62 protein-coding genes (1 of these 62 cut by a window edge) are annotated in these 55,042 nt (G+C 60.4%); 49 read left to right on the forward strand and 13 right to left on the reverse strand.

Annotated features, from left to right (window positions below; all coding sequences use genetic code 11):
• Positions 1-252 precede the first annotated feature (252 nt).
• Entirely contained in the window at positions 253-741 is a 489-nt protein-coding gene (locus AC097N_RS18970) for a phage integrase N-terminal SAM-like domain-containing protein (RefSeq protein ID WP_479583630.1), read from the forward strand.
• On the opposite strand, the gene AC097N_RS18975 is transcribed toward AC097N_RS18970, so the two are convergent.
• Positions 709-1,065: a hypothetical protein gene (locus tag AC097N_RS18975; RefSeq protein ID WP_479583631.1), complete on the reverse strand. Its 357-nt coding sequence runs from the start codon at positions 1,063-1,065 to the stop codon at positions 709-711. The two genes, AC097N_RS18970 and AC097N_RS18975, sit on opposite strands and share 33 nt — an antisense overlap.
• Before the next feature lie 524 nt (positions 1,066-1,589).
• On the opposite strand from AC097N_RS18975, the gene AC097N_RS18980 reads away from it, so the two are divergent.
• Both AC097N_RS18980 and AC097N_RS18985 read left to right on the forward strand, forming a co-directional pair.
• Positions 1,590-2,189, forward strand: coding sequence for a hypothetical protein (locus AC097N_RS18980; RefSeq protein ID WP_479583632.1), 600 nt, complete (start codon positions 1,590-1,592; stop codon positions 2,187-2,189).
• A 359-nt stretch (positions 2,190-2,548) separates the two neighbouring features.
• Positions 2,549-2,755 (forward strand): hypothetical protein, encoded by a 207-nt coding sequence (locus tag AC097N_RS18985; protein ID WP_479583633.1) that lies wholly within the window; start codon positions 2,549-2,551, stop codon positions 2,753-2,755.
• Between the two features lie 72 nt (positions 2,756-2,827).
• On the opposite strand, the gene AC097N_RS18990 is transcribed toward AC097N_RS18985, so the two are convergent.
• Complete coding sequence (locus AC097N_RS18990) at positions 2,828-3,862, reverse strand: NAD(P)H-dependent flavin oxidoreductase (RefSeq protein WP_479583634.1); 1,035 nt, start codon at positions 3,860-3,862, stop codon at positions 2,828-2,830.
• A 274-nt stretch (positions 3,863-4,136) separates the two neighbouring features.
• Here AC097N_RS18990 and AC097N_RS18995 point away from each other — a divergent pair, with 274 nt between their 5' ends.
• A complete protein-coding gene (locus tag AC097N_RS18995) occupies positions 4,137-4,487 on the forward strand; it encodes a hypothetical protein (RefSeq protein WP_479583635.1) in 351 nt (116 codons plus the stop codon).
• A 42-nt stretch (positions 4,488-4,529) separates the two neighbouring features.
• Here the strand turns inward: AC097N_RS18995 and AC097N_RS19000 are convergent, their stop codons facing one another.
• Together AC097N_RS19000 and AC097N_RS19005 are read right to left on the reverse strand one after the other, a co-directional pair.
• Positions 4,530-5,240: a GntR family transcriptional regulator gene (locus AC097N_RS19000; RefSeq protein ID WP_479583636.1), complete on the reverse strand. Its 711-nt coding sequence runs from the start codon at positions 5,238-5,240 to the stop codon at positions 4,530-4,532.
• Positions 5,237-6,952 carry a sigma 54-interacting transcriptional regulator gene (locus AC097N_RS19005; protein ID WP_479583637.1) on the reverse strand — a complete coding sequence of 572 codons (1,716 nt, stop codon included), beginning with the start codon at positions 6,950-6,952 and terminating at the stop codon, positions 5,237-5,239. Before AC097N_RS19005 ends, AC097N_RS19000 begins: the two co-directional genes overlap by 4 nt.
• A 369-nt stretch (positions 6,953-7,321) precedes the next feature.
• Here AC097N_RS19005 and AC097N_RS19010 point away from each other — a divergent pair, with 369 nt between their 5' ends.
• The 23 genes from AC097N_RS19010 to AC097N_RS19120 all read left to right on the forward strand — a co-directional run bounded on the left by AC097N_RS19010 (position 7,322) and on the right by AC097N_RS19120 (position 25,217).
• The gene (locus AC097N_RS19010) at positions 7,322-7,528 is read left to right on the forward strand and encodes a phenol hydroxylase subunit (RefSeq protein ID WP_479583638.1); all 207 of its coding nucleotides are present in this window, start codon (positions 7,322-7,324) and stop codon (positions 7,526-7,528) included.
• A 38-nt stretch (positions 7,529-7,566) separates the two neighbouring features.
• The gene (locus AC097N_RS19015; protein ID WP_479583639.1) at positions 7,567-8,562 is read left to right on the forward strand and encodes a ferritin family protein; all 996 of its coding nucleotides are present in this window, start codon (positions 7,567-7,569) and stop codon (positions 8,560-8,562) included.
• A 40-nt stretch (positions 8,563-8,602) separates the two neighbouring features.
• A complete protein-coding gene (locus tag AC097N_RS19020) occupies positions 8,603-8,872 on the forward strand; it encodes an MmoB/DmpM family protein (RefSeq protein ID WP_479583640.1) in 270 nt (89 codons plus the stop codon).
• A gap of 24 nt (positions 8,873-8,896) precedes the next feature.
• Entirely contained in the window at positions 8,897-10,456 is a 1,560-nt protein-coding gene (locus tag AC097N_RS19025) for an aromatic/alkene/methane monooxygenase hydroxylase/oxygenase subunit alpha (protein ID WP_479583641.1), read from the forward strand.
• Complete coding sequence (locus AC097N_RS19030; protein ID WP_479583642.1) at positions 10,453-10,809, forward strand: phenol hydroxylase subunit P4; 357 nt, start codon at positions 10,453-10,455, stop codon at positions 10,807-10,809. The genes AC097N_RS19025 and AC097N_RS19030 overlap by 4 nt, the downstream gene beginning before the upstream one ends.
• Before the next feature lie 17 nt (positions 10,810-10,826).
• The gene (locus AC097N_RS19035) at positions 10,827-11,891 is read left to right on the forward strand and encodes a 2Fe-2S iron-sulfur cluster-binding protein (protein WP_479583643.1); all 1,065 of its coding nucleotides are present in this window, start codon (positions 10,827-10,829) and stop codon (positions 11,889-11,891) included.
• Positions 11,892-11,903: 12 nt separating this feature from the next.
• Positions 11,904-12,251, forward strand: a complete 348-nt coding sequence (locus AC097N_RS19040; protein ID WP_479583644.1) for a 2Fe-2S iron-sulfur cluster binding domain-containing protein — start codon at positions 11,904-11,906, stop codon at positions 12,249-12,251.
• A 25-nt stretch (positions 12,252-12,276) separates the two neighbouring features.
• Entirely contained in the window at positions 12,277-13,221 is a 945-nt protein-coding gene (locus AC097N_RS19045; protein WP_479583645.1) for a catechol 2,3-dioxygenase, read from the forward strand.
• A 94-nt stretch (positions 13,222-13,315) separates the two neighbouring features.
• The gene (locus AC097N_RS19050) at positions 13,316-14,194 is read left to right on the forward strand and encodes a SphA family protein (RefSeq protein ID WP_479583646.1); all 879 of its coding nucleotides are present in this window, start codon (positions 13,316-13,318) and stop codon (positions 14,192-14,194) included.
• Positions 14,195-14,196: 2 nt separating this feature from the next.
• Positions 14,197-14,649 carry a GlcG/HbpS family heme-binding protein gene (locus tag AC097N_RS19055; protein ID WP_479583647.1) on the forward strand — a complete coding sequence of 151 codons (453 nt, stop codon included), beginning with the start codon at positions 14,197-14,199 and terminating at the stop codon, positions 14,647-14,649.
• 50 nt (positions 14,650-14,699) lie between these two features.
• Entirely contained in the window at positions 14,700-16,160 is a 1,461-nt protein-coding gene (locus AC097N_RS19060) for a 2-hydroxymuconic semialdehyde dehydrogenase (protein ID WP_479583648.1), read from the forward strand.
• 10 nt (positions 16,161-16,170) lie between these two features.
• A complete protein-coding gene (locus tag AC097N_RS19065) occupies positions 16,171-17,010 on the forward strand; it encodes an alpha/beta fold hydrolase (RefSeq protein ID WP_479583649.1) in 840 nt (279 codons plus the stop codon).
• A gap of 118 nt (positions 17,011-17,128) precedes the next feature.
• Positions 17,129-17,911 (forward strand): 2-oxopent-4-enoate hydratase, encoded by a 783-nt coding sequence (gene dmpE / locus AC097N_RS19070; RefSeq protein WP_479583650.1) that lies wholly within the window; start codon positions 17,129-17,131, stop codon positions 17,909-17,911.
• A 172-nt stretch (positions 17,912-18,083) separates the two neighbouring features.
• Positions 18,084-18,254 carry a hypothetical protein gene (locus tag AC097N_RS19075; protein WP_479583651.1) on the forward strand — a complete coding sequence of 57 codons (171 nt, stop codon included), beginning with the start codon at positions 18,084-18,086 and terminating at the stop codon, positions 18,252-18,254.
• A 12-nt stretch (positions 18,255-18,266) separates the two neighbouring features.
• Positions 18,267-19,061, forward strand: coding sequence for an SDR family NAD(P)-dependent oxidoreductase (locus tag AC097N_RS19080; RefSeq protein ID WP_479583652.1), 795 nt, complete (start codon positions 18,267-18,269; stop codon positions 19,059-19,061).
• Between the two features lie 21 nt (positions 19,062-19,082).
• Complete coding sequence (locus tag AC097N_RS19085) at positions 19,083-20,006, forward strand: acetaldehyde dehydrogenase (acetylating) (protein ID WP_479583653.1); 924 nt, start codon at positions 19,083-19,085, stop codon at positions 20,004-20,006.
• A gap of 19 nt (positions 20,007-20,025) precedes the next feature.
• Positions 20,026-21,069: a 4-hydroxy-2-oxovalerate aldolase gene (dmpG, locus tag AC097N_RS19090; protein WP_479583654.1), complete on the forward strand. Its 1,044-nt coding sequence runs from the start codon at positions 20,026-20,028 to the stop codon at positions 21,067-21,069.
• Positions 21,066-21,854, forward strand: a complete 789-nt coding sequence (gene dmpH, locus AC097N_RS19095; RefSeq protein WP_479583655.1) for a 2-oxo-3-hexenedioate decarboxylase — start codon at positions 21,066-21,068, stop codon at positions 21,852-21,854. The genes dmpG and dmpH overlap by 4 nt, the downstream gene beginning before the upstream one ends.
• A 20-nt stretch (positions 21,855-21,874) precedes the next feature.
• A complete protein-coding gene (locus tag AC097N_RS19100; protein ID WP_114968210.1) occupies positions 21,875-22,066 on the forward strand; it encodes a 2-hydroxymuconate tautomerase in 192 nt (63 codons plus the stop codon).
• 252 nt (positions 22,067-22,318) lie between these two features.
• Positions 22,319-22,576, forward strand: a complete 258-nt coding sequence (locus tag AC097N_RS19105; protein WP_479583656.1) for a FeoA family protein — start codon at positions 22,319-22,321, stop codon at positions 22,574-22,576.
• A 7-nt stretch (positions 22,577-22,583) separates the two neighbouring features.
• Positions 22,584-24,479: a ferrous iron transporter B gene (feoB, locus tag AC097N_RS19110; protein ID WP_479583657.1), complete on the forward strand. Its 1,896-nt coding sequence runs from the start codon at positions 22,584-22,586 to the stop codon at positions 24,477-24,479.
• 2 nt (positions 24,480-24,481) lie between these two features.
• Positions 24,482-24,778: a hypothetical protein gene (locus AC097N_RS19115; RefSeq protein ID WP_479583658.1), complete on the forward strand. Its 297-nt coding sequence runs from the start codon at positions 24,482-24,484 to the stop codon at positions 24,776-24,778.
• 70 nt (positions 24,779-24,848) lie between these two features.
• The gene (locus AC097N_RS19120) at positions 24,849-25,217 is read left to right on the forward strand and encodes a thioredoxin family protein (RefSeq protein ID WP_479583659.1); all 369 of its coding nucleotides are present in this window, start codon (positions 24,849-24,851) and stop codon (positions 25,215-25,217) included.
• 8 nt (positions 25,218-25,225) lie between these two features.
• On the opposite strand, the gene AC097N_RS19125 is transcribed toward AC097N_RS19120, so the two are convergent.
• Entirely contained in the window at positions 25,226-26,140 is a 915-nt protein-coding gene (locus AC097N_RS19125; protein WP_479583660.1) for a LysR substrate-binding domain-containing protein, read from the reverse strand.
• A gap of 121 nt (positions 26,141-26,261) precedes the next feature.
• On the opposite strand from AC097N_RS19125, the gene AC097N_RS19130 reads away from it, so the two are divergent.
• The 9 genes from AC097N_RS19130 to AC097N_RS19170 all read left to right on the forward strand — a co-directional run bounded on the left by AC097N_RS19130 (position 26,262) and on the right by AC097N_RS19170 (position 34,923).
• Positions 26,262-27,011, forward strand: coding sequence for an SDR family NAD(P)-dependent oxidoreductase (locus tag AC097N_RS19130; RefSeq protein ID WP_479583661.1), 750 nt, complete (start codon positions 26,262-26,264; stop codon positions 27,009-27,011).
• A gap of 94 nt (positions 27,012-27,105) precedes the next feature.
• Positions 27,106-28,092: a TRAP transporter substrate-binding protein gene (locus AC097N_RS19135; RefSeq protein WP_479583662.1), complete on the forward strand. Its 987-nt coding sequence runs from the start codon at positions 27,106-27,108 to the stop codon at positions 28,090-28,092.
• A 13-nt stretch (positions 28,093-28,105) separates the two neighbouring features.
• Positions 28,106-28,690, forward strand: coding sequence for a TRAP transporter small permease (locus AC097N_RS19140; protein WP_479583663.1), 585 nt, complete (start codon positions 28,106-28,108; stop codon positions 28,688-28,690).
• Positions 28,687-29,946 carry a TRAP transporter large permease gene (locus AC097N_RS19145; protein WP_479583664.1) on the forward strand — a complete coding sequence of 420 codons (1,260 nt, stop codon included), beginning with the start codon at positions 28,687-28,689 and terminating at the stop codon, positions 29,944-29,946. The genes AC097N_RS19140 and AC097N_RS19145 overlap by 4 nt, the downstream gene beginning before the upstream one ends.
• A 10-nt stretch (positions 29,947-29,956) precedes the next feature.
• Positions 29,957-30,832, forward strand: coding sequence for a sugar phosphate isomerase/epimerase family protein (locus AC097N_RS19150; RefSeq protein ID WP_479583665.1), 876 nt, complete (start codon positions 29,957-29,959; stop codon positions 30,830-30,832).
• A 16-nt stretch (positions 30,833-30,848) separates the two neighbouring features.
• The gene (gene dhaL, locus AC097N_RS19155) at positions 30,849-32,618 is read left to right on the forward strand and encodes a dihydroxyacetone kinase subunit DhaL (protein WP_479583666.1); all 1,770 of its coding nucleotides are present in this window, start codon (positions 30,849-30,851) and stop codon (positions 32,616-32,618) included.
• A 21-nt stretch (positions 32,619-32,639) separates the two neighbouring features.
• Entirely contained in the window at positions 32,640-33,089 is a 450-nt protein-coding gene (gene rpiB, locus AC097N_RS19160; RefSeq protein ID WP_479583667.1) for a ribose 5-phosphate isomerase B, read from the forward strand.
• A complete protein-coding gene (locus tag AC097N_RS19165) occupies positions 33,086-33,925 on the forward strand; it encodes a transketolase (RefSeq protein ID WP_479583668.1) in 840 nt (279 codons plus the stop codon). Before rpiB ends, AC097N_RS19165 begins: the two co-directional genes overlap by 4 nt.
• The gene (locus AC097N_RS19170) at positions 33,922-34,923 is read left to right on the forward strand and encodes a transketolase family protein (protein ID WP_479583669.1); all 1,002 of its coding nucleotides are present in this window, start codon (positions 33,922-33,924) and stop codon (positions 34,921-34,923) included. The genes AC097N_RS19165 and AC097N_RS19170 overlap by 4 nt, the downstream gene beginning before the upstream one ends.
• A 3-nt stretch (positions 34,924-34,926) precedes the next feature.
• On the opposite strand, the gene AC097N_RS19175 is transcribed toward AC097N_RS19170, so the two are convergent.
• From AC097N_RS19175 to AC097N_RS19185, 3 genes are all read right to left on the reverse strand, one after another.
• Positions 34,927-36,213 carry an amidohydrolase family protein gene (locus tag AC097N_RS19175; protein ID WP_479583670.1) on the reverse strand — a complete coding sequence of 429 codons (1,287 nt, stop codon included), beginning with the start codon at positions 36,211-36,213 and terminating at the stop codon, positions 34,927-34,929.
• An 80-nt stretch (positions 36,214-36,293) separates the two neighbouring features.
• A complete protein-coding gene (locus tag AC097N_RS19180) occupies positions 36,294-36,827 on the reverse strand; it encodes a DUF2867 domain-containing protein (protein ID WP_479583671.1) in 534 nt (177 codons plus the stop codon).
• 2 nt (positions 36,828-36,829) lie between these two features.
• On the reverse strand, positions 36,830-37,639 hold the full coding sequence (locus AC097N_RS19185) for an AraC family ligand binding domain-containing protein (protein ID WP_479583672.1): 810 nt from the start codon (positions 37,637-37,639) through the stop codon (positions 36,830-36,832).
• 103 nt (positions 37,640-37,742) lie between these two features.
• Between AC097N_RS19185 and AC097N_RS19190 the strand changes: the two genes are divergently transcribed.
• Complete coding sequence (locus tag AC097N_RS19190) at positions 37,743-38,678, forward strand: DMT family transporter (RefSeq protein ID WP_479583673.1); 936 nt, start codon at positions 37,743-37,745, stop codon at positions 38,676-38,678.
• Here the strand turns inward: AC097N_RS19190 and AC097N_RS19195 are convergent.
• A complete protein-coding gene (locus AC097N_RS19195) occupies positions 38,675-39,439 on the reverse strand; it encodes an SDR family NAD(P)-dependent oxidoreductase (RefSeq protein WP_479583674.1) in 765 nt (254 codons plus the stop codon). The two genes, AC097N_RS19190 and AC097N_RS19195, sit on opposite strands and share 4 nt — an antisense overlap.
• A 115-nt stretch (positions 39,440-39,554) precedes the next feature.
• On the opposite strand from AC097N_RS19195, the gene AC097N_RS19200 reads away from it, so the two are divergent.
• The gene (locus AC097N_RS19200) at positions 39,555-40,472 is read left to right on the forward strand and encodes a LysR family transcriptional regulator (protein WP_479583675.1); all 918 of its coding nucleotides are present in this window, start codon (positions 39,555-39,557) and stop codon (positions 40,470-40,472) included.
• 79 nt (positions 40,473-40,551) lie between these two features.
• A complete protein-coding gene (locus tag AC097N_RS19205; RefSeq protein WP_479583676.1) occupies positions 40,552-41,346 on the forward strand; it encodes a CE1 family esterase in 795 nt (264 codons plus the stop codon).
• Between the two features lie 158 nt (positions 41,347-41,504).
• Here AC097N_RS19205 and AC097N_RS19210 read toward each other — a convergent pair whose 3' ends face one another.
• A complete protein-coding gene (locus AC097N_RS19210) occupies positions 41,505-42,740 on the reverse strand; it encodes an ROK family protein (RefSeq protein WP_479583677.1) in 1,236 nt (411 codons plus the stop codon).
• Positions 42,741-43,132: 392 nt separating this feature from the next.
• Between AC097N_RS19210 and alsB the strand changes: the two genes are divergently transcribed.
• The 10 genes from alsB (at position 43,133) to AC097N_RS19260 (ending at position 53,450) form a co-directional block, all read left to right on the forward strand.
• Entirely contained in the window at positions 43,133-44,077 is a 945-nt protein-coding gene (alsB, locus tag AC097N_RS19215) for a D-allose transporter substrate-binding protein (protein ID WP_479583678.1), read from the forward strand.
• 64 nt (positions 44,078-44,141) lie between these two features.
• Positions 44,142-45,650 carry a sugar ABC transporter ATP-binding protein gene (locus AC097N_RS19220; protein ID WP_479583679.1) on the forward strand — a complete coding sequence of 503 codons (1,509 nt, stop codon included), beginning with the start codon at positions 44,142-44,144 and terminating at the stop codon, positions 45,648-45,650.
• 25 nt (positions 45,651-45,675) lie between these two features.
• Positions 45,676-46,665, forward strand: a complete 990-nt coding sequence (alsC, locus tag AC097N_RS19225) for a D-allose ABC transporter permease (RefSeq protein ID WP_479583680.1) — start codon at positions 45,676-45,678, stop codon at positions 46,663-46,665.
• A gap of 34 nt (positions 46,666-46,699) precedes the next feature.
• Positions 46,700-47,728 (forward strand): hydroxyacid dehydrogenase, encoded by a 1,029-nt coding sequence (locus AC097N_RS19230; protein WP_479583681.1) that lies wholly within the window; start codon positions 46,700-46,702, stop codon positions 47,726-47,728.
• 16 nt (positions 47,729-47,744) lie between these two features.
• Entirely contained in the window at positions 47,745-48,713 is a 969-nt protein-coding gene (locus AC097N_RS19235; protein WP_479583682.1) for a hypothetical protein, read from the forward strand.
• Positions 48,710-49,573: a sugar phosphate isomerase/epimerase family protein gene (locus AC097N_RS19240; protein WP_479583683.1), complete on the forward strand. Its 864-nt coding sequence runs from the start codon at positions 48,710-48,712 to the stop codon at positions 49,571-49,573. Before AC097N_RS19235 ends, AC097N_RS19240 begins: the two co-directional genes overlap by 4 nt.
• 6 nt (positions 49,574-49,579) lie before the next feature.
• Complete coding sequence (locus AC097N_RS19245; protein ID WP_479583684.1) at positions 49,580-50,239, forward strand: nucleoside/nucleotide kinase family protein; 660 nt, start codon at positions 49,580-49,582, stop codon at positions 50,237-50,239.
• Between the two features lie 8 nt (positions 50,240-50,247).
• A complete protein-coding gene (locus tag AC097N_RS19250; protein WP_479583685.1) occupies positions 50,248-51,267 on the forward strand; it encodes a hypothetical protein in 1,020 nt (339 codons plus the stop codon).
• 70 nt (positions 51,268-51,337) lie between these two features.
• Positions 51,338-52,288, forward strand: coding sequence for a transaldolase (tal, locus tag AC097N_RS19255; RefSeq protein WP_479583686.1), 951 nt, complete (start codon positions 51,338-51,340; stop codon positions 52,286-52,288).
• Between the two features lie 4 nt (positions 52,289-52,292).
• Positions 52,293-53,450, forward strand: a complete 1,158-nt coding sequence (locus AC097N_RS19260) for a Gfo/Idh/MocA family protein (protein ID WP_479583687.1) — start codon at positions 52,293-52,295, stop codon at positions 53,448-53,450.
• Here the strand turns inward: AC097N_RS19260 and AC097N_RS19265 are convergent.
• The 3 genes in view from AC097N_RS19265 to AC097N_RS19275 are tightly spaced (at most 30 nt apart) and all read right to left on the reverse strand, a layout consistent with a single transcriptional unit that may run on beyond the window.
• Positions 53,437-53,862 carry a PIN domain-containing protein gene (locus AC097N_RS19265; protein WP_479583688.1) on the reverse strand — a complete coding sequence of 142 codons (426 nt, stop codon included), beginning with the start codon at positions 53,860-53,862 and terminating at the stop codon, positions 53,437-53,439. The two genes, AC097N_RS19260 and AC097N_RS19265, sit on opposite strands and share 14 nt — an antisense overlap.
• Positions 53,859-54,119, reverse strand: coding sequence for an antitoxin (locus AC097N_RS19270; RefSeq protein ID WP_479583689.1), 261 nt, complete (start codon positions 54,117-54,119; stop codon positions 53,859-53,861). The genes AC097N_RS19265 and AC097N_RS19270 overlap by 4 nt, the downstream gene beginning before the upstream one ends.
• A gap of 30 nt (positions 54,120-54,149) precedes the next feature.
• Positions 54,150-55,042: the 3' portion of a Zn-dependent hydrolase gene (locus AC097N_RS19275; RefSeq protein WP_479583690.1), read on the reverse strand. Its footprint extends 367 nt past the window's final position; the window shows 893 of its 1,260 coding nt (coding positions 368-1,260); its start codon lies beyond the right edge, outside the window; it ends in the stop codon at positions 54,150-54,152.

Genomic DNA, 55,042 nt, shown 5'->3' on the forward strand with positions numbered 1-55,042 from the left:
TTGCGGTACTGCTCGTATCCTGAGCCTTGATCGGCGGCCATCGCCAAGGTTTGTTGTTTCATTGACATGTAACGTTTCACCCTCGGGTGGCGTGGACCTTAATCAGCATTGCCCTAACGTAATGTATGCCGAAAAACCTGCGGGATATTCTGGACGTTGCGGGATAAACTGGACATGAGATCCTCCTGGAAATGGTTTGCGGACTAGGTTTCAGAGCAATCTACTGTATTTAATTACATTTATAAAAACCTCATGAAACCCGGCACTGTCCCACTGCGCTCTGTCCGCCTAATGGATCAAGTTCGCGAGCGCATCCAGTATTTGCACTATAGCCTGAGCACCGTGAAAACCTACCTCTACTGGATACGTTTTTTCATCCGCTGGCAGGCAATTTATGGGCAAATGCGGCATCCGCGCGACATGGGGGCCACCGAGGATGAGGCGTTTTTGACGCACCTGGCGACTGATCGCAAGGTGTCTGCCTCAACGCACAACCAGGCTTTGAGTGCGCTGCTGTTTCTCTACCGCGAAGTGCGGAATGTTGAATTGCCGTGGCTTGACAACATCAACCGACCTGCAAGCAAGCGGCGCATTCCCAGTGTCTTGACCAAGGAGGAAGTTGCCAGCCGATTTATGTTTCTGTACGGTGAGTTGCTGCTGTTGGCTCGCCTGCTTTACGGCACCGGTAGTATGCGATTTGCAGCATCGTCAACGAAGGTTTCCAATGATGGAGCCGCATGAACCCAACGGAGCTGCCAATGGAGAAAAGTCTGTCTTGTGAATCGTTGATTTGACGACAACGTTTTTATTGAAGGTGAGCGAAATCACACACTGCCCCCCGGTAAGGCCGATGCTTTCTGTTCGATATGTCCATACCTCAATTTCTTCTGAAACTCTCATCGCTTGAGTAGGTGCACCCAATTGCATGGCTACGTCGCTTTTAATCATGGCGTTGAGCCGCGCCTCCAACTCTGATGGCGTTTTGAAACCGCCTGCGTTAGTTACACAGCCAGTAATTGATACAAGTACAAAACTACTTATTATTGACGCAATGGAAAATTTCATCTAATTTGCTCCCGGAATAGCTTGCCGAAAAATTGGTCAGCCCAGTCTATCCGCGAAGTTCGAGATAAGACCTCTCCGCTTCAGTAAGCAAATTGCAACGTGGGTCCCGCTGGCATGTCCCGACCAGGAGCTGACGTTAAGCTGCGGAGTACGACCAGCGCGAAAAGAATGGTTGCAGTTATTTCATAAATCCCCCAAATGGGGGATGGCAAGTTGAGGGCATTGATGTCAGCATCAAAGCGGGAATGCCCGCCGGGGCCGAGGTTGCAATATGGCCTTTGAAGCGGCTGAAGTTCATTCCACGGAATCGCGTGAAGTCCAGTTGTTGCATCAAGTTCGTTGAGCGCGACAAGGTGCCAAGCTTAGGCCTTAAAAATCGCGGATTAAGCTTTAATGCGGGACTCAAAATCATTTGCTTCCATGAATAGTTTCCAAATGACCGCCCCAAGACAGAAAGCAATTTTCACCTCTGGAAACAGGCGGGTTTCAAACACATCTGTGTTGAACAGATTTCCACGAACAATATGTCCACGCCAAAAATCCAATCCAATCGTCAGTTTTTTGACAAATCTAAAGTCATAGGTGTCAATTTAGTCGAGGTATTTTTTTTATATCAATCTCGAAATGAATGGGTAAATTGGAATGGAGACACGGACCGAATTCATCGTCCGGTCGGCGAACCCAGTTTTTCCATGGAGGAGGCTAAGGCCAAGGCTGAGTCTTCTCGAGCCCCAGGTAGCAAATTTGACATTCAAGATACGCTGGCGATTTCCATTAGATGCGACAAGGGCTATCTGCTGCTGTACGAATATTTCACTGATAAACCCTTCCGCATGTGGAGCCTCTCTATCGATGAGAGTTCAAATATGTCACGACTGAAGGACCTGATGGAAGGATTGCCAACTAGCAAATTTTTTGAACATCGAGTCTTCCTCGAAAAATCTTTACCGGCCATCCGAAAATTGGACCAGCAGAAGCAGTTTTTTAAGCGCAAAGCAAAAGCTGGCGGGCGCCTAAATGGTCTCGCGTGGACACTTACGCCTTACGCCTTGTCACTCAAGGAAGCGAGAAATGTAGTTTCAATCATCAAACACTCCGTGACTACATGCAATGCCGAAAAATGAATTGTGAGGAGCCACCGCCACCAGAGCTCGCTGAGAAAATGAGGCCACCTAGGACGCGGTCGAAATATCGTTGGAAGCCTCAGATTACGTGTTCACTTGCCTTCATAGGCATATTGCAATGTTAGAGACCAACCACGAACAGACATTCCAGCAATGTTCGGTATCGAACAAAGCGCGCCTGTACGTTAGATATAGACTTAATTGTCTGTTCTCCTTCCTCAAAGAAGCTGGCAAAAAAACGATGACCGCGTTTGAAGAAGATAGATTAGAAATATCAGAAATACCGAATACAAAAAGTCGGGGCAGCGCCGTCCAGCTGTGTATGCAATCTCAACGGTCCACTTGACAAGGAAACCACCATGACTAGCAAACAAAACCCACGTGACAAACAGGCCCCTCACACCGGCAAGGTCGAAAACGACACCAACAAGCTGGGTGAGCAAGAGCCCACACAGTTGAATCAGGGGCAGCGCACGCCGGACAGCCGTAGCGACCGCGAGGCGCACGTGGGCGGCAGCAATCAGTCGCAGTCGCGGCGCGGGCCGGTGGGCACCCCCAAGCGTTGATTCTCGGGCGATTGAAACTGTGAACAAGTTAAACCAAAGCCACCTGTTAAAAGCTGCCAATTTAGGTCGGCCTTATTGACTTGCCAACTCCCGGGTAAGTGCACCGGCTGGAATCTCCTTGCAACCGGAAACATTCTGGCCTGCCCACAGGGGTGAAAAGTCACCGCTGCCCTGACTTTCTGCTTTGGCCCGCAAAGGGACCGATGCCAAAGTTGCAAGCGGAAACTGGGGTGCTGCAGGATTCATCGGCCCCACTTCACTTATCAAACGATTCACAATTCCTCTTGCAGGCCTGCCCGTAAAGACATTGGTCAGGACCGTGTTTCTGGCGTCATCACTTTGCAGTGCAACCCGGTGGACTTTGCTCGTCAATGCTTCAGGGCAAAGCATGTATGCGGTTCCGATTTGCACCCCAGAAGCGCCCAAGGCCAGCGCCGCCCGCACACCACGCGCGTCAGCTATGCCGCCCGCCGCGATAACGGGAACCTTGACTGCACGGGCAATTTGCGGCAGCAGCGCAAAGGTGCCCACTTGCGTCCCCACATCGCTGGTGAGGAACATCCCGCGATGGCCTCCGGCTTCCAAACCTTGGGCAATGACGGCATCCACCCCGTGCGTCTCCAACCAAATAGCTTCTTCAACGGTCGTCGCCGAGGAAATTATCTTGGCGCCGGAACGTCGCACCAAACCGATGAGCTCGGGTGATGGAAAACCAAAATGAAAACTCACCACTGAAGGTCGATATTCACAGACCAACTCGGCCATTTCACGATTGAAGGGCGTTCGTGCCATGCCTGATGGTGCAACCGGCGGTTCAATCCCGAATTCAGAGTAGTAGTCCGCAAATTGGGTTTGCCATGCACTAAGGAGTTCCTCATTCGGAACAGGGGCCTCGTGGCAAAAAAAATTGAGATTGAATGGATGATCCGAGTGGGCCCGAATCGTTTCAAGTTCTGCTCTGAGCGTGCCCGAAGTCAGCATTGCACATGGCAGCGACCCCAATCCGCCTGCGTTCGAGACGGCAATCGTCAATGCACTGTTCTGAACGCCTGCCATGGGTGCTTGAATGATGGGCAGTTCAATTCCAAAAAGCTCTTGTATCGACATCGCAATAACCCCTTTGGTTGCCACACAGTAAGCGGATGCTCGACAGCCGATTCGGCGATTGACACTGTGTGCAGAAGTTCGATTATTAGCAATTCGCCGTCAGTTTCGGACGGTCCCACTGACAATTGTTCGTCGGTGTGGGCTGTTAAGTGCCAAACAGGCCTCTAGCCCAGGTGGAACGTGCGGTAGTAGCTATTAAATTAATAGTGACATACTTCCGAAATTTTCTGCAAAATTGAGGGCTTGAATCACACCCATACGCAAGAGGCACCCCGTGGATCTTTCTCAAAAATCAGACGCTGAAATCCTGTCGGTCGCCAATCCGATCATGGACAACCTGATGGACGCCTCAACCGCGATCGACTACGAGAAGCACATCCGTGACTTCTCCGCGCGACTTAAAAGCGTTTTGTCCAAGGAGCAATTGGTATGGATTTGCCGGGACTACCAGCGCACCAAAGGGTTCTTTGCGGAGCGGGAATTTGTCGCCGTTTTCCGTCGGCCAGACTCCGTCGCGGTGATCTGGAAGCAACGGTTCACCCAGCAGGCGGGCGACTTCGTGGCGGAGATGGTGCTGGTCCAGCAAAACGGAAAATACCTCGTTGACCATGTCATGGTCTTTTAGGCGCACGCCACGCCATGAGCGGGACGCGGTCCATGGAAGGCCCTACCCCAGCTGTGCCTGGCGTTTGACAATATCGTGGGTCAGCCGCACATGGGCTTCCAGCGCCAATGCGGCACGTGCTTCCTGGCGGTCGATGGCGGCTCGAAAGATGTCCTCGTGCTCCTTGTGCACATCGCGTCCGCTGGCATGGGCGGCGGTGAGCCGCCAGTTGATGTTGCGGTAGCGCTCGGCGTGGCGGTACAGGATTGACAGGAGGTACTTGCTCCAGGTCGAATCGAAGCCCGCAATCAGCGCTTCATGGAAGGCCTTGTTACGCCGCTCCCAGAGGTCGGAGCCGGATTCAGCCAGGTCGGTTTCGGTCTTGGCCAGCAAATCGTAACTGCGCACCAGCTCGGCTTCCCAGTGCGCGTCACCATGGCGAATCGACTGGCGCAGGGCTTCAGTCTCCAGCATGACACGGGTGTTGGTCACGTCTTCCAGATCAGCCAGCGAGATCGGGGCCACCCGGAAACCACGCTGACCTTCCGAGGTAACCAGCGCGTCGGACACCAGTAGTGACAAGGCCTCGCGCAAGGTGCCGGCGCCGACCTCGTACTGGTCCTTCAGGTGCTCGACGCGCAGCCGCTCGCCGGGTGCGAGTTTGCCGCACACCACGTCATGGCGCAGGCTTAGGTAGGCGCGCTCGACCAGCGTGCGCGGCGCGGCGCTGGCAGTTTCGGAGCGGGTGGGGGTGAGGTTTTTCAGATGCGTCATGGCAACGTTCTCAGGGGATGTTCGGAATCAGGGGATGGCGTGTCCGTCACGCCCGCGTTGCGGCGTTTTTGCCGGTAGGCCAGTTGCGGGCGGGTCAGGCCCAGCAGGCGGGCCGCCTCCGACAGGTTACCGCGTGCGCGGGCCACGGCATGGTCCAGCACACGCGCCTCGATGTCCTCCAGCGAGCTGCCGCTGGCCAGAATGCGGGCACTCAGGTCGTCCTCCTGCGCGCTGGGCAACCTGGCCAGCTGGCCCCGCGCGTCCAGGCCCGTCTGCACCGCTTCAGGCTGGTTGGGAAACAGGTGCTCCACTTCGACCATGCCACCCTGGCTGGCCAGGATGACGCCACGTTCCACCAGGTTCTCCAGTTCGCGCACGTTGCCGGGCCAGTCGTGTTGCTGCAGTGCCTGGAGCGCGCGCTCTGCGAAGCCCGTGATGCGTTTGCTGTGCAGGGCGCAAAAACGCGCGAGCATGCTTTGGGCCAGGGGCTCGATGTCGGTCTGGCGCTCGCGCAGCGGGGGAATGCAAATGGGATAGACATTGAGGCGGTACATCAAGTCACGCCGGAAACGCCCGGCCTGCACGGCCTGTTCCAGGTCCACATTGGTGGCGGCCACCAGCCGCACATTGACTTTGCGCGTGGTCTCGCCGCCCACGCGTTCGATTTCACCTTCTTGCAGGACACGCAGCAACTTGGCCTGGGCCGCCATGGGCAGTTCACCCACTTCATCGAGCAACAGGGTGCCGCCATCGGCCCGCTCAAAGCGACCGGCGCGCGCCGCATGGGCGCCGGTGTAGGCGCCTTTCTCCACGCCAAACAGTTCGGCCTCAATCAGTTCGGCAGGCAAGGCGGCGCAATTCACGGCCACAAACGGCGCGTCGGCCCGGTTGGAGAGTTCATGCAGCGCACGCGCAAAGCGCTCCTTGCCGACGCCGGTTTCACCGGTCAACAACACCGTGACCTGGGTCTGCGCCACCTTTTGCATCAGTGTGTAGGCCTTGCGAAAGGCGGTGGAGGCGCCAATCAGTTGGCCGCCCTGGCTGGCGGGCTCCAGCGTCGACTTCAGGGCTTCCACCTGCGATTGAAGGGCCTCCATCTTTTCCATCAGTGAGTCGTCGGTGAAATAGACGCGATGCGCCTCGCCATCGGGCCATTCTTCGATGGGCCGTCCGACGATGACGCAGTGGCCAGCCCCGCAGGCGGCGCAGAGGGTCTCCTTGAACAGGATCAGCCGCCCCATGAAGGCGCTGGTGTAGCCGCTGGCATAGCCCAGCAATGTCCAGCAGGCCGGGTCGTCGACCAGGCCGAACTTCTGCCGGTGCGCGTAGGCCTCCCAGGAATGGTCCCAGCGGAACTCGCCGTAAAACTGGCCCGCCGGGATGTCGAAGGTGAGCTTGACCGGCGTGACACGCGCCGCACCTTCGAGCATGTGCAGTTGCGGGCCCACCATGAAACTGTCTTGCAAGGCATCGCCGGGCCGTGTCTTTTTGGCGTACTCGGCGTCGCACAGACCCGAGGCGTAGCCCATGCGGGTCAGGATGCGCCGGGCATGCTCGGGGCCGACCGAGCTCATCAGATCCTGGCGCAACGCGGCCAAGGCCACGGTGTGCATCAGCACCATGCGCCGGTCGCCCAGCCAGATGGCGCCGCTGTCGGGCTCGAAGCGCAACAGGCGACGCAAGTCGCTGTCCGGGGGGTATTTGAAGTTCATGAGCACATCATCTCGTGGTTAGGCGGCTTTGCCATATTCTCGATATTTTAAAACTGGCTGCGATGATAGGAGGAATCTCAAAGTTTCGACTTTAATTTCATCATTTGGTCAAATTAAAGGGGTTTTATTGCTTCAAATGGACAATTGTTGCAGTGCCGCAAAAGAATAGAACTTCCTGGCCACTTGATTCGTGCCAAAAATCAGGCCTGAAAATGACGAGATCAGGCTTCCAGCCTAGGGGTTTTCCCTAAAAATCTCGAGAATTTAGTCATTTCAACGAGCCGTGGCAAGCAACTTGCAAAGACAGAGCAGTTATGCCCGCCAATTCATGCCCCATGTCCTCAACCGCTGCCTTTCAGGATGCTTCAAATGACCAAGTCGGTGCCACCCACTGTCGAGATCCCCGCTTGCGATCTCACCCGCAAGTTTGTCCGGATCAAGGAAACACGTCCGGACGGACTGGTCTCTTTTGAGTTCTCGATTGGCTGGCCCGAGTTGTCGGTTGATTTGATGTTGCCCCAGGCTGCCTTTGACGAGTTCTGTGTCCAGCAGCAAGTGCAACCCCTGAGCGATTGAGTCCCAGCGCAGTTTCTTTTCCAAAAAGGATAGTTCATATGTCAGTAGATCTCCACACCCGTGAAATCAAGCCCTTGCGCAACACCTTTGCGCATACGGCGAAATACGTGGGCAACGACAAGCCGGCGTCGCGCTACCAGGAAGCCACCCTCGGCACGCAGCCCTCGGCCAACTTTCATTACCGGCCGACCTGGGACCCCGAGCATGAAATATTCGACGCCTCCCGTTCGGCGGTCAAGCTGGCCGACTGGAACGTGCTGCGTGATCCCCGCCAGTACTACTACGCCACCTGGACCATGGCGCGTGCGCGCCAGCAGGATGCCATCGAGGCGAGTTATGAGTTCGTGGAGTCACGTGGGCTGGTGGCCAAGATGCCCGATGCCGTTCGTGCCAAGGCCTGCGAGGTCCTGATGCCGCTGCGCCACGTGGCATGGGGCGGCAATATGAACAACAGTTCGATTGGCGCTTACGGCTACGGCACACCGTTCACGGCGCCGGCCATGTTCCACGCCATGGATCACCTGGGCGCCGCGCAATTCATCACCCGTCTGGGCCTGGCGCTTGACGAGCCGGGTGTGCTGCAGGCGGGCAAGAACGATTGGCTGAAGGAGGCGCGCTGGCAAGCACTGCGCCACTACGTTGAGGATACGTTGGTGCTGTCGGACCCCTTCGAGCTGTTTGTTGCGCAAAACTTCGCCCTCGACGGTCAGCTCTACCCGTTGATCTACGGCAGTTTTGTCGACGATCACATCGTGCCCCAGGGCGGTACGGCAATCGCCATGCTCACCGCCTTCATGCCCGAGTGGCACGACGAAAGCGCGCGCTGGATCGACGCGGTGCTCAAGACGGCAGCGGCGGAATCCGGTGACAACCAGCAACTGATTTCGGGCTGGGCCAAGTCCTGGGCTGATCGGGCTCAGGCGGCCCTCGCACCCGTGGCCGAACTCGCGCTGGGTGCGGCAGGTCAGCAGGCACTGCAGGCGGCACGCGACGGTCTCGACCTGCGCAGCAAGAAAACCGGCCTCGCGGTCTGAGCGACACCGCCATTCCATCAGAAAGAAAAGGAGACCCCGCATGTCCAACGTATTCATTGCTTTTCAGGATAACGAAGATTCGCGTCCCATCATCGACGCGATCCTGGCCGACAACGCTAACGCGCAGGCCACTTACCCAACCGGGTTGGTGAAGATCGATGCCCCTGGCAGCCTGGTGATCCGTCGCCAGACCATCGAAGAACTGATTGGACGGTCTTTCAATCTGCAGCAGATTCACGTGAACCTCGTCACGTTGTCGGGCCATATCGACGAAGACGATGACCAGCTCTCGCTGAGCTGGACGCACTGATACCGAACCACACAAGGAGACAACATGGACACCCGTGTCAACAAGAAAAAGCTGGGTCTGAAGGACCGCTACGCCGCCATGACCCGCGACCTCGCCTGGGACACCACCTACCAGCCGATGGACAAGGTCTTTCCGTATGACAAATACGAGGGCATCAAGATCCACGACTGGGACAAGTGGGAAGACCCGTTCCGTCTGACGATGGACGCCTACTGGAAGTACCAGGGCGAAAAAGAGAAAAAGCTCTACGCGGTGATCGAAGCCTTCGCCCAGAACAATGGCCAGCTCGGCGTGACCGATGCGCGCTACATCAATGCACTCAAACTCTTTCTGACAGGGGTGACGCCGCTGGAGTACTACGCGTACCGGGGCTTCGCCCATGCCGGGCGCCAGTTCACCGGGGCCGGAGCGCGCGTGGCCTGCCAGATGCAGTCGATCGACGAACTGCGCCACTACCAGACCGAAACGCATGCCCTGAGCCACTACAACAAGTACTTCAATGGCCTGCACAGCCCGCAACACATGTTTGACCGCGTGTGGTATCTGTCGGTGCCGAAATCGTTCTTTGAAGATGCGTACACCGGGGGGCCGTTCGAGTTTCTTACGGCCGTCAGTTTCTCGTTTGAGTACGTGTTGACCAACCTGCTGTTTGTACCTTTCATGTCGGGCGCTGCGCACAACGGCGACATGTCCACGGTGACATTCGGTTTCAGCGCACAGTCTGATGAATCGCGTCATATGACGCTGGGCATCGAGTGCATCAAGTTCATGCTGGAGCAGGACCCCGACAACGTGCCGATCGTGCAGGGCTGGATCGACAAATGGTTCTGGCGCGGCTACCGCCTGCTGAGCATCGTGGCCATGATGCAGGACTACATGCTGCCCAAGCGGGTGATGAGCTGGCGTGAGAGCTGGGAAATGTACGTCGAGGAAAACGGCGAGGCACTCTTCAAGGACCTGGCCCGCTATGGCATCCGCAAACCCAAGGGTTGGATACAGGCTTGCGAAGGCAAGGACCACATCAGCCATCAGACCTTCGCGGTGTTTTACAACTACAACGCTGCAGCGGCCTTGCATACCTGGATTCCCAAAGAGGAAGAAATGGCCTGGCTGTCGGAGAAGTATCCCGAGACCTTTGACCAGCTTTACAAGCCACGTTGGGACTACTGGCGCGAGCAGGCCGACAAAGGCAACCGCTTCTACCAGAAGACCTTGCCGATGCTCTGTCAGACCTGCCAGATTCCCATGATCTTCACCGAGCCGGGCGATGCCACCAAGATCGCCTACCGGGAGTCTGACTACCTGGGCAACAAGTACCACTGCTGCAGTGACCACTGCAAAGAGATTTTTGACAACGAGCCGGAGAAGTATGTGCAGGCCTGGCTGCCGCCACAGCAGATCTACCAGGGCAACTGCTTCAAGCCCGATGTCGATCCGACCAAGGAAGGCTTTGACCCGCTGTTGGCCGTGCTGGACTACTACAACATGAACGTCGGCCGCGACAACTTCGACTTTGACGGCTCGGAAGACCAGAAAAACTTTGCCGCCTGGCGCGGCGAATCCGTAGAAGGAGCACAAAAATGAGCGTCGTCGCCCTCAAACCCTACAGCTTTCCCGCCAAGGACGTGCTTGAGAACTTCCCCGCACCGCTGTTGTTCATCGGCTGGGAAGACCATCTGATGTTCGGCGCGCCGATTGCCTTGCCCCTGCCACCGGACACGCCTTTTGGTGCTCTGGGCACCGCGGTGCTGCCCGGCACTTATGGCTACCACCCTGACTTTGTCAGGATCGACTGGGACAAGGTTGAGTGGTTGAAGTCGGGCCAACCCTGGAAGCCCGATCCGGCCAAGTCGCTGGCGGAAAACGGCTTGAAGCACAAGGACGTCATTCGCTTTCGCACACCCGGACTCTCGGGTCTCAACGGCTCCTGCAATTAAGCGTCAACGAACAGACCATGAGTTATCAACTGACCATTGAGCCGCTGGGCGCGACCATCGAGGTAGAGGAAGGCCAGACGCTGCTGGACGCAGCGCTGCGCCAGGGCATCTACATTCCGCACGCCTGCGGCCACGGCCTGTGTGGTACTTGCAAGGTTCAGGTCTGTGAGGGCGAGGTGGACCATGGTCATGCCAACCCGTTCGCACTGATGGACTTCGAGCGTGATGCCGGCAAGACGCTGGCCTGCTGTGCCACGCTGCAAAGCGATGGCACCATTGAGGCTGACATTGATGAAGACCCGGATGCGCAAATGATCCCGGTGCGCGACTTCTTCACCACGGTGTCGCGCATCGAGCAACTGACGCCCACCATCAAGGGCCTCTTTCTCAAGCTCGACCAGCCGATGCATTTTCAGGCGGGCCAGTACGTGCAGGTGGTGATTCCCGGCATCGAAGGCGGCCGGGCGTTTTCCATTGCCAACTCACCCGCGCACGTGCAAGCTACCGGTGAGATCGAATTGAACGTTCGCATCGTTGCCGGCGGTGCGGGCACCACCTGGCTGCACCAGAACCTCGCCGTGGGCAACCGGCTGCAGATCTCCGGACCCTATGGCCGCTTTTTTGTGCGCAAGTCCACCCAGGTGCCGACGATCTTCATGGCGGGCGGATCGGGTCTGTCGAGTCCCCGCGCCATGATCCATGACCTGCTGGAGGATGAGAGCCGGCAACCCATGACCCTGCTGTACGGGCAACGCACCCGTGAAGAGCTGTACTACGACGATGAGTTTCGTGCGCTTGCCGCCCAGTACCCGAATTTCACCTATGTGCCGACCCTGTCAGGTGAACCCGAAGGTTCCGATTGGGCGGGTGCGCGCGGTTTTGTGCATGACGTGGCCAAGGCCCATTTTGGCGGAACGTTCGCGGGTCATCAGGCTTATCTGTGTGGGCCGCCCGTGATGATCGAGGCCTGCATCGCCACCCTGATGCAGGGGCGCTTGTACGAGCGCGACATTTACACCGAGAAATTCCTCTCGGCGGCCGATACCGGCCAGCAGCGCAGTCCGCTGTTCAAGCGGGTTTGAAGGGTCATCACCATGTTCTTCGACACCCGTCCCAAGGTCAACGTGCATGTCATGCAAACCGATGAAATATTTCCCTGTGCCACCGACGAGAGTCTGTTGCAAGGCATGTTGCGCCTGGGCCGCAAGGGCATCCCGGTGGGCTGCGTCAACGGCGGTTGTGGCGTCTGCAAGGTCCATGTTCTCGAGGGTCAGTGCCGACCGCTCGGTCCCATCAGTCGCGCGCACGTCAGTGCCGCGGAGGAGGAACTTGGCTTCACGCTGGCCTGCCGTGTCGCACCCGTCACCCCCGTCCGGCTGGAGGTGGCAGGCAAATTTGAAAAGCCGTTCAAGAAAGGGTTGACCGCGTCGGTCAACCCCTGATTATTTCAACAACGAGGAGACCACAATGGGTATTTTGCGTATCGGCCACGTCAGCCTGCGGGTGATGGACATGGCTGCAGCTCTCAAGCACTATGAAAACGTGCTGGGCATGAAGAAGACGATGGAGGACAAGCACGGCAACGTGTACCTCAAGTGCTGGGACGAGTGGGACAAGTACTCCCTGGTGCTGACCCCGTCGGACCAGGCGGGCATGAACCACGTGGCCTACAAGGTCGAGAAGGACGCGGATCTGGACGAACTGCAAAAGAAGATCGACGCCTACGGCATCCCCACCACGATGCTGCCAGAAGGTACGCTGCCTTCGACGGGTCGCATGCTGCAGTTCAACCTGCCCAGCGGCCACGAAATGCGGCTGTATGCGATGAAGGAATATGTCGGTACCGAGGTCGGCTCCACCAACCCCGATCCCTGGCCCGACAACATCAAGGGCGCAGGTGCGCACTGGCTGGACCACTGTTTGCTGATGTGCGAACTCAACCCTGAAACCGGTGTGAACAAGGTCGCAGAGAACACCAAATTCGTGATGGAGGTGCTCGACTTCTTCCTGACCGAGCAGGTCCTGGTGGGCCCCGGTGGCTCCATGCAGGCCGCCACCTGGCTGGCACGCACCACCACGCCGCACGACATCGCCTTTGTCGGCGGGCCGCGCATGGGACTGCACCATATTGCGTACTTCCTGGACTCGTGGCACGACATCTTGAAGTCTGCCGACGTGATGGCCAAGACCAAGACCCGGATCGATGTGGCACCCACGCGCCACGGCATCACCCGCGGCGAGACGATTTATTTCTTTGATCCAAGTGGCAACCGCAACGAGACCTTCGCGGGCCTGGGCTACCTGGCCCAGCGCGACCGGCCGGTGACCACCTGGACGGAAGACCAGATGGGCAGCGGCATTTTTTACCACACGGGTGAGATGGTGCCGTCGTTCACCGAGGTGTACACCTGAGCGATTGAATTACGGGCCTCTCGCGCACACGACCACGTTGGTGCGGTGGAGGCCCTGGTCTTGCTTCATCCATTTTTGAAACGAATAACAAGTCATGAAAAAAATCATTTTTGCCGCGGCTGCCTTGGCCGCCACCCTGAATGTGCACGCCGGCGGTCACTATGTGCCCGGTGTCGAAGGCATCCAGGGTGCCAGCGTGCCACCCCCCGGAAACTACTACCTGGGTTATCTGGTGGACTACAACATTGAACAGTTCAAGGCGCCGGGCACCAGCACCGATTTGCCTGGCCACAACACGGGCACCGTGGTCGCGCTGGCCAACCGTTTTGTCTGGATTTCAAACCATAAATTCCTGGGCGCAGATTTCGGCATGGAGGCAATTGTTCCCGTGATCGGCACGTCCTTGACGATCAATGCGGCGTCCATTTCGGAAAGCCAGACGGGCGTTGGCGACGTCTACCTCGGCCCGGTGGTGCTGGGCTGGCATGGCTCAAACTGGGACGCGGTGGCCGCGGCCGGTCTCTGGCTCGATAACGCGTCGAGCTCGACGCCCGCAGCACCGGGCAAAGGCTTCAAGTCGACGATGTTGACGGCCGGTGCCACCTACTACTTCGACGCCAGCAAGACCATCTCCGGTTCCGCCCTGATGCGTTTCGAGACCAACTCGGAAAAGTCAGGCGGCTTCAAGCCGGGCAATCAGGTCACGCTGGAGTGGGGCATTGCCAAGATGCTGCAGACCGTTCAGGTCGGTGTGGTGGGCTACGACCAGGTGCAGGTCACCAACGACAGCGGTACCGGGGCCTCCACCCACAAGTCGTCGCGCCATGCCATCGGTGCCGAGGTCGTGATGCCCATCATGAGCGCCGGCGTGTTCCTCAAGGCTGCGGCCTACAAGGAATACCGCTCCGACGCTGGCACGGGTGCCGAGCCCAGTGGCAACTTGTTGCGTGTCACCTTCGTCAAGGCATTTTGAGCATGACACCGGAAGCGACCACACCCGCTGCCAGCGTTTTGCTGCACACCATTGACTGGCCCGCGGCGCATCGGGCCGTGGGGGCGGCGGTGCAGGCCGCTCAGGCCATGGGCGTGCGTATCAATGTGGCCGTGGTGGACGCTTCCGGTGTGCTGGCGGCTTTCCTGCGCATGCCGGGTGCGCCGCTGCATTCAGTGGACATTGCCATGGACAAGGCCTACACCGCCGCCAGCTTTGGCCTGGCGACGAGCCAGTGGCAAGAAGCACTGCAGCAGCATTCCGCCGCCGTGCGTGACGGCCTTGTGCGCCGGCCGCGTTTTGTCGCCTTTGGCGGCGGCCTGCCGCTGATGGAGAACGGCCAGCGCATTGGCGGCATCGGCGTCTCCGGTGGCTCGGAGCAGCAGGATGAAGCCTGCGCGCGCGCCGGGCTGGCCGCCCTCGGATTGAGCCACTAACAACGCACGACACAAGCCAAAATTTCACTTTGCACTTTGAAAAGACACCTATGAAAGACTTCAAGAACTTCATCAACGGCGAGTACGTGACCAACGTCAGCGGCAAGACCTACGAGAAACGCAACCCGGTCGACAACTCGCTGATCGGCAACGTCCATGAGGCCGGCAAGCCCGAAGTCGATGCTGCCGTGGCGGCAGCCAAGGCCGCGCTGCATGGCCCCTGGGGTCAGTTGTCGGTGGTGGACCGGGTGGCCATGCTGGACGCCGTGGCCAATGAGATCAATCGCCGTTTTGATGACTTCCTGCAGGCCGAAATTGCCGACACCGGCAAGCCCAAACACCTGGCTTCGCACGTGGACATTCCGCGCGGCGCCGCCAATTTCAAGATTTTTGCCGACACCATCAAGAACGCCTCGACCGAATCGTTCGAGATGCGCACCCCCGATGGCAAGACTGCCCGCAGCTACGGCGTGCGCACCCCGCGTGGCGTCATCGCCGTCGTCTGCCCGTGGAACCTGCCGCTGCTGCTGATGACCTGGAAGGTCGGCCCGGCCCTGGCCTGCGGCAATACCGTGGTCGTCAAACCCTCCGAATGCACGCCGGGCACCGCCACGCTGCTGGGTGAAGTCATGAACAAGGTCGGCGTGCCCGCCGGTGTCTACAACGTGGTGAACGGCTTTGGCGTGGATTCCGCCGGTGCCTTCCTGACCGCGAACCCCGATGTGAACGGCATCACCTTCACCGGTGAAACCAAGACCGGCACCGCCATCATGAAAGCCGGTGCCGACGGCATCCGGCCGGTGTCGCTGGAGTTGGGCGGCAAGAACGCCGCCGTGGTGTTTGCCGACTGCGACTTTGAGAACGCTGTCAACACCGTCACCCGCTCAGCCTTTGAGAACTGCGGCCAGGTCTGCCTGGGCACCGAGCGCATTTACGTCGAGCGTCCGATTTTTGACAAGTTCGTGGCCGCCCTGAAGGTCAAGGCCGCAGAAATGAAGCCTGGCCGCCCGTTTGATGCCGACACCAAGATCGGTCCGCTGGTCAGCAAGATTCACCAGAAGAAAGTGCTGTCCTACTACGCCAAGGCCAAGGAGGCGGGCGCCACCATCGTCTTCGGCGGCGGTGTGCCCGACATGCCGGACGACCTGAAAGACGGCTGCTGGGTGCAGCCCACCATCTGGACCGGCCTGCCCGAAACCGCGGCGGTCGTGCGTGAAGAAATCTTCGGGCCGTGCTGCCACATCCAGCCCTTTGACACCGAAGAAGAAGCCGTGCGCATGGCCAACGACACGAAGTATGGTTTGGCGACTTCCATCTACACCCAGGACATCAGCCGCGCCAGCCGCCTGGCCACGCAAATCGAAGTGGGGCTGTGCTGGATCAATAGCTGGTTCCTGCGCGACCTGCGCACCTCGTTCGGCGGCTCCAAGCAGTCCGGCATCGGGCGTGAAGGCGGCGTGCATTCGCTCGAGTTCTACACCGAGTTGCGCAACGTGATGATCAAGTACTGAAGAACCACCCATGAGTCAGAACCCCGAAATCGGCCAATCCATCGTGGCCAACGGCATCGTCACCAACTACCACGACGTCGGCTCCGGTTTTCCGGTGCTGCTGATCCACGGCTCCGGCCCTGGCGTCAGCGCCTGGGCCAACTGGCGCCTGACGATTCCGGCTTTGTCACCGCAGCGTCGGGTGATTGCCCCGGACATGGTCGGTTTCGGCTTCAGCGAGCGGCCCGCCGGTATCCGTTATGGCCTGGACACCTGGGTGGCGCAGGCGATTGGCCTGCTTGATGCGCTCAAGATTGAGCGTGCTGACCTTATTGGCAACTCGTTCGGTGGTGCACTGGCGCTGGCGCTGGCGATTCGCCATCCGACACGGGTCCGGCGGCTGGTGCTGATGGGCGCGGCGGGCGTGTCGTTCCCGATTACGCCCGGTCTGGAGGCCGTCTGGGGTTACACGCCGTCGATTGCGAACATGCGTAAATTGCTCGATATTTTTGCCTTTGACCGCACGCTGATGAGTGATGAACTGGCCGAGCTGCGTTACAGGGCCAGCATCCAGCCCGGTTTTCAGGAAGCGTTCTCGGCGATGTTTCCGGCGCCACGGCAAAACGGGGTGGAGGCGCTGGCCAGCCGGGAAGAAGACATCCGCGCGCTGCCGCACGAGACACTGGTGGTCCATGGCCGCGAGGATCAGGTGCTGCCCCTGTCGAACTCACTGACCCTGGCGCAATGGATTGCCCGCTCGCAATTGCATGTGTTCGGTCGCTGCGGCCACTGGACGCAAATCGAACACGCCGCGCGCTTTGCCCAGCTGGTCGGGAATTTCCTGGCCGAGGCGGATGCGCTGAAGGTCTGACGCCATGTTGATTTGCTATTATTTTAGTAGCTGCTTGCGTACGACGGACGTGGGCTAGAGGCCTGAAACGTATAAAAACTTCCATTTTCTTCATTCAATCAACAGGACCTATTTACCTATGGACGCCAAACTGATCGAAACCCTGGGCGACGAGTTGTTCCAGGCCATGAGCACGCAAACCGTGGTCGAGCCGCTGACCACCCGCCACCCCGACATCACCATCGGGCACGCGTACCACATCCAGCAGCGCATGCTGTCACGCCGCCTGCAGGCGGGCGAGCGCATCGTTGGCAAAAAAATCGGCGTGACCTCGGCCGCGGTGATGAACATGCTGGGCGTCTACCAGCCCGACTTTGGTTACCTGCTCGACGGCATGATCTACAACGAAGGCCAGTCGGTGGACGCCAGCACCCTGATCCAGCCCAAGGCCGAGGGCGAGATTGCCTTCATCCTGAAAAAAGACCTGATGGGCCCCGGCATCAGCAACGCCGACGTGCTGGCCGCCACCGAGTGCGTGATGCCGTGCTTCGAGATTGTTGATTCGCGTATCCGTGACTGGAAAATCAAGATCCAGGACACCGTGGCCGACAACGCCTCCTGTGGCGTCTTTGTGCTGGGCGACTGCGCGGTGGACCCGCGCCGCATCGACCTGGCCACCTGCGGCATGGTGTTGGAGAAAAACGGCGAAATCATCGGCACTGGCGCCGGCGCTGCCGCTTTAGGCTCGCCCGTGAATGCTGTCGCTTGGCTCGCCAACACGCTGGGGCGGCTCGGCATTGGCCTGAAAGCCGGTGAGGTCATCTTGTCGGGCGCGCTGGCCGCCATGTCACCGGCCAAGGCCGGGGACAACTTCCGTGTGTCCATTGGCGGCATGGGCAGCTGCTCGGTGCGCTTTCACTAAGGCAGAAAAGCCATGGCAACAGCGACCCTCGACAAACCCTCTGGTGCGGTCACGGTGCTGATCACACGCCGGGTCAAGGCCGGGCACGAGGTGGCGTTCGAGCAGGCCTCAAGCGACTTAACCGCCGCGTTGGAAAGTCGCGGTCGTCACCTGGCTGGGCATTTGTCCCCCGGTGTATGTGCTGTTCTTGCTGCTCGGTTCGTTGCTGGCGCCGTGGCCCTTGCTGCCCCGGGTGATGTTGCTGACCGCGCTGGTGGTCCTCATCATGACCTGGGCGGTGGCGCCCCAACTCACGCAATTACTCAAGCCCTGGCTGTACTCGGCCATGCGCGACAAAATTTGACAAGGAACAGGGATGGATCTTCAACTTACAGGCAAGCGGGCACTGGTCACGGGCTCCACCTCCGGTATCGGCTGGGCCACGGCGCGCGAACTGGCGGCCGAGGGCGCGCACGTTCTCGTCAACGGGCGCGACCCGGCCCGGTTGGCCAGCGCGGTGGCGCGCATGCAGGCGGAAGTTCCGGGCGCCACGATTGACGGCGTGCAGGCCGATCTGTCCTCGGCTGCCGGTTGTCAGCGCCTGCTGGACGCCGCGGGCGAGGTGGACCTGCTGGTCAACAACCTCGGCATCTTCGAGCCCAAGGCGTTCGAGCAAATTGGCGACGACGACTGGCAGCGCTTTTTCGAGGTCAATGTGCTCAGCGGTGTGCGCCTGTCGCGCCACCACCTGCCGCGCATGAAGGCGCGTGGCTGGGGCCGCATTGTTTTTATCTCCAGCGAGTCGGGCATTTGTCCGCCGGCTGACATGGTGCATTACGGCATGACCAAGTCGGCCCAGCTGTCGGTCTCGCGCGGACTGGCGGAAACCTGCGCCGGTAGCGGCGTCACGGTCAATGCCGTGCTGCCCGGCCCCACGCGCACCGAAGGCGTGGGTGCGTTCTTTGCCACGCTGGCGCGTGACGCGGGGCAGACGCTGGCCGAGGCCGAGCGTGATTTTTTCAAATACGCGCGCCCGACCTCGCTGCTGCAGCGTTTTATCGAACCGGCCGAAGTCGCGGCCATGGTGACCTATGTCTGCAGCCCGCGCGCGGCCGCCACCAACGGCGCCGCATTGCGCGTTGAGGGCGGCGTGGTGCGCACCCTGATCTGAATTTCAACTGACGGAGTTTTCATGAAAAAAATCAAATGTGCCCTGATCGGGCCTGGCAACATCGGCACCGACCTGCTGGTCAAACTGCAACGCAGCCCGGTGCTGGAGCCGGTCTGGATGGTGGGCATCGACCCCGAATCAGACGGCCTCAAGCGCGCCCGCGAGATGGGCATCAAAACCACCGCCAAGGGGGTGGACGGCTTGTTGCCGCACGTGCTGGCGGACGGCGTGCAAATCGCCTTTGACGCCACCAGCGCCTATGTGCATGCCGAGAACTCGCGCAAGCTCAATGAGCTGGGCGTGATGATGATCGACCTGACGCCGGCGGCCATCGGCCCGTTCTGCGTGCCGCCGGTGAACCTGATGGAACACCTGGGCAAGGGCGAGATGAACGTCAACATGGTCACCTGCGGTGGCCAGGCGACCATTCCGATGGTGGCGGCCGTATCGCGCGTGCAGCCGGTGGCCTACGGCGAAATCGTCGCCACCGTGTCGAGCCGCTCGGTCGGCCCTGGTACCCGCAAGAACATTGACGAGTTCACCCGCACCACCTCGGGCGCGGTGGAGAAAGTGGGCGGCGCCAAACAGGGCAAGGCCATCATCATCATCAACCCGGCCGAGCCGCCGCTGATGATGCGCGACACCGTGCACTGCCTGACCGAAACCACGCCCGACCAGGCCAAGATCACCGCATCGATTCACCAGATGCTGGCCGAAGTGCAAAAGTACGTGCCGGGCTACCGCCTAGTCAACGGCCCGGTGTTTGACGGTAACCGCGTCTCGGTGTTCATGGAAGTCGAAGGCCTGGGCGACTACCTGCCCAAGTACGCCGGCAACCTCGACATCATGACGGCGGCAGCCGCCCGCACCGCGGAAATGTTTGCCGAAGAAATCATCGCCGGCCGGCTCACGCTCAAGCCCGTCGCCACCCCGGCCTTTGCCTGAACCTCACACGAGAAACACCATGAACTTACAAGGTAAAAAAGTCACCGTGCACGACATGACGTTGCGCGACGGCATGCACCCCAAGCGCCACCTGATGACGCTGGACCAAATGAAAAGCATCGCCTGCGGACTCGACGCCGCCGGGGTGCCGCTGATCGAAGTCACGCACGGCGACGGCCTTGGCGGCTCCTCCGTCAACTACGGCTTTCCGGCCCACACCGACGAGGAATACCTGGGTGCCGTGATTCCGTTGATGAAGCAGGCCAAAGTGTCTGCCCTGCTGATCCCCGGCATTGGCACCGTCGAGCACCTGCTGATGGCCAAGGACCTGGGCGTGGGCACCATCCGCGTGGCGACCCACTGCACCGAGGCCGATGTGTCGGAGCAGCACATCACCAAGTCGCGCGAACTGGGTCTGGACACGGTAGGCTTTTTGATGATGGCGCACATGGCCAGCCCGGAAAAACTGGTGAGCCAGGCGCTGCTGATGCAGGGTTATGGCGCCAACTGCATCTACGTCACCGACTCGGCCGGTTACATGCTGCCCGACGACGTCAAAGTGCGTTTGAGTGCCGTGCGCGCCGCGCTCCAACCCGAGACCGAGCTGGGCTTTCACGGCCACCACAACATGGCCATGGGCGTGGCTAATTCGATTGCCGCGATTGAGGCCGGGGCCAACCGCATCGACGCCGCCGCTGCCGGGCTAGGTGCCGGCGCCGGCAACACGCCGATGGAGGTGTTCATCGCCGTTTGCGCCCGCATGGGGATCGAGACCGGTGTCGATGTGTTCAAGATTCAGGACGTGGCCGAAGACCTGGTGGTGCCCATCATGGACCACATCATTCGCATCGACCGCGACTCGCTCACGCTGGGCTACGCCGGGGTGTACTCCAGCTTCCTGCTGTTTGCCAAACGCGCCAGTGTGAAGTACGGCGTGCCCGCACGCGACATCCTGGTCGAGCTGGGCCGCCGTGGCATGGTCGGCGGGCAGGAGGACATGATCGAAGACACCGCCATGACCATGGCCCGTGAACGCAAGAATTTAACCAAGGTAGCCGCATGAAACTCGACACCGCAACCATTGCCGCCCTGGCCGAGCGCCTGGAAAACTGCCAGCTGCAGCAGCAAGACACCACCAAAATCACCGACGACTATCCCGACATGGACTGGGACGACGCCTACGCCATCCAGGATGAAATCCGTTTGCGCAAAGTGGCCCGCGGCGCGCGCGTGATTGGCCTCAAAGCCGGGCTGACCTCGCACGCCAAGATGAAGCAAATGGGCGTGACCACGCCCGTGTTCGGCTTCATGACCGATGACTACGCCGTGCCCGATGGCGGCGAGTGCCAGGTGAGTGAGTTGATCCACCCCAAGGTCGAACCGGAAATCGCTTTCGTCACCAAAACCGAGCTGCGCGGTCCCGGCTGCCACATCGGCGCGGTGCTGGCCGCGACTGACTTTGTGATGCCTGGCATCGAGGTGATCGACAGCCGTTACCGCGACTTCAAGTTCGACCTGAAAAGCGTGGTGGCCGACAACACCTCGGCGGCGCGCTTTGTGGTTGGCGGCCAGCCCATGGCCGTGTCGGGCGTGGACCTGCGCACGGTGGGCATCGTGTTGGAGAAAAACGGCCAGGCCGTCGCCTTTGGCGCCGGGGCTGCCGTACTCGGCCACCCCGCTGCCGCCATCGCCATGCTGGCCAACCACCTGGCCGAACGCGGCGAATGCATTCCGGCGGGCAGCCTGATTCTGTCGGGCGGCATCACCGAAGCCGTGTCGGTCAAAGCCGGCGACAACGTCACCCTGCGCGTGCAGGGCATGGGCAGTACCAGCATCCGCTTTGTTTGAAATTTATCAGGAGAACTCACATGCCATTTGCACAGATTTACATGATTGAAGGCCGCACGGAAGAACAGAAGCGCGCCGTGATTGAGAAAGTCAGCGCCGCCCTGGTCGAAGCCACCGGCACCCCGATTGCCAACGTGCGCGTTTGGATTCAGGACGTGCCGAAGGAGAATTGGGGCATTGCGGGCGTCAGCGCGAAAGACTTGGGGCGTTGATTTTTAAGAAAAATCGGTCTGTAGCCCCCGTGGTAATTGCGGGAGTAGCTATTAAAAGTGAAGCGCCTGGCGGAGGCGCCGGTGCTTCTGGATTTTCCGAAATCGCCAGCGGCAATGAGATGGGTGTGTTGCAGGTCTTGGTCTTTGGCCAGACGCCGGTGGAAGCTGGTATCCGGGTTCTAAATGCGATAGACTCTCATTTGCATTTGGGCCGTCCAAATGCGTTTGTCCCATTTTCCAGAGACCTCCTGCATGCTGTTGTCACAACTCCCAAACGGTTCCCACGCCTCTGTCGTGTGTGTCAAACCGGGGTCTGCCGAGGTCGGTGAGGCCACGCTGCGGCGCCTGGGGGAGTTGGGCTTTATTGCGGGCGAGCCGGTGCAGATGCTGCGCCGCGGCCCCGGCGGGCGTGAGCCGCTGGCGGTGCAGGTGGGCGACACCTTGTTGGCCCTGCGCCTGCTGGAAGCCGAGTGCATCGAGGTGCAGTCCGCCGAATCGGCCCCCGTTTGAAGGTTTTATGACTCAAGCCCACGTCCTGCCTGCGCAAGCAGCTATCAAAAAAATAGCACTGGTCGGCAACCCCAACTGCGGCAAGACCGCGCTGTTCAACCTGCTCACCGGGGCGCGCCAGAAGGTGGCCAACTACGCGGGCGTGACGGTGGAGCGCAAGGTGGGCCAGGCCCGCCTGCGCAACGGCCAGACGCTCTCGGTCGTCGATTTGCCCGGTTCCTACAGCCTGACCCCCGCCACGCCGGATGAGCAGGTGATGCTTGAAGTGATTGAAGGCCGCCGTGCCGGTGAAGACGCGCCCGATGTCATTGTGGCGGTGGTGGATGCCACCAACCTGCGCATGAACCTGCGCCTGGTGCTGGAACTCAAGCGCCTGGGCAAACCCATGATGGTGGCCGTGAACATGGCCGACGTCGCCCGCACGCAAGGGCTGAACATCGACCTGGCCCGCCTGGCCGTGGAGCTGGGTTGCCCGGTGGTGGAGACCGTGGCCGTCAAGCACGATGGTCACGCCAAGCTGTTGGCGCAACTGGAAAAGCAATTCGCCAGCGCCCTGCCAACGTCCGTGGCGCCCTTGTTTGACCCCAAGCCCGCCAATTCAGCAGATTTGCAGCGCGAGGTGCGCCGCATCCTGGCCCTGGTCGCACCCCAGGCGCCCACGCTGGGGCGTTTTCAGCACCGGCTGGACGCCGTGGTCATGCACCCGGTGTGGGGCCTGGTGGTGCTGGCGGCTGTGTTGTTCCTGATTTTTCAGGCGGTGTTTTCATGGGCCAACCTGCCCATGGATGCCATCAAGGGCGCGATGGCGGCCACCGGCGACTGGACGATTGAGCACATGGCCGAAGGCCCGCTGCGCAGCCTGCTGGTGGACGGCGTCATCGCCGGTGTGGGCGGTGTGCTGGTGTTTTTGCCGCAGATTCTGATTCTGTTTTTCTTCATCCTGCTGCTCGAAGACTCGGGCTACCTGCCGCGCGCCGCGTTCCTGCTGGACAACCTGATGGGCAAAGTGGGCCTGTCGGGTCGCGCCTTTATTCCGTTGCTCTCCAGCTTTGCCTGCGCCATTCCCGGCATCATGGCCACGCGCACCATTGCCAACTGGAAAGACCGGCTGGCCACCATCATGGTGGCGCCGCTCATGACCTGCTCGGCGCGGCTGCCGGTCTACGCCCTGCTGATTGGTGCCTTTGTGCCCGAGCGCGACGTGGGCTGGTTCAGCTTGCGCGGCCTCACACTGTTTGGCCTGTATGTGGCGGGCGTGGTGTCGGCCATGGGCGTGGCCTGGATCTTCAAGCGCGTGTGGATGAAAAGCGGTTACCAGCCCCTGATGCTGGAACTGCCGCCCTACCGCGTGCCCAGCCTGCGTAACCTTGGCCTGGGCCTGTGGGAGCGCGCCCGCATTTTCCTGCGCCGCGTGGGCGGCATTATCTTCGCGCTGATGGTTATTTTGTGGTTCCTCTCCACCTACCCCGGCCCGCCTGCGGGGTGGGATATGTCCCAAGGTCCCGCCATCCAGTACAGCGCGGCGGGCATCTTGGGCCACGCGCTGCAGGTGGTGTTTGCGCCGATTGGTTTCAACTGGCAAATCTCCATCGCCCTGGTGCCCGGCATGGCCGCGCGTGAGGTGGCGGTGGGCGCGTTGGGCACGGTGTATTCGCTGTCCGCCGCGACGGACTCGATGGCCGACGCGCTCTCGCCCGTGATTGCCCAGGGCTGGTCGCTGGCCACGGCTTACTCGCTGCTGGCGTGGTTTGTGTTTGCGCCGCAGTGCCTCTCCACCCTGGCGGTGGTGCGCCGCGAGACCAACTCCTGGCGCTACCCGCTGTTCATGGCGGCCTACCTGTTTGCGCTGGCCTACGCCAGCGCGTTTGTCACCTACCGGGTCACCTTGTGGCTGGGCGCGTGAGCATGGCCGTTCAAACCCTGATCGTGGCCGGTTTGGTGAGTGGCTGCTTTGTTTATGCCGCGTGGCACCTGATGCCTGGTGCGGTCAAACGCCCGCTGGCCAAAAGCTTGCTGCGTCTGCCCTTTCCATTTGCATGGCGCGCCCCGCTGCAGGTCGCCACGGGCGCCAGCGGCGGCTGTGGTGGTTGCGGTAGCTGTGATTCGGCCCCACTGAAGAAGACGGCGACGAATGCGCAGGCAACCAACCCCGGCCTGTCTGCGGCGCAACCGCTGGTTTTTCATCCACGCAAGACTTTATAAGAAACAGGCCGCTAGCCCGCGTCCTGCCTTCGGAGGTAGCTATTAAAAAGATAGCTGATATCCTAGAGCCATGAACCCAGCCATTTCAGCCCCACAACCCTCTGTTCTCGTCGTGTGCCTGTGCGCTGAATGGTGCGGCGTGTGCCGCGACTACCGCAGCCGCTTTGAGCAGGTCCAGAGCCGTTTTCCCGAGACACGGTTCTTGTGGATTGATGTGGAAGACGAGGCCGACCTGCTGCACCCGCTGGACGTGGAAGACTTTCCGACCCTGCTGCTGGCCGTGGGCAACGAGCCCCGTTTCTTTGGCCCGCTGACGCCGCAGATTGAAACGCTGGATCGGCTGATCCGCTCGCATGTGCAGGATGGTGCGGCACCGGCTTTGGCGGACCCGGCAGCGGCTGAATTGGTCAGCAGAATTCGGGTAGCCAAAGCGGTTTGAAACGTTGGCTACTGCGCCACCGACTGCCTCGGCAACGCCATTCCGGACTGTGCATCGGTCTGTGTGCTGAGCCACTCCAGAAACTGCTTCACCTCGGACCGTTGTCCGTGGCGCTCGGGGTAAACCACAAAATGCCCCTGCACTGAAATAGACCAGGCCGTGTCAAACACCGGTTGCAGCCGCCGGCTTTGCAGATGGCCGTCGCCAATGGTCGTGCTCTCCAGTGCCACCCCCAGGCCTTGCGCTGCTGCGTCCAGCGCCATCATGGCCCGGTCGAAACGCAAGGCAAAGCGGTCTGGCTTTTTCAGCGGCGGATGCAGTGCAAACCAGTCGGCCCACTGCACCACCCCCACTGTGGACTGAATCAGCGGCACCTGCAGCAAATCAGCCGGGGTGCGGATCTGGTGCCGCTCAATGAAGGCGGGGCTGGCCAGCGGCATGATCGACTCCCGAAACACCGGCTGCACCACCAGTTGCGGCCAGTTGGGCACGCCGTAGCGGATGTCAAGGTCCACCTGACCCAGCTCAAAGTCGGAGTGCACATGCGAGGCGGACAGAAACAACGACACCCCCGGGTGCGCCTGCGCGAACTGCCCAATGCGCGGCATCAGCCACAGGCTGGCAAAACTCGGGCTCGCATGCACATACAGGGTGTTGCGCACGCCTTGACGCACATCGTCGGTGGCGGCCCCGATGGCGCCCAAAGCGCCCGCCACCCGCTGCAAATAAGCTTCTCCGGCGGGGCTGAGCTTGACCCCGCGCGACGAGCGATCAAACAGTTTGACCCCCAAAAAATCTTCCAGCCGCGCCACCTGATGGCTGACGGCCGACGGCGTGAGGTGCAGTTCGGCTGCCGCCAGCGCGAAGCTGCGACGCCGGGCAATGGCTTCAAAAGCCAGCAGCGAGGGAAGGGGAGGCAACATGACGATAAGAGTATTTATTGCACTGCAACATGACAGATTTTCACTTGAACTTGAGATTTTATCGTTTGTGCCAAGTCGGCTTCTTGCCCAGAATCGCCCCAACTTAACAAGGAGACAGTCAATGTTGCTGAAAGACAGAGTAGCCGTGATCACCGGTGGCGCCGGCCCCAATGGCCTGGGTTTTGCCACGGCCCGCATGATGGCCGCGCAAGGCGCCACCATCGTCATTCTTGACCTCGCGCAAGCCGACCCGGCCGCTGCCGCTGCCCGCCTCGGCCCGCAGCACATGGGCCTGGTGGCCGATGTGACCGACAAGGCGTCATGCGACGCTGCCGTGACGCAGGTCATCGCGGCCAAAGGCCGGATTGATGTGCTGGTCAACAACGCCGGCATCACCCAGCCGCGCAAGACCCTGGACATTTCGCCCAAAGACTATGACGCGGTGCTGGACGTCAGCCTGCGCGGCACGCTGGTGGCCTCCCAGTCGGTCATTCCCACCATGCTGGCGCAAAAGCGCGGCTCCATCGTGTGCATCTCGTCGGTGTCGGCACAACGCGGCGGCGGCATTCTGGGCGGCCCCCATTACTCGGCGGCCAAAGCGGGTGTGCTGGGTCTGGCACGCGCCATGGCCCGTGAATACGGCGGCGCCGGCATCCGGGTGAACTGCGTCACCCCCGGCCTGATTGCCACCGACATCAACAAGGGCCTGATCCCCGACGACAAGCGCCAGGCCATCCTGGACGGTATTCCCCTGGGCTACATTGGCGCGCCGGATGACGTGGCGGGCTGTGTGGTGTTTCTGGCCAGCGACCTCTCTGGCTACTGCACCGGCATCACGCTGGACGTCAATGGCGGCATGCTGATTCATTGAGATTTTCAGGGTGGTATTGCCACCTTGTTCCCGTTTAAAGCTAAAAAACCGATGGCAGCGCGGTATCGCTGCCAGACAACACCAGGAGACAAAAATGACACGATTCAACTTTCTTCGCCGCGCTGCCTTGGTCGCTGCGCTGGCCTGCGCCGGTTCCGTCACCTTTGCCCAAACACCCATCAAGCTGATCCTGGCTCATGGCGCTGCCCCCGGCAATCCGAGGCACGAAGCCTCGGTGAAGTTTGCTGAACTTGTGAAGACAAAGACCGGCGGACGTATCGAGATCCAGGTGGCCCACTCCTCGCAGCTCGGCGACGATGCGGCCATGGTGACAGCGCTGCGCTCGGGAACACTGGACATGTCGGCCAACAGCCAGGGCGCGGTCTCCACCGTGGTGCCCGAGTACAGCGCCTTGGGCCTGCCCTTCCTGTTTTCTGACATCACCAAGGCCTGGCAATTGCTGGATGGCCCCATCGGTCAGGACCTGGCCAAGCGTTCGGAAGCCAAGGGCATGGTCGTGCTGGGCTATTGGGACAACGGCATTCGCCATATCTCCAACAGCAAGCGCCCGATCAAGTCGCCTGCAGACGTCAAGGGTCTGAAGATTCGCACCCCGCCAGACGCCATTACGGTGGACATCATGCAGGCTCTGGGCGCGGACCCCCAGCAAATCAAGTTCTCCGAGCTTTACGTGGCTTTGCAACAAGGTGTGGTGGATGGTCAGGAGAATCCGCTGACCAACATTGCATCGGCCAAGCTGTACGAGGTCCAGAAGTACATCTCACTGACGGCTCACAAGTACGAGGCGACCCCCTTCCTCATGGGCAAGCGCTCATGGGAGAAGCTGAGCGCGGCTGACCAGAGTATTTTCATGGCGGCGGCGGCAGAGGCCACACAAATGCAGCGCAAGTTGTCCAAGGAAGCGGACGAAAAACTGGTGGCAGAGATCAAGGCCAAGGGCGTGCAGATTGACACCGTGGACACTGCACCCTTTGTGCAGGCTACCCGTTCTGTCTATGAGAAGTGGAGCGCAGGCCCCACCGGCGAATTCGTGAAGCGTGTCGTACAGGCCACGCGCTGAGGCTGAACCCGTCATGAGCTTTTCCCAGCCTTCCGGCCCCCAGGCCACACAGAGTCCGGACGGCTTGGCCGTCGTCCGAATGGCCCGTGTGGTTGACCATTTGATCGGCATGGCGTGTCGTGGTGTGCTCTACATCACGCTCGGCACCATGTTTTTTATCCTGACCGCCAACGTGGTTCTGCGCTACGTTGCAGGCAGTAGCCTGTCCTCGGCGTCCGAGCTCCCGGAGCTGATGTTCCCGTGGCTCATCATGGCCGGTGTGGTGCTGGCAGCCCAGCATGGGTCCCACATTGCCATCGTCATCTTCACCCAGCGCCTGGGCGCATGGCGTCGTTGGGTTCTGTTGACCGGCTCGCTGGTGGTGGCGGGCTTGTACGCCTCGCTCGCTGTCGTGGCATGGCCCCTGGTGGAGATCGCAGCCGACGAACGCACGCCCATTCTGCAAGTGCCTGGCTCAGTGAGCGTGTCCTGCCTGATGCTGGGTTTCTCCCTGCTGGCGATCGTGACCCTTTGCAGATTGCCCCAGGTTTGGGTCAGCCAGCCTGACCTCTTGTTCGACGAAACCCCCGAACCCAACACCGCTGGAGTGCAGGCATGACTGGCTTAATCATTCTTCTTTTCGTCGTCGGGGCGCTGCTGTCCATTCCCATCGCGCACGCCCTTGTGCTTGCCTCGGTGGGTGGCTTGCTCATTCTTGATCGGGTGCCCGTGCATCTGGCGATCGAACAGATGTTGTCGCAGACGCAGAGCTTTCCGCTCATAGCAATACCGTTCTTCATGATGACCGGTGCCTTGATGGTCAGCGGCAAGCTGGGCCAGAGCTTGGTCACGCTGCTGTCCATGATGATTGGCCGCGTTCATGGCGGTCCGGCACAAGTGGGTGTGTTGTCATCGACCATCTTTGGGGGTGTCTCGGGCTCGGCGGTGGCGGACGCCTCAGCCATTGGTTCGATGTTGATCCCCTGGCTCAAGAAGCTGGGTTACCCCGCACCCTTCGCCGCCGGTACGCTGGCCGCGTCGGCCACCATCGACATCCTGATCCCGCCTTCGATCCCCATGATCGTTTATGCGCTGGTTTCGGGTGCGTCGATCGGCGCGCTGTTTGTCGCGGGCATCCTGCCGGGCTTGTTGATGTGTGCTGGCTTCATGGCTGTTTGCTATATCCAGGGGCGTCGGCGCAATTTCCCGCGGGATACCACACCCTTCGAGTGGCCTGCGTTTTGGCGCCAGCTCCTCCAGACCGGCCCGGCGCTGGCCATGCCGGTACTCATCATCATCTTCCTGCGCTTTGGCATTGCCACACCGACCGAGGTGAGCGTGATGTCCACGCTCTACGCGCTTGTCGTGGCGAGCCTGGTTTACCGTGACCTCACTGTGGCCAAGCTCAGGGCTGCGGCCATTGAGGCGGGCATTTCCACGGGCGTGGTCTTGCTCATCATCATGGCGTCAAGTATCGTGGGCTGGATCGTCACTTATGAACAGTTGCCGGCTGAGTTCACGCGCTACGCCAAGGAGACGCTGCAGTCGCCCTGGCTCATCATCCTGGCCATGAACCTGATCATGCTGGCGACCGGCATGTTCATTGACCTGCCTGCCGCCGTGTTGTTGCTAACGCCCATGTTTGTGCCTTTGGCTGCCGCTGTGGGTATGGACACGATCCAGTTGGGCATCATGATGATCGTCAACCTCTCGATCGGGCTGTACCACCCGCCGATAGGCACCACGTTGTTCATCACCAGCACCATCGCCAAGGTGCGCATCGGCGATGTGGTGAAGGAGTTGATCCCGTTTTATATGGTGGCCATTGGCTTGTTGCTGGGGTTCGCTTATCTGCCTTGGCTGACCCTCCACTGAAGCCGTCCATATGAATCCCACAATTCCCAACAGCGGACGCATTGTTTCCATTTCCGGTGCGCCCTATGACGGCCACCCCGTGCCTGCCATGCTGGCCAGCATGGCAGCGTGTGGCGCCACGCACGTCGAGCCCGCATTCATCGTGGGCTACACCGAGGCGTTTGACGAGTCGTCCTTCACCCCCGCGCAGGCGCAGCAATGGCAGCGCTGGCTGGCTGACAGCGGCATGGCCTGCCACGCGTTTTCGTCGCACATCGACCTGGGGCGCGATGACGCTGTGGAGGTCTTTCGCGGCCGCATGGACTTTGCGCGGGCGCTCGGCGCCGAAGTCATCAACACCAACGCGGCAGCGCGCAAGCTCAAAAAGCGCTTCTTTGCCAACATCGACATACTGGCCCGTCACGCCGAAAGCATTGGCCTGAAGATTGGTCTGGAAAACCCGGGTGATGGCTCGGACAACCTGCTCAACACCGCCAGCGACGGTCCCGGCCTGCTGGCCGATATTGGCCACTCCCTGGTGGGCCTGAACTACGACGCGGGCAACACCATTTCGCACCGCCCCGGCGTGGTACCTGCGGATGACGCACTGAGCGCCATGCCGCACTGCCTGCACACCCACATCAAGGATGTGCGCAAGGACGACAACGGTTACTTCTTCACCCCGCTGGGGCAGGGGCAGATTGATTGCGCACGCATCCTGCGGGCCGTGGCCCAGACCGACTTGAACCTGTCTATCGAAATCCCGATGCGCCTGCATCGCTTGTCCGATGCCCAGCCCAGCCGCGCGCCTTACCGCGTGCCCTTGGGCGACATTGAAGCCGTGCTGCGCCCGGCACTGGCCTTTGTCAACCAACACCTGGGTGCGCCCGCAACGGCCCACGCCTGAGGAAGGAGTTTTATTCATGAATCGCGTGATCAACAACCCCGACCTCGTGGTCGAGGACATGCTCAAGGGCTGGTTGCAAGCCCATGCCGACACCGTGTGCGCCGCACCCGCCAACCCGCGCGTGGTGCAGCGTGTGCAGGCCCCCGAGCCGGGCAAGGTGGGTGTGGTGACCGGCGGCGGCTCCGGCCATGAGCCGGCCTTTATCGGCTACGTGGGCGATGGTCTGGTAGACGCCGTGGCCGTGGGTGAGATTTTTTCTTCCCCCACCGCCAAGAGTTTTCATGATGCCATGCGCGCGGCCAACGGCGGCGCGGGCGTGGCCTGCCTGTACGGCAACTACGCCGGCGATAACATGAACGTGAAGATGGCCATGCAGATGGCCGAGCGCGAAGGCATCACGGTCAAGACGGTGGTGGCCAACGACGACGTGGCCTCGGCCCCCAAGGGTGACGAGTCAAAACGTCGCGGCGTGGCGGGCGAGGTCTTCATGTGGAAGGTCGGCGCGGCCAAAGCGGCCCAGGGCGGCTCGCTGGACGAGGTCATTGCCGCTGCGCAAAAGGCTATCTCCAACACCCGCAGCATCGGCATCGGCCTGTCGGCCTGCGTGATTCCGGCGGTGGGCAAGGCCAACTTCTCAATAGCGCATGGCACGATGGAAGTAGGCATCGGTCACCACGGTGAACCGGGCATTGACGTGCGCCCCACCACGAGCGCTGCCGAGATGGCGGACATGATGCTCAAGGTGGTGTTGCCCGACCTGCCCTTTGTCTCGGGCGACCGTGTGGCCGTGTTGGTGTCCGGCCTGGGTGCCACGCCGCTGATGGAGCAATACATTCTGTATGGTGAGCTGGCGCAGCGTTTGCAGGCGCGTGGCATCACCATTGCCTTCAAGCAGGTGGGAAATTTGTTTTCCTCGCTGGAAATGATGGGCGTCACCCTCACGGTGATGAAGCTCGACGACGAGCTGGAAGCCTGCCTGCAACACCCGTGCCGCTCGGTGGGCCTCACGGTCGCTGGCCACCTGGACACACGCCGCACCTACAGCGGTTACCTGCAGGGCCTCGCGGTCTCCCGTGGGGAAACCGTCGCGAGCGTGGCCCACGTCGCCCGTGCGGTGACTGGGCCTGCCGTGTCACTGGCCACCAGTGGTGCGCTGGTGCGTGAGCTCATCGCCACCATCGTGGCCAACCGCCAGTACCTCAGCGAGATTGACGGCCTGATTGGCGACGGCGACCACGGCATCAACATGGCCAAGGGCTTCACCGGCTGCGGCACCCGGCTGGACGCCCTGGGCGCCACCGCACAGCAACTGCCCGCCGCGCTGGCGCAGCTCTCGCAGGCGCTGATGGACGACATCGGTGGCTCCATGGGGCCTTTGTATGGCGAGTTCTTCCTGGGCTTTGTCGACACTTTGGTACCCCACCAGCAACTCGACGGCCCCTTGTTTGGCGACGCGCTGGCCACGGCCGTGGCGAAGGTGCAGGGCATGGGCAATGCGCAAGTGGGTGACAAGACGCTGATGGACACCCTGGTGCCCGCGCTGGCTGCTTACCGCGAAGCGCAGTTGGCCGGCCGCGGTTTTTCAGAGGCCTTGCAAGCCCTGTCGGTCGCTGCCGAGCAGGGCCGCGATTCCACCAAAAATCTCCAAGCCCGCATTGGCCGTTCAGCTCGCTTGGGGCCGCGCTCCATCGGCGTGCTCGATGCCGGCGCCACCTCCTGCTGCCTGATTTTGCAGTCCATGGCGCGCTCGCTGCAGCGCCAGCTGGATGCCTCCCTTCCTGTTTGACTCCTCACCCGAAAGACCATCATGAAACTTGCCATTGGCTGTGACGAGGCCGCCTACGACCTCAAGCAAATGCTGAAAAAACACATGACTGACGCTGGCCATGACGTGACTGATTTCGGCACCCATGACGCCCAGCCGGTCTTGTACCCGGACGTGGCCTTTGCCGTGGCCGAGCAGGTGGCCAACGGCACCTATGCCCGTGCCCTGCTGCTGTGCGGCACCGGCATCGGCATGGCCATCTCGGCCAACAAGGTCAAGGGCGTGCGCGCCGCGCAGTGCCATGACACCTATTCGGCCGAGCGTGCCAGCAAGAGCAACGACGCGCAAATCATCACCATCGGCGCCCGCGTCGTGGGGCCGGAGCTGGCCAAGTCCATCGTGGACGCGTGGCTGCGCAGCGACTTTGACGGCGGCCGTTCACAACCCAAGGTCGACCTGATCGAGGCTTACGAGGCGGGGCATTCACGATGAGCAGCATCGCATCACTGCAAGACTGTGCTTACCGCATTCGCCGCTACGCCCTGCGCATGGGCGAGGTGCAGGGGCAGGGCTACATCGGCCAGGCCCTGGGCTTGGCCGACGCGCTGGCGGTGGCGTACGGGCACGCCATGAACTTCCGCCCCGAAGACCCCGAGTGGGAAGGGCGCGACCGCTTTTTGCTCTCGCACGGCCACTACGCCATTGCCCATTACGCTGCGCTGATTGAGGCCGGCATTCTGCCCCTGGAAGAGCTGGAAACCTATGGCAGTGACGACAGCCGCCTGCCCATGTCGGGCATGGCCACGTACACGCCAGGCATGGAAATCTCTGGCGGCTCACTCGGCCAGGGCCTGATCATCGGCGTGGGCATGGCGCTGGGCTTGCGGCTCAAGGGCAACCCGGCCTTTGTCTACAACTCCATGTCGGATGGCGAGCTGGACGAGGGCTCCACCTGGGAAGCCGCCATGTCCGCTGCCCACCACGGTCTGGGCAACCTGATCTGCATGGTGGACATCAACAACCAGCAGGCCGACGGTCCTTCCAGCCAGATTCTCAAATTCGAGCCGATTGCCGACAAATGGACCGCCTTTGGCTGGCATGTGCAGCGCGTGAACGGCAACGACCTGCCCGCCGTGCTGGCTGCCTTTGATGCCGCCCGCCAGCACGACCAGGCGCAGCCGCGCGTCATCCTGCTCGACACCCTGATGGGCAAGGGCGTGCCCTTTCTGGAGCAACGCGAGAAAAACCACTTTATCCGGGTCGATCCGCCTGAATGGCAACAAGCCCTGGCGATTCTGGATGCCCAACACGCCGGAGCCACCGCATGAACATCGTGACCACCCCCAAACCCCGCCTGACCACCTCGGCCATGATCGCCTCGATCGCCTCCGAGGGCCAGCGCACCCGTGCCGCGCCTTTTGGCAAAGCCCTGGTGGAACTGGCCGCCCAGCGCCCCGACATCGTGGGCATGACGGCTGATCTGGCCAAGTACACCGACCTGCACCTGTTTGCGCAAGCCTACCCCGAGCGCTTCTTCCAGATGGGCATGGCCGAGCAATTGCTCATGGGCGCCGCGGGCGGCATGGCCAAGGAAGGCTTTGTGCCCTTTGCCACCACCTACGCCGTGTTCGCCACGCGCCGGGCCTATGACTTCATGCACCAGGTGATTGCCGAAGAAAACCTGAACGTCAAAATCGTCTGCGCCCTGCCGGGGCTGACCACCGGCTACGGCCCGAGCCACCAGGCCGCCGAAGACCTGGCCATGATGCGCGCCATGCCCGGCATGACGGTGATCGACCCCTGCGACGCGCACGAGATCGAGCAAGCCACGCCCATCATCGCCGCCCACCCGGGCCCGGTGTACATGCGCCTGCTGCGCGGCCAGGTGCCGCTGGTGCTGGACGAATACGGCTACCAGTTCGAGCTGGGCAAGGCCAAGATCATTCGGGATGGACGCGACGTGCTGTTCATCTCTACCGGCCTCATGACCATGCGCGCTTTGGAAGCCGCCCAGGCCCTGCAACGCGACCGTGTGGACGTCGCCGTGCTGCACGTGCCCACGCTCAAGCCACTGGACGCCGAGACCATTGCCCGCGAGGCTGCCAAGTCGGGCCGACTGGTGGTGGTGGCGGAAAACCACAGCACCATCGGCGGTCTGGGTGAAGCCGTGGCCGGTGTGCTGATGCGCGCCGGTGTGCACCCGGCGTTCCGCCAGATTGCCCTGCCCGATGCCTTTCTGGACGCCGGTGCGCTGCCCACCCTGCATGACCGCTACGGCATCTCTACCGAGGCGGTGGTGGCCTCGGTCAAGTCTTGGCTGAAATAGCCGTCACCCCTGCAGCCACGACGTCTCTCCCGGCCGCCCCGGCAAACGCAACTGGCTGGTGGCCGCAGGTGTCTCGGCCAATAGCTTGCCTCGGCGGAAGACCTTGAGGCGCGTGGCGCGCAGGCGCAGGGCTTCTACCGGGTCACGCGCTTGCAGCAGCACCAAGTCAGCAAAACAGCCGGCCTCCAGTCCGTAGCCCTCCAGGCCCAGAACCCGCGCCGGGTTGGCGGTGACCGCGTCAAAGCACTGGCGCATGGCAGCCTGGCTGGTCATCTGCGCCACGTGCAGGCCCATGTGGGCGACCTCCAACATGTCGCCGCTGCCCAGCGAGTACCAGGGGTCCATCACACAGTCGTGGCCAAAAGCCACGTTGATGCCGGCGGCCAGCAATTCGGGCACGCGCGTCATGCCGCGGCGCTTGGGATACGTGTCGTGCCGGCCTTGCAGGGTGATGTTGATGAGCGGGTTGGCCACCACGTGCAGTTGCGCCTCGGCCATCAGCGGCAGCAGCTTGCTCACGTAGTAGTTGTCCATGCTGTGCATGGAGGTGAGGTGCGAGCCGGTCACGCGGCCGTGCAGGCCCAGGCGCTGGGTTTCGAACGCCAGCGTTTCCACATGGCGTGAGTGCGGGTCGTCGGATTCGTCGCAGTGCATGTCCACACGTTTACCCTGCTCGGCGGCCAGTTCACACAGCAGCTTGACGCTCAAGGTGCCATCGGCAAAAGTGCGTTCGAAATGCGGAATGCCACCGACCACGTCCACGCCCATGGCCAGCGCGCGCTTGAGGTTGTTCATGTGTTGGTCCGGTCCCAGCGGCCCGCGCAGCACGCCGTCTTGCGGAAAGGCCACCAGCTCCAGGTGCAGGTAGGGCGCCACCCGGCGCTTCACCTCCAGCAGGGCTTCTACCGCCAGCAGGCGCGGGTCGTACACGTCCACATGGGTGCGGATCGCCAGCAGGCCCTTGGCCACCGCCCAGTCGCAGTAGGCCATGGCGCGGTCGATCAGCGCTTCCTGCGTGAGCAGCGGTTTGAGTTCACCCCACAGCGCAATGCCTTCCAACAGCGTGCCGCTCTGGTTGACGCGCGGCAGGCCGTAGCTGAGCGTGGCGTCCATGTGAAAGTGGGCGTCCACAAACGGCGGACTGACCAGACAGCCCTGTGCGTCAACAAGCTCACGTGCGGGGGCGTTCAGCCCGGCACTGACTTCAACAATCGTCCCATCACGCACGGCAATCGACATGCCGGTGCGTCCGTCGGGCAGGGAGGCGTTCTGGATGAGGAGGTCAAGCATGGTGTGGGTGGGGTTGGGTTTTTGCTATGAAAATAATAGCTATATGCGCACGTTGGACGGCGGCTACAGCCTGATTCTTCTTAAACTTTGGGCCAGCCGGCCTGCGCCGCCCGGCGCAGGCTGGAGCGCACCACGGCGCGGTGGAAGGGCGCGATCAGCAAGATATACAGGCGGCCCAGGCGGTTGTGGCAGTGGACCACGGTGGACAGCGTCAGCCGATGGGGGGCCCCGTTTGCACCGGGCGCCGTGCAGAACACCGACAGCCTGAAATCGAGGTGACGGTCATCTTCGCCCAGCACGATCTCGTGCCGGGACGTGCTGTAGATCCGGAAAATGCCGATACGCCTGATCTTGCCCGCCGGATCGACGCGTGCCAACTGGGCGGAGGTCTTGAGGCCGAACCCGGCGACCAGCAGGTCCCGCAGTTTCATGAGTTGCTGCACCCACGGCGCCTGGTTCAGCAGGATGAAGTTGGCCAACTGCTCCGGGTTGGTGTTTGACCCCGGTGGAAGCGCCACGGCGAAGGCATCCGCCAGGTTGGTGCTGGCGTATAGGCGCGTGACGGCCGACTCGGCGGGGAGGGGGACAGCGGTGATGCTTTGAAGGTTTGACATGGTCATGGGTGAATTAAATCAGGTCTTGCCGCACCCTTGCGAAACTCATCCGGCGTGGCCCCGGCCAGCCGTTTGAACATGGCAATAAACGCCGAGGCGCTGCCGTAACCGAGGTCCAGCGCAATGGTCTCCACGGTTTGGCCGGCTTCGAGCAGTGGCATGGCCTTGACCACCCGCAGGCGCTGGCGCCACTCGGCCAGGGACATGCCCAGGTCGCGCTGGCAGCGGCGCATCAGGGTGCGTTCGGTGGTGTGGGCGGCGTGCGCCAGTTCGGGCACCGAGCGGTTGTCGCCGGGCTGGGCTTGCAGCATGCGCAGCACGGCGGCCAGTGCCGGGTCTTCCGAGGTGGGCAGGTAACTGCCCGCACAGGGTGCCCGTGCCAGCTGGTCGACCAGCACCTGCAGCAGACGCGCCTCGGGTTCGGTGTCGGGCACGCCTGCGGGTTGTTGCTGCAGGTGTTCCAGCAGGGCGCGCACCAGCGGGCTCACGGTCAGCGCGCAAGGTGTGCGGGGCAGGGCGGCGCACTGTGGCGGCGCGATGTAGAGCGAGCAATGGTGTGCCTCGTAACGGTTCAGCCCCACATGCGCGACGTCGGGCGGCAGCCACACGCCGTACTGCGGTGGCGCCAGGTAGTGGTGGTCGGCTACCTTCACCTCCATCACGCCGCGAAAGGAATACACAAACTCGCCCCACGCATGCTGGTGCTGCGGGTAGATGCCCTCGGCCGGCGTCACGGCGCTGCGAAACATGATGGGCGCAGGCAAATGCGGGCTGGACAGCGCAATGTCCAGTTTGGGGCTCAGGATGGGCATGGTTGTCGGCTATGGCGTATGGCTTGTCTGATTTTCACTATATCAATGAAAGCCGTCAATTCAATAATTCCCCCTCACGCTGAACATACCCAAGGAACCCCGCATGGACACCCGCAAAGCACTCGACTCCCAGGCCATTGGCCTCATGCTGGTGCTGTGCGTCATCTGGGGCCTGCAGCAGGTGGTGCTCAAAGCCACGGCGGCCGACATTGCGCCCATCCTGCAAATCGGCCTTCGCTCCGGCGCGGCGGCGGTGCTGGTGGGCTTGCTGATGGCCGTGCGCGGCGAGCGCATGTCGCTGGCCGACGGCACGTGGCGCCCCGGCGTGGTGGTGGGCTTGTTGTTCGGGCTGGAATTTTTGCTGGTGGGCGAGGGCCTGCGCCACACCAGCGCCTCACACATGGTGGTGTTTCTGTACACCGCGCCCATTTTTGCCGCGCTCGGCCTGCACTGGAAGCTGCCCGCCGAGCGCCTGGGCACCGTGCAATGGCTGGGCATCGCGCTGGCCTTTGGTGGCTTGGCGCTGGCCTTTTTTGGCCGCAACCCGCCCGCAGTGGCCGTGCCCGGCAACCTGCTGTGGGGTGACTTTTTGGGCCTGCTGGCCGGCATGACCTGGGGTGCCACCACCGTGGTGGTGCGCTGCTCCACGCTCTCCAAAGCGCCCGCCACACAAACGCTGCTCTACCAGTTGGTCGGCGCCTTTGTGCTGTTGCTGGGGGTGGCGCTGGCCACCGGTCAGGCCCACTTCAACCCCACGCCCCAGGTCTGGGCCAGCCTGGCGTTTCACTCACTGGTGGTGTCGTTTGCCAGCTTTTTGGTGTGGTTCTGGTTGTTGCGCCAGTACCTGGCGTCCCGCCTGGGCGTGTTCTCTTTCCTCACGCCGCTGTTTGGCATCCTGTTTGGTGTGTGGTTGCTGAACGAGCCGATCGAGCTGAGCTTCTTGCTCGGTGCCGTGCCGGTGCTGGCGGGGATTGTGCTGGTGAGCGGGGGCGCATGGGTGACGCAGGCTTTGGGTGGGTTGGGGTGGCGGCGGGGTTAAACGAACATCCCCCCCGACACTTCAATGCGCTGTGCATTCACCCAGCGGTTGTCCGCCGACACCAGCGACGCAATCATGGCGCCGATGTCGTCGGCCTCGCCCACCCGGCCCAGGGCGGTTTGTGAGGCGACAAAGCCGTTGAGTTGTGGGTTGTCACGCACCGCGCCGCCGTTAAAGTCGGTGGCGATGGCGCCGGGGGCGACGGTGTTCACCGCGATGCCGCGTGGCCCCAGTTCCTTGGCCATGTAACGCGACAGCACTTCCACAGCGCCCTTCATCGCCGCGTAGGCCGCGTAGCCGGGCAGCGCGAAGCGGGTCAGGCCCGATGAGAGGTTGACGATACGCCCGCCGTCGGCCATCAGGGGCAACAGCTTTTGCGTGAGGAAGAACGGGCCTTTGACGTGCACGTTCACCAGGTCATCGAACTGCGCCTCCGTCGTGTCCATCAAAGAGGCATGGGTGCCGAAGCCCGCGTTGTTGACCAGCACGTTGAACGTGTCCCGGCCCCAGCGGCTCTGGAGTTCATGGCCGACTTGCGACGCAAATCGGGCAAAGCTGCTGCTGTCCGACACGTCCAGCGCGATGGCCACGGCTTGTCTGCCGGTGGCTTCAATCTCGGCCACGGCCGACTGTGCTTCGGCCTGTTGTGACTTGTAGGTGAGGATGACGTCATGGCCCTTGGCGGCAAGATGCAGGGCGGTGTTTCGGCCGAGACCGCGGCTGCCGCCAGTGACCAGGGCGATGGATGAAGAGGTTGGCATGTGAATGGCCTTTGTGATGTGCTTGCGGGGTGGGGTGAACGAAGCTCAGTTTATTGAATGCATATTTACAAATAAAGACAGGTGGCCTGACTACTTTGTTCGTTAATATTGAACAATGAGCCTTCTTGACCACATGCGAATCTTCACCCGGGTGGCCGAGCTTGCCAGCTTCACTCAGGCGGCCGACCACCTGGGCCTGCCCAAGGCCAGCGTGTCCACCGCCGTGCAGCAGCTGGAGAACTCGCTGGGTGTGCGCCTGTTGCACCGCACCACCCGCAAAGTGAGCTTGACGCAGGACGGGCAGGCTTTTTATGAGCGCAGCAAAGACGCGCTCGCCGACATGGACGACCTGCAAACCATGTTCCAGACGCAGGCCGCCAATGCCTTGACGGGGCGCGTGCGCATCGACATGTCGACCGTGATCGCCCGTGACGCCGTCTTGCCCCGGTTGGCCGAGTTGCTGGCAAGCCACCTGCAACTGGAGGTAGAGGTCAGCAGCACCGAGCGCCGGGTCGACCTGATCCGCGAAGGCTTTGATTGCGTGGTGCGCGCCGGCAAGGTGCTTGAGCCGGGTTTGATCGTCAAGCCGATTGGCGAACTGCGCGTGGTGAACTGTGTCAGCCCGCACTACATGGCGGCGCACGGCGTGCCCCTGTCTCTCGACGATCTGCCCAGACACCGGCTGGTGCATTACGTGGCCATCCTGGGCGGCAAGTCGGACGGGTTTGAATATGTGCGCGATGACAAGGACCACGCTGTGGTCATGACGGGCCAGGTCACGGTCAACAACGCCGTGGCTTATCAGGCGGCGTGTGTGGCGGGCCTCGGCCTGATTCAGGCGCCTGTGGTGGGGCTGCGGGACTTGTTGGCGCGCGGGCAGTTGGTCGAGGTGCTGCCCCAGTTTCAGGCCCGGCCCATGCCCCTGTCACTGGTGTACGCCAACCGCCGCAACCTGTCGACCCGTGTGCGGGTGGTGATGGACTGGCTCACGGTGGTGATGCGGGACTACATTAACGCCACTCGCTACCCTTGAACATCGCACCATGAAGAACACACGGGCTATCCCTCCAAAAAAACCATCGCTGCGTCGTCAATTTGCATTGAAGCTTGTCATGCTGGCTGTCGCATGGGCCAGTGTCGAGGCTCATGCATCGCAACGGGTCACTGAACCCTATGCGGGACGCAACGCGGAGGTGTTCGTGCCGTCCACGCTTCCTGCCACTGGATCCAGGGCGCTGGTTGTCGTATTGCACGGCGGTCTTGGCAATGCGCAACGCATTTCCTCCGGACAATCTGAAAGCGCGATGAACATGAATCGGGTTGCCGAAGACGGCGGTTTTGTGGTGGCCTATTTGAATGGAACGCCCGTGACACGCCTCTTTGGCGATGACAAATTGGGGTGGAATGCCGGCAAATGCTGCGGCCAGCCGGTACAGAAAAAGGTCAACGACGTTGCTTACATTGAAGCCGCTGTCAAAGCAATTTCCGCCAAGTATGGGGTCGACCCCCACCGCATTTATGGCGTTGGCCACTCCAACGGCGCGATGATGACGCAACGGGTCATGTGCGAGTCTTCGTTGTATGCGGCGGCCGTGCCGATCTCTGGTCCACTGGACATTGACAATCCTCGCTGTCCCCACGCAGGGGGAAAACGACTGATTGCCATTCATGGTGAGAACGATCAAAATGTGCCGATTGGCGGCGGACAAGGCACCAAAGGAATTTCGCGCGCTAACTTTGAATCCGAGGCGGCCACGGCCAACGTCTGGCAGAACGCCGGGGCCACGTATGACCTCCAAATCATCAAGGGGGCGGATCATTCGGTGGAGGCTATTGGCGCTCAAATCGTCAAATCAGAGTCCAGAACGTTAGCGCAAAAGATCGCCAGGTTCTTTGGCCTGATTTAGCGGGATCACGACGTCCCATCGATGGTTTTCGCTGCCAGGCCCACTTGCTCGAACAGCGCTTGCAGATCATGCTCAAGGTCACCGTTATCTGCCAGTCAGTGTGCGCGTGGTGATGGACTGGCTCACGGTGGTGATGCGGGATTACATCGGAGTGTCATTCAATGACCTTCCTGAATTCTGAGCAGACCTTGCGTTGACAAGGTGTTGCCAACGCCCAAAACGATTCCGCCAATGATGCCGGCTTCCCGTCCTACGCGCGAGTTCTCGATCGTCAACCTTCTTGTGGCCAATGGGGGGGCGCGCCGATAGACTGCGGCGCGAACGCCTGACAGCAAGTCATCGCTCATGTGAGCCAGTTTGCCCCCTAAAACGATGCTGGCCGGGTTGAACATATTCACCAGCGTGGCAACCACCTCACCAATTTGCGAGGCGGCTTCACGTACCAGCCGGATAGCCGTGGTATCACCAGCGGAGACAAGGGCCCCAAGGTCTGGCAATGGCTCGGCGTCGTTGCCCTTGATGTCTTTGATTTGCCGCATGATGGCGTTCACCGACGCGATGGCTTCTATGCATCCTGTATTCCCGCAGGCACATGTGACATTGGCACCTTTTTCAACGCGAATGTGGCCGATATCGCCCGCATCGCCGTCTGCGCCACGGTGGAGTTCCCCGCTTTTCGTAATGATTCCGCAACCGATGCCACTGGCGACTTTGATGAAAAGTAGTGGTGATTCAGACGCAGGTCTTGAGCGGGCCTCACCCAATGCCATTAAATTCACGTCGTTGTCGACCAGTACCGTGGCATGGGTTCTTTTCCTGAGCCATTCGGCGATGGGGAATCCATCCCAACCAGGCATGATGGGTGGCCGAACCGACACGCCATTTTCAAAGTCGACGGGGCTGGCCACGCCCACCACGATGGCCCGAATGGGGGTGTTCGACAGCTTTTGTAGCTCGCGCATTTCAGTGAATTTGACGACAATTTTTTCGAGCAGGGCCTCCGGTGGAATGCTGAAGTCGGGTGAAAAAGCTTCTTCGGCCAACTTGCGGTGCCCGAGGTCGGCGATCACCAATCGCACATGTGTGATGCCAATGTCTGCCACCAGTATGGATCCGGCATGGGCATTCAGCGTCAGTCCGACAGACGGTCTGCCGCGTCCCGCGTACTTGGCTTTTTGTTCACTGAACAGACCCGCATCCAGCAACGGTTGCACATGGTCAGAGACGGTTGATCGCGCCATGCCCGTCAGCCTTGCGATGTCGGCCCTTCCAATGCCTGGATGCGTGGAAATCAGCCGTGCTAACTCACTTTGAATCTCCAGTTTTCCAAGCCGAAACACAGTGGACCCAGCTTCACTGGGGTGATCGGCTCCGACGAGGTTGGTGTGCTTCATACGTGTTTTGGGTGGCGATGGGAAAAGACTTCCAGATGTTTAATTAAATCAGAAATCACCTAGGTGTTAACCCTAATTCGTCAATAGATGTCATATTTATAACGAATCTCGGCATAAATAATACAAAAGATCATAGTTGTGAGCTAAATATAAACTTGCTGAAAATTAACTGGGCCTAAAAGGCAACAGGAGACAAGCATTGTGTGAAGTTCGTGAAATCAACGCCGTGCGCGAACATCAGGCCAAAGTGGATACTTTTTGACTCCCCGCGAGTCATCCAAATAACACTGACTGCAAAGGAATCTTCCATCGATCAAGAAGTCTCAAGCCACACCTCTCAAACCTCGATCACGTCATAAAAATCAGCGCGAACGCGCTATATAGGAGTCAATATGAAACTGAAGAAAATTGCCATCGCCTTGGCTGCAACTGCGTCTTTCTCCATGGGTCTGGTTGCCAATGTGCAAGCCGCAGACTACGCCGTGGTGCTCAAGACCTTGGCGAGTCCCTACTGGGTGGCCATGAAGGAAGGTGTTGTTGCCGAAGCTAAAAAGCGCGGCGTGGAAGTCGATGTGTTTGCTGCAGCGGGTGAAGACGACATCACAGGGCAGCAGCGCCTGATGGAAGATGTCATCAACAAGAACTACAAAGCCGTGGGTGTGGCGCCCATCTCCCCGGTGAACCTGGTTCAGGCCATGGCCTCTGCTACCAAAAAAGGCATCTACGTCATTAATATTGACGAGCGCGCGGACATGGGGCAACTCAAAGCAGCAGGGGGTAGCGTGGTGGCATTTTTGTCCACCGACAACCTCGCGTTGGGTGAAAAAGCGGGCAAGTTCATTTTGAAGAAAATCGGAGCGGGCGGTGGCAAAGTCGCCATCATTGAAGGCAAGGCCGGCAACTCCAGCGGTGATGCCCGTCGTGATGGTGTCAAGAAGGCCCTGGCAACCCAGGCGAATGTGCAGCTCGTTGCCAGCTTGCCTGGTGACTGGGATCGCTCCAAAGCGCTGGATGTGGCCAACACCATCCTGCAACGCAACCCCGATCTGAAGGCGATCTATGCGGCCAACGATGGCATGGCTCTCGGTGCCTTGCAGGCTGTCAAGAATGCCAACAAGCTGGGCAAGGTCATGGTCATTGGCACCGACGGTGTGCCTGAAGCCATCGACTCGGTGAAGCGCGGCGAACTCACCGCCACCGCGGCACAGGATTCGGCGGGCATGGGTGCCAAGGCACTCGACGTCATGATCACCACGCTGAAGAACAAGCCGGCCATCAAGGTCGATGCAGCGCCCGCATTCGTCGCTGTTGACTCACAAATTGTGTCCAAGGACTAAGACTGTTTTCCCGGGCAGGGGGCGATCTCCTTGCCCGGGCTGTTGAAGTTCAACTCAGAAATATATGACCAACTTGATCGATGTCCGCGGAATTGTGAAGCGGTTCGGGAGCAACACCGCATTGCAGGACGTGAGTTTTGACGTCCATTGCGGCGAAGTTCATGCGCTTCTGGGTGAAAACGGGGCCGGTAAATCAACGCTCATGAAAATTCTGAGCGGCATCTACCAGCCCACGGCTGGTGAAATTCAGCTCGGTGACACGTGCTACAGCGCACTGACACCTGACATCTCCAAGAAATTCGGTATCCGGTTGATCTACCAGGAACTGAGCGTCATCGACTATTTGTCCATTGAAGAGAACCTCTTTGTTGGCAACCTGCCCACACGAAAAATACTGGGTGTGCCGGTGGTCAACCATGCCCTGATGCGGGAAAAGGCGTCCGATGCGCTCAGGCGTGTGGGACTCAACCGGAGCCCGGCCACCTTGGTTGGCAAGCTGTCCATTTCCGAAAAGCAGCAGGTTGAAATTGCCAAAGCCTTGGCAAGCGACGCGAAGGTCATCATCATGGATGAGCCAACGTCTTCTCTCACCGACGAAGAGGTCAAGCACCTTTTCCAGGTCATTGGTGAACTCAAAGCGCAAGGTATCGGGATTGTCTACATCTCCCACAAACTCAAGGAAATACCGATCATCGCGGACCGTGTCTCGGTGCTGAAGGATGGTCGTTATGTCGCGACGTTTCCTGCCAAGACCACCGAACCCCAGAAACTGATTGCGGCGATGGTTGGCCGCGAGGTGGAGGCCGGACGCCCCAAACCCTTGGCCAGCGCCGGTCACGAAGAAGTATTCAAGGTTGTGAACATGACGACGGTTGACGACCGTGTGAGGGATGTGAGCTTCACGTTACGTCGGGGTGAAATACTGGGATTTGCCGGACTGATTGGTTCGGGCCGCAGTGAACTGATGGAAGCCATTTTTGGTGCGCGCGAGCTGAAGTCGGGACACATTGTTTTCAACGGCAAGAAAATTGAAGTCAAGTCCCCTTATCACGCGGTGAAAGCGGGCATGGCATTCGTCACCGAAGACCGCCGCCATACAGGTTTCTTCCACAATTTTTCGATCGCACAGAATATTTCAATACTGCCGTCCCTCAAGACTGCAAAAAGACAGCTCTCACTGCAAAGAATGGATTTTGCCCAAGAGAAGTCATTCGGTGAACAGTACAAAGCCAAGCTGCGCATTCGCTGTGCTTCGCCAGACCAGAACATCACCGAACTGTCTGGCGGAAACCAGCAAAAAGCCATCATCGCCAAGTGGCTGGCGGCCGACAGTGACCTTTTTATCTTCGACGAACCCACACGCGGTATCGACGTGGGTGCCAAGAGCGAGATCTACCAGATCATGCGGCAGCTTGCAGATGCAGGCAAAGGAATCCTGATGGTCTCGTCAGAACTTCCCGAATTGCTCAGCGTGTGCGATCGCATCGCGGTCTACAAGGATGGGTACATCGCCGAGATGCTGGATAACGCAGACGCGACCGAAGAAAACATCATGCACATCGCAACCACCTGAACACGGCAAGAACATGGAAAAAACAATGATCACCTCACCCAAGGCTCCAAGCGCAAGTGACAGCCCCAAGGCAAAGCTTGACCTGAGCACGCTGTGGCAAAGCTACGGGACCCTTGCCATTCTCTTCATACTGGTTGCCATCTGCAGCGCCCTGTCACCAGAATTCTTTCTGACCAAAGACAACCTGATCCAGGTGCTGCTGCAAAGCTCGGTGATGATCCTGCTGGCCTGCGGCGTCTTCTTCACCATATTGATTGCGGGTATCGACCTGTCGGTGGGCTCCATGCTGGCGCTGACCGGGATGGTCACCGCACAACTCATGGTGGCCGGTTGTCCTCCCTGGTTGGCGGTTTTGTTGGGCGGGATCGTGTTGGGGGCCCTGCTGGGCGCCATCAATGGCGTCTTGGTGAACGTCACCCAGTTGCACCCCTTCATCATCACGCTGGGCATGATGGCCATCTACCGGGGCCTGACGCTCATCATTTCGGATGCACGCTCTGTCTTTGGTTTCCCGGCGGATTTTTCCAATGTGGTTGCAGGTCGGTTGCTGGGCATACCGGTGCCGGTACTGGTTGCCATTGCCGTGGCCGGATTCCTGTACTTCCTGGCGTCATACACCCGGCTGGGAAGAAACATCTATGCGTTGGGTGGCAACGCCCAAGCCGCCTGGTTCTCCGGCATCAACATCAAGCTGCACACCCTGGTGGTGTTTGTGATTTCCGGCGTTTGTTCGGGTATTGCAGGGGTGGTTACCGTTGCGCGCACGGGTGCTGCCGAGCCCAATGCGGGCACCGGGTTTGAAACCTTTGCCATTGCGTCAGCCATTATTGGCGGCACCAGCTTTTTTGGTGGGCGCGGACTGGTCACGGGTGTGGTGGTCGGTGGTTTGATCATCGGCGTGATTAGCAACATTCTGAACATCATGAACGTTCAGTCCTACTACCAGCAAATCGTCATGGGTGCGCTGATCATTGGTGCGGTGACTGCAGACAAATTGTTTGGCAAACAAAAGTAGGCCTGCATTCATCCATCGAACCATGGCGTCAAACATGTCCAATTCAAAAATTATTCTTTTAGTTCCTGCACCCCGAAAAGTGGCGGACATATTCACCCCAGCGCATCTGGAGCGTCTCCGGGCCTTGGGGGAGCTTCATGTGTTTGACGATGCGCCCCCAACGCAGGCGCAGTATGACGCGCTGGCCCCCCGATTGGAGATACTCATCGGGCAACTGGATATGCCGCAGGCCAGAATCGAAGCCGCGCCGAACCTCAAAGCCATCTTCAATGTGGAAGGCAACTTCCTTCCCAACATTGACTACGCCTGTGCCATTGCGAAGAGCATCCGGATACTGAACATCAGCCCCGTCTTTGCCGAGCCCGTTGCGGAGGCCGCCCTGGGTATGGCCATTGACCTGGCACGCGGCATCAGCCGCTCGGATCGTTACTTTCGTGAAGGATGCGAAAAGTACGGTCTGGATGCCAATCGCGAAGCCTATTCGCTTCGCAGGCAAACCATTGGATTCATTGGGTTTGGTGATTTGGGCCGCGCCATCGTGCCTTTGCTGGCGCCATTCCACCCGATCCTCAAAGCGTATGACCCCTGGTTGCCCACGGAATTCATCGCGTCTTACCAATGCCAGGCTGCGGATCTGGAGGAGGTGTTGACCACTTCAAAAATCGTGTTTGTCGTCGCCGGCGTCACATCGCAGAACCAGGGTTTTCTGGGGCGTGATGCATTTCTGTCCATGAGGCCCGGTGCCAGTCTGGTCTTGGTCAGCCGGGCTGGTGTGGTGGATTTTGAGGCCATGCTCGATGTGGCGCAGACCGGTCATATTCGCGTGGCGACCGATGTGTTTCCTGTGGAGCCGTTGCCCAAGCAGCATCGGGCACGCCAGGGCGACTATTTGCTGTTGTCCCCTCACCAGGCCGGCGCCCTGGACGATGCACTGGCCAACATTGGCGTGTTGGTGACATCCGATGCCGAGCTGATCGCCCGCGGTTTGCCGCCTTGTCTTTGCAAGGTCGCTCAACCCGAAACGGTTGCCATGTTCCGCAGCAAGCCGGTCGACAAGAGCTGAGCAAGCCGACTTCGCCATGCAGTTATCCGTTCGCGCTCTGACACAAGAGCTATTCAAGGGGTGGCCTGCCTTTGTCATGCGACAGAACGGCCTGACCCTTAGCGTGGTGCCCGGCGTGGGCGGGCGGCTCATGGGCGTCAACCTGGCGGGCCAGGAACTTTGTTTTGTGCATCCGGAACTGGAGGGGCGCACGTACTCAGGGGATGCTTCTGACTGGGCTGCTCTGTGCGGGGACTGGAATTTCCCGCTCTGGGGGGGTGGCAAGACATGGGTGGCGCCGGAGTCCGATTGGCCACAAGGGGCGCCTCACCGTGATCTCGACAGCCTGCCCTGGATCGTCAAAGAGGTTTGGTGCACCGCTGAGTCCATGGGCGTGGCCGTTCAAAGCCCGATCTGCAGCGCATCCGGACTTCAAATCAGTCGACGCCTGACGTTGCCTGCGAATGCCACCGCGTGGACGGTGGAACATACCCTGGCCAATTGCGGCACCGATGTACGTACTTGCGGGGTATGGGACGTGTTGATGCTGTGCAGGCCAGGCAGGGTCTCGGTGCCCTTGGCGTCAATCCACCCGACGCACCCCTGCGGCGTTGCCGCATTGCCCGGAAAAGAGCCGCTGGCGTCGTTGGTGGGCAACGGCACGGTCGAAGTGTCTGCCGGCCATGCACGCATTCATTGCGTGACGGCCAGGGAATTCAAGTGCGGCCTCTACAGTGAAGAAGGACTGATCCACGCTGATTTTGAGGACTGGGGTATCCGCTACGCCCGTCGTTCGCTGGTTGACCCGAGCCAAGCCTATGCGCATGGCCACCCGATCGAGGTCTTCAACGCCCCCAGGCTGGATTACTTCGAAGTCGAGACCCATTCTCCATTGCAGCAACTCAGTCCCGGTGACTGTATTCGCTACCTCATTCACGAACGCGTTAGCTCCCTCCAGGGAGATCCGCACCCACCCTCAACTTTTACTGAAAAGGAAACAACATGAACACATTAGGTATCCACGCATTGGTATGGGCCGGTGACCTGGCACCCGCCTCTGCGCGAAAAATCATCCAGAGTTCCAAGGAAGCGGGCTACGACCTGGTTGAGCTGTCTTTGCACGCGCCGGAGGTGATGGATGTCGCATTGACACGTGATTTGCTGCAGGAGTTCGGCATGAAGGTCGGATGCTCACGTGGCTTGTCTTTTGCGGCAGATGTGTCCAGCGAAGACCCCGAATGCGTGGCCCGCGGCATCACCATGCTTGAAGAGGGCGTCACCCTTGCCGCAGAACTGGGTGGTAACTACTTTGGCGGCATTCTGTATGGTGCCATGGCCAAATACCCGGGCCCCCTGACGGAAAAGGGACGTCGTCATGCCACCGAATCCGTCAAACGGATGGCGGACTTTGCTGCCAAAAAGGGGGTCACACTCGGTCTGGAGGTGGTGAACCGTTATGAAAGTAACCAGCTCAATACCGCCATGCAGGCGCTGGAAATGCTGGACAAGGTCGATGCCCCCAATGTGAAAGTCCACCTCGACACTTACCACATGAACATTGAAGAGTCCGATTTCCTGCGTCCGGTCCTTGCCTGTGGTGAGCGCCTGGGCTATGTCCATATTGGCGAGAGCAACCGCGGCTACCTGGGCACTGGCACCATCAATTTCCCGGAGTTTTTCGATGCCCTGGCCACCATTGATTACCAAGGTGTCATCACCTTCGAGAGCTTTTCTTCGGCTGTGGTTGACCACAACCTGTCGAACGCACTGTCTGTCTGGCGCAATTTGTGGAGCGATGGCATGGACCTGGCCAAGCACGCGCGCCAGTTCATGGCAGATGGTGTTACCCACGCCAAGAAACCTTGATACCCCATGAACAAGCCGGTCATGACGACGCTCGAGTCCTTCCCAATCTTGACGTTTGAGCAAGCCAGCGCCAGACTGCAGCAACACTTGATGGGTGAGTCCCGAACCATCGTGGGCGTCATTGGCCCCCCCGGATCAGGCAAGTCAACGCTGTCTTTGCGCCTGCAAGCCTTGTACCCGGACCGCTCGCAAATTGTGCCGATGGACGGTTTTCACCTGGCCAATGTGGAGCTGGCTCGCCTGGGTCGCTCTTCTCGCAAAGGCGCGCCGGACACGTTTGACAGCCATGGCTACGTGTCCCTGCTCAGGCGCTTGCGTCAACAAGCGCCTGATGAAACAGTCTATGCACCTGAATTTCGTCGCGAGATTGAGGAACCCGTTGCGGGGGCCATTCCCATTTTCCCCGAGGCCCAATTGCTGATTGCCGAAGGCAACTACCTGGCCCTGGATCAAGGCGGTTGGCGCCATGTGGCGGGCCTGCTTGATGAGATTTGGTACGTTGACGTGGATCCTGCACTCCGGTTGGAGCGACTGGTGGCGAGGCATATGCAGTTCGGTCGCTCCAGACAGGCGGCCCGGGACTGGGTGCAAAGCACTGATGAGCCCAACGCGCGCCTGATTGAATCCACCATGGACCGCGTGCATTTCAAGGTCCAAGTCAACTAGCCCTGACTATGACCCATCAAGACAATCAAAACCGTTCCCCGGTCGAATGGACGCTGCGATGGTCCTTTGGCGAAGTGACCGTGCAAGCCCTCGGTGGCATGTTGGCACCGCTGACATTTTTGTTGCCCGATGGCAGGACCATTTCACCGCTTCAGGTCGCTCCGTGGGGCGTGGAAAACAATCCGGCATTGCCGGGTGTTCTGCGCAGACTGCGAGGGGAATGGCCTTGCCTGCCCTATGGTGCGAGCAGAGCGCCCAAGGGGCTGCCGCAGGGGTGGACGGCGCATGACGCAGAAGACTCGTGGGATCACGGCTACACCGCCAACCATGACTGGTATCTCATTGGCCAGACGGATGAGGCCCTGACGGTGGGGATTGTCTATCCCGAAGGAAGTCCCATTGAACGCCTTGAACGGGTGGTCCGACCGTCAAAGAATTCGGCTTCCGTCGATGTGGAGCTAACGGTTCATGCCCGCCAGCGTGTTCAGCTGCCGCTTGCATTGCACCCTACCTTTGCCATCCCCGAATCTGGTGTAGAAATCATGTCGGCCCATGCTGAGCGCATCGATACCTATCCCATTCCCACGGAACCCGGTGTCTCCCGCTTGCAGCCCAACGTTTCTGCCGCCTCAATGGATGCGATGCCAACAGCATCCGGCACGTTGGATTTCCATCGGCTACCGCTGCCCTACAACACCGAAGAGTTGATGCAAATGGTGGACTGCAAGCCTCCATTCAAGTTGCGCTACCTGGAGGACCAGATCGATATCCACTTGGACTGGAACACCGCCGTCCTGCCCGACGCCTTGATCTGGATCAGCAACGCAGGCCGTCGTCATGCGCCATGGTCCGGTCGTCACTTTGCATTGGGCATAGAACCCATGTCGGGTTTCTTTGATTTGGGGCGCGTCGTGGTACCGGGGGACGAGCATCCTCTGTCGAGTCACAAAGGGGTGTTTCTGGACCCCGACAAGCCGCTTGTGGTGAGCTACTCCGTGGCAGCTTCTCTCAGCCCTGAGCCACTCTGACACAAACCACCCCTCCCACAAGCTTTTGCCTCGCTGTCCGTGTTTTTTTCCCCTTCGAAAAGTTCTCTCTATGTCAAACCAACTTGAATCGCTTAAGCAATACACCACCGTGGTGGCCGACACGGGCGACTTTTTCCAGCTTGCACAATACAAGCCCCAGGACGCCACGACCAACCCTTCCCTGATCTTGAAATCGGTACAAAAGGCCGACTACCTGCCCTTGCTGCAAGAGACTGTTGACCGTTTTCGGGGGGAGGCGACCGATGAAATCGTTGACCGTCTTCTGGTGCGCTTTGGCTGTGAAATTCTCCAGCACGTACCGGGTCGCGTATCGACCGAAGTGGATGCGAGGCTGAGCTTCGACACCGCCGCGACCGTGAAGCGAGCCCATCGCCTAGTGGCGATGTACCGTTCAGAGGGCGTGGGGCTGGACCGGATTCTCATCAAGATCGCCTCGACATGGGAGGGCATTCAGGCGGCCAAACAATTGGAGCTATTGGGAATCCACACCAACCTGACTCTACTTTTTTCGCTCTGCCAAGCCGTGGCTTGCGGACAGGCCAAGGTCCAGCTGATCTCACCGTTTGTGGGCAGAATTTATGACTGGTACAAAAAGGCCGCCGGACCGACCTGGGATGAGGCGCTTAACAGCGGCGTCAACGATCCGGGGGTCAAGTCGGTGCGCGAGATATTCAACTACTACAAACATTTTGGCATTGCGACTGAAGTCATGGGTGCGAGCTTTCGCAACGTGGGTCAAATTCAGGCGCTGGTGGGTTGTGACCTGTTGACCATCAGTCCCCATTTGCTAACCGAGCTCAGCGCCAGCACGGCCCCCCTGGCGGTGCTGCTGAAGGCGGCGGAGGCCGGACAACGGGTGCTGGTGGAGCAGGTCTTTGATGAGTCCCAATTCAGATTCGCCCTGAATGAGGATGCCATGGGGACTGAAAAATTGTCCGAGGGCATTCGTGCATTTTGTGCGGACTCCGTGGTGCTGGATCAAATGATCCAGGCGGGTTGATTTCATGACACACACCGTTAAGCCTCGTCGCCTTCGCCTGGGCATGGTCGGAGGGGGGCAAGGTGCCTTCATTGGCGCGGTGCACCGGCTGGCGGCACGGCTCGATGACGACTACGAGCTGGTGGCGGTAGCGCCATCTTCTGACCCGGACCGCGCATTGCAGAGCGGTTTGGAGATGCGCATTGACCCGACGCGCATCTACACCGATTTTCGGGAGATGGCACGCCTGGAGGCGCAGCGCGACGATGGCATTGACGTGGTCTCTATCGTGGTGCCCAACTACTTGCACTTTGACGTTGCCAAGGCCTTCCTGGAAGCGAGCTTGCATGTCATGTGCGACAAACCCCTTACCACCCTGCGAAGTGATGGTGAAAAACTGCTGCTGCTTGCCCGGCAGAACAACTGCCTGTTTGGCCTTACGCACAATTACAGCGCATATCCCTTGGTGCGGGCCGCACGTGACATGGTGGCAAACGGCATATTGGGTGACTTGCGCATCGTGCAGGTGGAATATGCACAAGACTGGCTGGCACAGCCTCTGGAGGACTCCGGGAATCGCCAGGCCAGTTGGCGCACGGACCCGGCGCTTGCGGGGCCGGCCGGATGCCTGGGTGACATTGGGTCGCATGCGGCGCATCTGGCCGAGTTTGTAAGCGGCGAGGCGCCCCGTGAGATCAGTGCAGAACTCACCAGCTTTGTGCTTGGCCGCCGGGTGGACGACCATGTGCAAATCCAGTTGCGTTATGCCAGCGGTGCCCGTGGCCTGTTGTGGGCCAGCCAGGTGGCATGCGGTGAAGAGAATGGACTGCGTTTGCGGGTCTACGGTAGCAAGGCTTCCCTGCGATGGCAGCAGGAGCAGCCCAATGAGCTTTGGTTCACGGCGCTGGGGCAACCAGCACGGCGGCTGACGCGGGGCATGTCTGACTTGCCGCAATCCGCAACGGATGCAACCAGACTGCCGCAAGGCCACCCTGAAGGCTTCATTGAAGCCTTTGCACAGTTGTACCGTGACTTTGCGCTGGATATCCGCGAGCATCAGCGCGGAGAAGCCGTGATGAGGGCCCGTGTGCCGGGATTGGATGAAGGCATTCGCAGCCTTGCCTTCATTGACGCTGCGCTCAAGAGCAATAACCTCAACTCAGCCTGGGTTACGGTGGATTGAAAGTCATATTGGAGTAGCGCAGCTTGGCGGCTGCGCTGGCCCTAGCTGGTGCATGCGTAGCCTGACTCCAGTCTTCCCGCGTCAAGCCCTGCGGTACGCGGCCAAACGCTTTGTCCCGCGTCACCAAGATCGCACCTGTCGCCTTGACGTGAGCGGCGATCATCATGTCCATCGGTGCCAGCGTGATACCGCCAGCCTCGCACTCAGCGCGCAGGTCGCCGTAAACATGCCCCACTTCCGCCGTCCATGGCATGACTTCCACCCGCGCTAGAAATTCATGAACCCGGGCTGATAACCCGACAGGGTGGCCGCGCTTGGCGACGCCGTACAGCCATTCCGCCTGGGTGATGGCCGGCATATCGCCCTTGATGATGTGACCGGCAATGTGGGTGTCGAGCATGTAGAGCGTCATGCGGCGGCATCCGCAAAGGGGTCGCGCACTTGCTCGCCCTGGTTGCGGTCGACCTCCGACATGAAGTCTGCGGGAACCTGTGTGGTTTCATAAAGGGCAAAGAGGCCATCCCATGAATCGGGGCGACGGGACAAGACCACGTCCCCTGTGGCGGGGTCTCGGCGTATGTAGACCTTGTTGCAATCGAAGCGAAACTCCAGCGGCAAGTGAACGACTTGCGCGTCGCTGATGGTGAAAATTTTGGCGGTGCTGCTCATACGAAGAACTTCTCTTTCAATGAATCCCCCTCAAACCACCCCCGCCCGCTCCAACATCGCATGCAACAGCACATTGCACCCGGCGGTAATGTGTTCCGGTTTCGCATCCTCAATCTCGTTGTGGCTGATGCCGTCTTTGCAGGGGATGAAGATCATGCCGCTGGGCGCGAGCTTGGCCATGTAAACCGCATCGTGCCCGGCGCCGGAGACGACGGGCATGTTGGAGTAGCCCAGCTTGGCCGCGGCGCGGGCCACGGCGTCGATGCAGTCGTTGTGAAAACCGATGGCCGAGTAGCTCGACACCAGTTCAATGTTCACCTCCAGCCCGCTGTCCTTCGCTACCTTGGCGGAGAAGGCTTTGACCTCGTCAGCCATCTGGTCCACCAGCGCGTCGGTGGCGTTGCGCAGGTCAATGCTGAATTTGACGCGGCCGGGGATCACGTTGCGGCTGTTGGGGAACACCTGCACCATGCCCACGGTGCCGCGGCCATGTGGCGTGTGGCGCAGCGCGCTGGCCACCACCTCTTGCATGATGTGGGTGGCGGCCTGCATCGCGTCCTTGCGCAGCGCCATGGGGGTGGGGCCGGCGTGGGCTTCCATGCCGGTCACGGTGCAGTCAAACCAGCGGATGCCCAGCACGCCCTGCACCACGCCAATGGTGACGTCGTGGTCTTCAAGCACCGGGCCTTGTTCGATGTGCGTCTCGAAATACGCGCCAATCGGGTGGTCGCCAGGCTCCTGCTTGCCGATGTAGCCAATGCGCTCCAGCTCGCCTTTCACGCTTTTTCCTTCGGTATCGGTGGCGGCATACGCATGCTCCAGCGTGAAGGCCTTGGCGAACACGCCTGAGCCCATCATTACCGGCACAAAGCGCGAGCCTTCTTCGTTGGTCCAGAAGGCGACTTCAATCGGGGCTTCGGTTT

The organism is Rhodoferax sp. LS1R11 (assembly GCF_056521395.1).

Bases quoted from the DNA above. Each gene is read 5' to 3' on its own strand.
- alsB (WP_479583678.1), top strand. From the start codon at position 43,133: ATGAAACTGAAGAAAATTGCCATCGCCTTGGCTGCAACTGCGTCTTTC.
- AC097N_RS19150 (WP_479583665.1), top strand. From the start codon at position 29,957: ATGAATCCCACAATTCCCAACAGCGGACGCATTGTTTCCATTTCCGGT.
- tal (WP_479583686.1), top strand. From the start codon at position 51,338: ATGTCAAACCAACTTGAATCGCTTAAGCAATACACCACCGTGGTGGCC.
- AC097N_RS19240 (WP_479583683.1), top strand. From the start codon at position 48,710: ATGAACACATTAGGTATCCACGCATTGGTATGGGCCGGTGACCTGGCA.
- dmpH (WP_479583655.1), top strand. From the start codon at position 21,066: ATGAAACTCGACACCGCAACCATTGCCGCCCTGGCCGAGCGCCTGGAA.
- rpiB (WP_479583667.1), top strand. From the start codon at position 32,640: ATGAAACTTGCCATTGGCTGTGACGAGGCCGCCTACGACCTCAAGCAA.
- AC097N_RS19230 (WP_479583681.1), top strand. From the start codon at position 46,700: ATGTCCAATTCAAAAATTATTCTTTTAGTTCCTGCACCCCGAAAAGTG.
- AC097N_RS19105 (WP_479583656.1), top strand. From the start codon at position 22,319: ATGCTGTTGTCACAACTCCCAAACGGTTCCCACGCCTCTGTCGTGTGT.
- AC097N_RS18980 (WP_479583632.1), top strand. From the start codon at position 1,590: ATGTCCACGCCAAAAATCCAATCCAATCGTCAGTTTTTTGACAAATCT.
- AC097N_RS19190 (WP_479583673.1), top strand. From the start codon at position 37,743: ATGGACACCCGCAAAGCACTCGACTCCCAGGCCATTGGCCTCATGCTG.
- AC097N_RS19220 (WP_479583679.1), top strand. From the start codon at position 44,142: ATGACCAACTTGATCGATGTCCGCGGAATTGTGAAGCGGTTCGGGAGC.
- AC097N_RS19055 (WP_479583647.1), top strand. From the start codon at position 14,197: ATGACACCGGAAGCGACCACACCCGCTGCCAGCGTTTTGCTGCACACC.
- AC097N_RS19025 (WP_479583641.1), top strand. From the start codon at position 8,897: ATGGACACCCGTGTCAACAAGAAAAAGCTGGGTCTGAAGGACCGCTAC.
- alsC (WP_479583680.1), top strand. From the start codon at position 45,676: ATGATCACCTCACCCAAGGCTCCAAGCGCAAGTGACAGCCCCAAGGCA.
- AC097N_RS18990 (WP_479583634.1), bottom strand. From the start codon at position 3,862: ATGTCGATACAAGAGCTTTTTGGAATTGAACTGCCCATCATTCAAGCA.
- AC097N_RS19040 (WP_479583644.1), top strand. From the start codon at position 11,904: ATGTTCTTCGACACCCGTCCCAAGGTCAACGTGCATGTCATGCAAACC.
- AC097N_RS19175 (WP_479583670.1), bottom strand. From the start codon at position 36,213: ATGCTTGACCTCCTCATCCAGAACGCCTCCCTGCCCGACGGACGCACC.
- AC097N_RS18985 (WP_479583633.1), top strand. From the start codon at position 2,549: ATGACTAGCAAACAAAACCCACGTGACAAACAGGCCCCTCACACCGGC.
- AC097N_RS19180 (WP_479583671.1), bottom strand. From the start codon at position 36,827: ATGTCAAACCTTCAAAGCATCACCGCTGTCCCCCTCCCCGCCGAGTCG.
- AC097N_RS19140 (WP_479583663.1), top strand. From the start codon at position 28,106: ATGAGCTTTTCCCAGCCTTCCGGCCCCCAGGCCACACAGAGTCCGGAC.
- AC097N_RS19185 (WP_479583672.1), bottom strand. From the start codon at position 37,639: ATGCCCATCCTGAGCCCCAAACTGGACATTGCGCTGTCCAGCCCGCAT.
- AC097N_RS19065 (WP_479583649.1), top strand. From the start codon at position 16,171: ATGAGTCAGAACCCCGAAATCGGCCAATCCATCGTGGCCAACGGCATC.
- AC097N_RS19120 (WP_479583659.1), top strand. From the start codon at position 24,849: ATGAACCCAGCCATTTCAGCCCCACAACCCTCTGTTCTCGTCGTGTGC.
- AC097N_RS19045 (WP_479583645.1), top strand. From the start codon at position 12,277: ATGGGTATTTTGCGTATCGGCCACGTCAGCCTGCGGGTGATGGACATG.
- AC097N_RS19015 (WP_479583639.1), top strand. From the start codon at position 7,567: ATGTCAGTAGATCTCCACACCCGTGAAATCAAGCCCTTGCGCAACACC.
- AC097N_RS19000 (WP_479583636.1), bottom strand. From the start codon at position 5,240: ATGACGCATCTGAAAAACCTCACCCCCACCCGCTCCGAAACTGCCAGC.
- AC097N_RS19005 (WP_479583637.1), bottom strand. From the start codon at position 6,952: ATGAACTTCAAATACCCCCCGGACAGCGACTTGCGTCGCCTGTTGCGC.
- AC097N_RS19085 (WP_479583653.1), top strand. From the start codon at position 19,083: ATGAAAAAAATCAAATGTGCCCTGATCGGGCCTGGCAACATCGGCACC.
- AC097N_RS19235 (WP_479583682.1), top strand. From the start codon at position 47,745: ATGCAGTTATCCGTTCGCGCTCTGACACAAGAGCTATTCAAGGGGTGG.
- AC097N_RS19060 (WP_479583648.1), top strand. From the start codon at position 14,700: ATGAAAGACTTCAAGAACTTCATCAACGGCGAGTACGTGACCAACGTC.
- feoB (WP_479583657.1), top strand. From the start codon at position 22,584: ATGACTCAAGCCCACGTCCTGCCTGCGCAAGCAGCTATCAAAAAAATA.
- AC097N_RS18970 (WP_479583630.1), top strand. From the start codon at position 253: ATGAAACCCGGCACTGTCCCACTGCGCTCTGTCCGCCTAATGGATCAA.
- AC097N_RS19210 (WP_479583677.1), bottom strand. From the start codon at position 42,740: ATGAAGCACACCAACCTCGTCGGAGCCGATCACCCCAGTGAAGCTGGG.
- AC097N_RS19100 (WP_114968210.1), top strand. From the start codon at position 21,875: ATGCCATTTGCACAGATTTACATGATTGAAGGCCGCACGGAAGAACAG.
- AC097N_RS19270 (WP_479583689.1), bottom strand. From the start codon at position 54,119: ATGAGCAGCACCGCCAAAATTTTCACCATCAGCGACGCGCAAGTCGTT.
- AC097N_RS19010 (WP_479583638.1), top strand. From the start codon at position 7,322: ATGACCAAGTCGGTGCCACCCACTGTCGAGATCCCCGCTTGCGATCTC.
- AC097N_RS19130 (WP_479583661.1), top strand. From the start codon at position 26,262: ATGTTGCTGAAAGACAGAGTAGCCGTGATCACCGGTGGCGCCGGCCCC.
- AC097N_RS19020 (WP_479583640.1), top strand. From the start codon at position 8,603: ATGTCCAACGTATTCATTGCTTTTCAGGATAACGAAGATTCGCGTCCC.
- AC097N_RS19205 (WP_479583676.1), top strand. From the start codon at position 40,552: ATGCTGGCTGTCGCATGGGCCAGTGTCGAGGCTCATGCATCGCAACGG.
- AC097N_RS19050 (WP_479583646.1), top strand. From the start codon at position 13,316: ATGAAAAAAATCATTTTTGCCGCGGCTGCCTTGGCCGCCACCCTGAAT.
- AC097N_RS19250 (WP_479583685.1), top strand. From the start codon at position 50,248: ATGACCCATCAAGACAATCAAAACCGTTCCCCGGTCGAATGGACGCTG.
- AC097N_RS19260 (WP_479583687.1), top strand. From the start codon at position 52,293: ATGACACACACCGTTAAGCCTCGTCGCCTTCGCCTGGGCATGGTCGGA.
- dmpG (WP_479583654.1), top strand. From the start codon at position 20,026: ATGAACTTACAAGGTAAAAAAGTCACCGTGCACGACATGACGTTGCGC.
- AC097N_RS19080 (WP_479583652.1), top strand. From the start codon at position 18,267: ATGGATCTTCAACTTACAGGCAAGCGGGCACTGGTCACGGGCTCCACC.
- AC097N_RS19035 (WP_479583643.1), top strand. From the start codon at position 10,827: ATGAGTTATCAACTGACCATTGAGCCGCTGGGCGCGACCATCGAGGTA.
- AC097N_RS19200 (WP_479583675.1), top strand. From the start codon at position 39,555: ATGAGCCTTCTTGACCACATGCGAATCTTCACCCGGGTGGCCGAGCTT.
- AC097N_RS19145 (WP_479583664.1), top strand. From the start codon at position 28,687: ATGACTGGCTTAATCATTCTTCTTTTCGTCGTCGGGGCGCTGCTGTCC.
- AC097N_RS19030 (WP_479583642.1), top strand. From the start codon at position 10,453: ATGAGCGTCGTCGCCCTCAAACCCTACAGCTTTCCCGCCAAGGACGTG.
- AC097N_RS19135 (WP_479583662.1), top strand. From the start codon at position 27,106: ATGACACGATTCAACTTTCTTCGCCGCGCTGCCTTGGTCGCTGCGCTG.
- AC097N_RS19170 (WP_479583669.1), top strand. From the start codon at position 33,922: ATGAACATCGTGACCACCCCCAAACCCCGCCTGACCACCTCGGCCATG.
- AC097N_RS19125 (WP_479583660.1), bottom strand. From the start codon at position 26,140: ATGTTGCCTCCCCTTCCCTCGCTGCTGGCTTTTGAAGCCATTGCCCGG.
- dhaL (WP_479583666.1), top strand. From the start codon at position 30,849: ATGAATCGCGTGATCAACAACCCCGACCTCGTGGTCGAGGACATGCTC.
- AC097N_RS19195 (WP_479583674.1), bottom strand. From the start codon at position 39,439: ATGCCAACCTCTTCATCCATCGCCCTGGTCACTGGCGGCAGCCGCGGT.
- AC097N_RS19165 (WP_479583668.1), top strand. From the start codon at position 33,086: ATGAGCAGCATCGCATCACTGCAAGACTGTGCTTACCGCATTCGCCGC.
- AC097N_RS19245 (WP_479583684.1), top strand. From the start codon at position 49,580: ATGAACAAGCCGGTCATGACGACGCTCGAGTCCTTCCCAATCTTGACG.
- AC097N_RS19265 (WP_479583688.1), bottom strand. From the start codon at position 53,862: ATGACGCTCTACATGCTCGACACCCACATTGCCGGTCACATCATCAAG.
- AC097N_RS19115 (WP_479583658.1), top strand. From the start codon at position 24,482: ATGGCCGTTCAAACCCTGATCGTGGCCGGTTTGGTGAGTGGCTGCTTT.
- AC097N_RS18975 (WP_479583631.1), bottom strand. From the start codon at position 1,065: ATGAAATTTTCCATTGCGTCAATAATAAGTAGTTTTGTACTTGTATCA.
- dmpE (WP_479583650.1), top strand. From the start codon at position 17,129: ATGGACGCCAAACTGATCGAAACCCTGGGCGACGAGTTGTTCCAGGCC.